Raw genomic sequence first — 57,671 nt, forward strand, 5'->3', positions numbered from 1 at the left:
CTTTTAATCTCAGCGTGTTGTGGTGATTGATTTTCGGAAGAACACCGTTGATCAGTTCACCGAACTTCGCTTTCGCTCTTGTAAGGTCAAGGTCAAAAATATAAACCTGATATCTCCATAATTGAGGTTGAAATTCCGCCAGTTCTGCAGTAAGCTTACGGAGAACTTTATCAATTTCTTTTTTCTCTTCCTCTTCATTTTCCCGAAGTTTGAAATAATGCTTTACAACACTATCCGGCTGGATATAAGTGATGGAACCCGTTTTGGAAATTCCTAATGTTCTTCCTGCAACTCTTTTCTTAAATCCTGATTTTACAGCCAAAACCCTTTGGTCATCAATAATCGTTTCCCGAATATCATCCAAAAAGTCACTTTGTCCGTAGGTGGTAAGTGCACGGTTGAAATTTTCCTGAATTGCCTTTTTAGCAAGCTGGATTTCAGTTCTTATTCCTTTCAAAGCTGGGGAAGCTTCATTTTTTACTTCACCAAAACGGTTAAAAACCTTATCTACTTTATCAATGATCTCCTTTCTGAATTCCAATACAGAAACCTCTTCTAATAGAGTTGGAAATGTTTCCGGCATGGTAGGGAAGAATTTCTGAAGTTTTCCGATCTGTTCAGTGATGGTTTTTATTTTGATGAAAGCAGTGTTTTCCAGACGGTAGTTCTCAATCAGCATCAATTTCAGCTCACTTTCAATATCTTCATATTTATCAAACGGAATCGCATTTGAACTTTCGAAACTCGAGAGATATTCTGAAGTTTTTTTTAATGAAAGTTCCGCCTCGTCAATTTCCATCGGACGAAGTTGAAGAATTTTTTCTCTTGTTTTTGGAGAATACGCAAATGGGGAGATTTCCGCGAGTAATTGCGGAAACTCTAATTCGTCTAAATCTTCTTTATCTATATACACAGTGCAAATTTAGTGAGAATTTTGATTATTACGTATATCTGAGAGATTTACAGAACAAATAAACTTTGAATAAGGTGATTATAGAGTTAGTCAAAATGAGTAATAGAATACAATAACCTTTGCATTGATATAAATTTATGATATTCTTTTTATTACATTTGAGTTATGAAACTGGAAACCGAAAGATTGATTTTAAAAGGAATCAATGAAAGCTATACAGAAGATATTTTAAAAATCCGAAGCAATCCGGAGGTTAATAAATTTGTGCAGAGAAATTCACCGAAAAATAATTACGATGCACTCCAATTTATTCTAACCATTAAAGAAAAAACCAAAAACAATCAAACAGTTTACCTGGGAATTTCTTTAAAAGATCAGCCCAATCTTATCGGAACCATTTGTCTTTGGAATTTTTCTGAAGACCGAAAAACAGCAGAAGTGGGTTATGAATTATTGCCGGAATATCACAGACAAGGAATCATGTCTGAAGCTTTGAAAGCGGTTTTAGATTTTGGTTTTAATGAACTGCATTTAGAGGAAATTGTAGCAATCACGAATAAACTTAATGAAAACTCAAAAGGACTTCTTGTAAAACATGACTTTATTTTGCTAGAAGGAAAAGAAGATGAGGGTTTTCCAGATAATATTATTTTTAGTTTGAAAAGATTGAGTGGTGGTGTTTAGTAAGAAATCTAGCCTGTTTTTTTCTATCTTTATCGCCGATTGAAATTATATATGAAAAATGAAATAAAATCTTTAACAGGACTTAGAGGTGTAGTGGCATTATGGGTAACTTTTTTTCATTTTTTTGATTTTAAAAACGAAATTCTTCGAAATATTATAGGTAAAGGATATCTTGCTGTAGATATCTTTTTTGTATTAAGCGCCTTTCTTCTCACTGTTTCATATTCTGATAAGTTTAAACATCTTGAGTTTAAAAAAATACAGACTTTTTATAAAAAAAGAATCAACAGGATTTATCCGATATATTTTATATCTATTATTTTTATTGTTCTGTTGATAAAGGATACTTCATGGCTTACATTTTTTATCAATGCCGGACTGATGCAATGCTTTTTTAATCCGGATCGCTTACTGAATATCGTTTACTGGTCATTGAGTACAGAATGGATGTGTTATCTGATATTTCCTTTCATGCTTTATCTGATCATCCGGTATAAGATCCGTGGTGAAATTTTAATTGTTGCAGGTCTTTTTTTGAGATTAATTCTTCCTCATTTTCCAGACTTGTACATTCATTCAGCAGATTCAGTAAACTCCTGGAGATCATCAAAATATTTGGATATTCCGTATGGTGTAAATTCTTTAATCAGAACAATAGCTTCTTATTTTTTAGGAATAGGAATTGCTGTTTTACCTGGAATCAAAATAAAAGGTAAATGGCCTGTTTATGCACTACTTGTCATCACTTTTGTACTGTTGTTTACAACAAGAGGACTAATCTTTATTCCGTTTTTATCAGCTTTGATCATCAGGCAATTGTATACAAGGGAAAAGAATTATCTTCAAATGTTTCTTGAAACCAAGCCTGTTTATTTGCTCGGAAACATCTCGTATTCATTGTATATCATACATCATATTGTGAAGGATCAGAACTTTATAATAGTAGATATTTCCCTTCTTAATAATCTGTTATTAGTAGCTTTCTCGTTATTACTATCCTATTTTTCATATATACTGATTGAAAAAAAAGTAAAGGTATTTAAAGTATAATTGAGGTTCTTATTTTATTTTAATATTATTATTTTTGCAGTATGACCTGGACAGAAATTTTAGCCCCGATAAAAAGTACGGAATACTTTACAACCCTTTGGGGAAAAGTGAAGAATGAATATGCAACGACAAAAGTTTTTCCACCAAAGAATCAGATTTTCAGAGCATTGGAACTTACAGCTTTTGATGATGTTGAAGTGGTGATTATTGGGCAGGATCCTTATCATAATGACTACCAGGCGAATGGTTTGTGCTTTTCTGTATCTGAGCAGGTTACTGCACCACCATCACTTAAGAATATTTTTATTGAGTTAAAAGATGATCTGGGAGTCGTAAGAACTTCCAAAGAGCTTGATGACTGGGGAAGACAAGGGGTTTTATTATTGAATGCAACGCTAACGGTTCGGGCTCATTCACCCAACTCTCATAAAGATCTTGGCTGGGAAAAATTTACCAATTTTATTATTAAAGAAATTTCAGACAAAAAAGAGAATGTGGTATTTGTATTATGGGGCGCTTTTGCACAAAAAAAAGCTGAACTCATAGATCCAGCTAAACATTTTATTCTGAAGTCGGCACACCCATCACCCTTTTCTGTTTACAGAGGTTTTTTTGGAAGCAAGCCTTTCTCAAAAATTAATGAATATCTTGTTTCCAAAGGAAAGAAGCCTATTTCGTGGTAGAATCTTTTGATTGATCTGCTTTTTTAATTGTAATTCCAATTTTATATTTTCCTGCTAGTGCTGTTGTTCCTTCCTGTTGTTTAGGATAGGGAGCAACATCTTGTAATGTAATGGTATATCCGTTAAATTCTGCTGACTGGTGATAATTCCTTCCTGGAAAATCCATACTGGCCAGGTTCAAAATAGTGGGTCGGGTAGAGGTTCCCATTACTTCAACCTGAGCAAGAGCAACTCCGGCCCATATGCAATTGACACCTTCAGGGCATCTGCTGTCTTCAGAAACCCCTTTGAATGTAACGTTCATCTGGTATTCTTTCAAAAATTTGTTCTCACCTTCACTAAGGTATACAATTCCGTCTTTCTGATCATTAGAGTTCATAGCTTTTGAATTGGTTTGTACTTGAGAAGCTTTTGTAGCAGTTTTAGATTTCTTTTGGGCATCACATCCTGTTAATGCAAATATTCCCAGACTGAGTATGATAGCTTTATGGAACATAGTTTCTAATATTTAATTAAATGACGTTAAACATATTAAGAAGTACTACCAAAAACATTGCCACTCCTACTACAAAACTGAATCCGGTTCCATAAATGAATCCAATCAGTGCTCCTTTGGTAGATTGTAAAGCTTTATTCATATCCTTGCTGTCGTGAAGTAGCTCACCAATAAATACACCTGCAAACATTCCCACAAGAAAACCTAAAGGAATTGGAATAAATATTCCCACAATAGTTCCCACTACAGAACCGATACTTCCCCAGCGGGTACCACCATATTTTTTGTTGGTTTTTGCAGGAATAACATAGCTTAAAACTACAGAAGCTGCTGTCAGAATTCCAAAAGCCCAGATGTAGATCATAGGAAGATCTGCATCCGTCCCGAATTTATAGATCAGGAGCCCGCAGATACTTAGCAAAAGCCCTGGCAAAACTGGAAGGAAAGTTCCCAGTATTCCTACAAATAAGAGAATAAGACAGAAAATATTAATAATTGTTGTATCCATTCTTTTTAAAAATATAGATGCAATATAAAAAAAGTGGCCTTATAAAAAGCTACTTTGAGAACTGAGTTATAAAATTTATTAGAAATTTATGATGACGTATTCAAGAATCAGTCCTGCCTTGCCGATGTTTCCGCTGGTACAGTTGTGGAATAACAGATAATTATCATTTGCAGTTAATTTTTTACCAATAATTGGGATTGTAGAAGATTTGACAATTTATAATTCAATTCTTGAAAAATTTTTATCAAATATCTTCCCATGAATCTCTTTTGGGATGAAAATTGATTGGGAATAGTAAAATGATGATTCTTAATTTCATAAATTTGCTGTAATGAATGACCAGTTACAAGAAACTAAAAACTTTATACAGGAGCTGAGCGAGCAGCTTTACATCTATATTACCCAGATATCACCATCCGGGATGGACTGGTTTTTTCATATTATTGTTAAACTGAGCTTACTTCTTGTCCTGTTTTTAATTACTGATTTTGCTTTTAAGTTTATCATTAATTCTGTTTTCAGGTTATTTCATAATGAACAGAAATTTCCCATTTTAAAATCTATTTATCAGGCCAAAATCACCAATTCTATAGCTCATTTTGCCGCTTTGATTGTTGTTGCCGGTATTCAGGGATCTATCTTTCCGGAAAATGCGCTGCCCAAAACAACCGTTTTTATTTTACGATGTATTAGTTTAGGATTAGTATTGATGCTGGCAGGGATGCTGTACAGATCACTGACTGCTTTCAGAAATTATTTCAGCATCAAACAGGATTTCTATAAGATTATGGCTCTGAATGCCATTTCAGAAACTGTAAAGATTTTAGGACTTTTCATATTTACAGTTGTAGGGCTTTGCGTTATTTTTGGAATCAAAGGAACTACTATTGTAGGAAGTCTGGGAGCTATTACAGCAGTTTTGGTACTTGTTTTCAGAGACACCATTTTAGGATTTGTAACGGGGCTTCATGTAGCTACTTCTAAAAATCTGAAAGTAGGAGACTGGGTAAGTATTCCCAAATACAGTATTGAAGGAAATATTACAGAAATCAACCTTTTGACCACCAAAATCACCAATTTTGATAAAACAGTTTCTACCATTCCAACGTATGATCTGATGACCACGGAGATCAAGAACATGCAGGTGATGTCGGAATCTAATACCAGAAGGATAAAAAAATCAATTTACTTTAATATCAATTCTTTTAAATTTCTGACGGATGAAGATGTGGAACGCTTGAAGGAAATCAATTTAATTTCTGATTACCTTGAAGAAAGAACTTCTGAGATCAAAAAAGAAAAAGAAAGCCTGGAACATAAGGATAAGGTCGTGAATGGCAGACAGCTTACCAATATCGGTGTTTTCAGATATTACGCACAGAAATATATTGAAAACGACCCGGATATAGATAAAACCGGAACGAGAATGGTTCGTCAGCTAGATATTACCCCACAAGGACTGCCTCTTGAAGTGTATTGCTTTGCCAATGATTCCAAATGGGAACGTTTTGAGCAGATACAAGCCGATATCTTTGACCATTTATTGGTGGCTTCAAAAGAATTTGAACTTCAGGTGATGCAGGTAAGCATTAAGGTGTAGAACAGCTGGAAGACAAAAGAGGGAGTCAGGAAGTTTAAGCTCCTTTTTATATAAATTTTAATTAAATTTTTAAATGATCATGAATGTGGAAGATCAATAGAAGTTCAAAGTCTGGATTTACTTCCAGCCCAAGCTTCCAACTTCTGACATCTCATATCTAACATCTAAAATAAAAAATGACAAAACTAAGCGTAAACATTAATAAAATTGCGACGTTAAGAAATGCAAGAGGAGGTGAAACACCAAGTGTTACAGAAGCTGCTGTAAAAATTCAGGAATTCGGAGGACAGGGGATTACCATCCATCCAAGACCTGATGAAAGACATATCACAAGAAAAGATGTCTATGATCTGAAGCCGTTGGTTACGACTGAGTTTAATATTGAAGGAAACCCTCATCAGAGCTTTATTGATATGGTTTTAGACGTGAAGCCGGAGCAGGTGACTCTGGTACCGGACGCTGATGATGCCATTACTTCCAATGCTGGTTGGGATACAAAAAAACATCTGGATTTCCTTACAGAGATCATTGCAGAATTCAAAAAAGCTGGCATCCGTAGTTCCATTTTTCTTGATCCTTTACCGGAACTGGTAGAATATGCTGCTAAAACAGGTGCTGACAGAATTGAATTGTATACCGAAGCTTACGCAAAAAATTATCTTACGAATAAAGAACAGGCTATAAAACCTTATTACGATACTGCCGTTGAAGCCACTAATTTCGGATTGGGAATCAATGCCGGTCACGATTTGAGTTTAGAAAACCTGAAATACTTTTCAGATACCATTCCAAATCTGTTGGAAGTATCTATCGGGCATGCTTTGGTTTCTGAAGCGCTTTACATGGGATTGGAAAACACTGTTCAGGCTTATTTGAAGAGACTGGCAAAATGGTAATAAATAAGAAACCAGAAGTTAGAGATTAGAAGTTAGTCAACTTCAATTGTATTAAAAATAGCATAAATAGATTATGCTTGATTTATCTAACTTCTAATTTCTCACCTCTAACTTCAAAAAAAATGGAAATTTTAAATTCAAAAATATTCGGCGAAAATCTTACAAATACGCCGCTTCTTGTATTTCATGGATTGTTTGGAATGCTTGACAACTGGGGAGGTTTCGGAAAGGATCTGGGAGAATATCTTCCTGTTCATCTGATTGACCTTAGAAACCACGGAAGAAGCTTTCATTCAGAAAGCATGTCTCACGATGATCTGGCAGACGATATCGCTCGCTATATGGATCATTACGGAATCCAGAAAGCTCATGTGCTGGGACATTCTTTAGGAGGAAAAGCTGTCATGCAGTTTGCCATAAAATATCCTGAACGTGTTGAAAAACTGATCGTTGTAGATATTTCACCTAAAGCCTATCCACCACATCACCAGGGAATTATCAAAGCGTTGGAAACGGTTGATTTCGATACAGTATCTTCAAGAAATGAAGTGGAAGCTGTTTTGAACCAATATATCCCTGAAAGATCTACTGTACAGTTTCTGACAAAGAATCTGTATTGGGACGATAATAAAAAACTGGGCTGGAGATTCAATCTTAAAACATTATCAGAAAAATATACTGAATTTGTTTCCAATGCTATTAAATTCGGCGTTTTTGATGGTGAAACTCTGTTTATAGCCGGAGATCGGTCTAATTATATTCTGCCACAGGACGAATTTGGTATTAAACAACAGTTCCCTAAAGCTAAAGTGGTAACGGTAAAAAATGCAGGACATTGGGTACAAGCCGAAAATCCAATTGATTTTGCAAATGTTGTTAAGGAGTTTCTTGGATTGAATTAATTTTATCCTTTGATTTTTTATATTATGTTAAATTTTTATTAAAAATCAATATTATTTCTCCATGAGTTGAAATTTTTGTACTTTGGAATTGTCAAAACAATAAAAATATTAACTTATGGAAAACAAAAATTCAAAAAAGAAACCATTTTTCGCGACATTCTTGGAAAAACAGGTTAAAGACCCTGAAACAGTAAAAGGAGGAGCTGCTACATCCAAACTTGCAGATCAGATTACGTCAATAATCAAGGATCAAATAACAACCGCTCTTCAAGACGGTGTTACAACACCTGATAATGACAATGTAACGATGAAATATCCTTCTGACGGAGATGAGGATGTTTTAGAAGTAGAATAAATATATAGCTTAAGCTAAATTATATATCAAACCAAAACTAAAACATTATGAAAAGCAACAACTCAAAAAAGAAGCCGTTTTTCGCGTCATTCTTGGAAAAACAGCTAAAGGATCCTGAAACAGTAAAAGGAGGAACAGGTATTATCTCAATTCCAGAAAGAGATGTGATCACAAAACCAGCCGTAGATACTGTAACTTCTCCAAAAGACGATATGATGCACACGCTGAAATATCCATCTGATGGTGATGATGATACAATCTTTATTCCACTATAAAAACAGTAGAATATTTTTAAAATAATAGGGGAAACTTAAAGTTTAAGTTTCCCTTTTTAATACAACCGGCAAATGATTCTCTGCATCACCCATTCACAGGATTTTTATAATATCGATCTTTTTTTCGACTACCTGACCTCTAAAAATATTCCGTATTTCAGATTGAATTCTGACCGTCTGAATCATCTTCAGAAAATCAGCATTCATGAAGACTCATTCGAATTAACGGACGAGTCCGGAAATACTATCCATTCCGATACCATCAAAGGAGTGTGGCACAGAAAAGCCTGGAGAATCAGTACTCCTGAAGAATTGGATCAGGACTATGAAAGAATCTTCCTGAAAGAATATGGAAGCCTTCGATACAATCTTCTGACAGCTTTAGAAGATATTCCCTGGATCAATCCTTATGAAAATGAAAAGAAGATTGACGGAAATAAGATATTTCAGCTAAAAGTAGCAGAGAGAAATAACTTAACTATTCCCAAAACTATCTTTTCCAATGATGAAGAAAAAATAAAAACATTTTTCTATCAATATTGCCAGGGAAAAGCCATTGCAAAACTTCATGGAGTAACAGCCAAAACAATGTCTGGTGAAAACATGATTTCCACTACGGTTATTGAAGAGGAATCCTTAGAACATCTTTCTGATATTGCGTATTGCCCGATGATTTTCCAGCCTTATATTGACAAAGAATATGAGCTGAGAATTGTCTATGTAGACGGTGAATTTTTCACAGGAAAGATCAATAACAGCGAAAATGCAGATTGGAGAGTAGCTCGTGAAGGCTATTTTTGGTCCGTTTATGAACTTCCGGATGCTGTCAAAACCAATCTCACTTCTATGATGAACGAAATGGGATTGTATATAGGAGCCATTGATATGATCAAAGGAAGAGACGGAGCCTATTATTTTCTGGAAGTGAATCCACAGGGAGAGTGGGGAATGTTACAGAAAGAACTGGGATTTCCCATTGCAGAAAGAATTGCCGATAATCTTATCAAAAGAATCAATTTCCATGAATAAAATTTTAATTATAACCCATACCGCAGATAACTTTTCTATTGAAAAAGTAACAGAATACATTGAAAAAAATAATTGTGAAGTCATTCGCTTTGATGTTGATGTTTATCCTTTACAAAACAAACTTTCCACTATTTTCCAGGATGGAGAATGGATAAGCTATCTTGAAACACCTGAAGCAAAACATCGTTTGGACGATATTTCAGCCATCTGGTACAGAAGAGCCTACAATATTGGAAAAGGATTAAGAGAAGAGATGGATACTAAATTTTACGGAGCAGCAATGGGCGAGATCCGAAATACGCTTTTCGGGTTTTTCGAATCAGTAGATGCTTATTCATTAGGAAAACCAAGTGTTTACAGAAGACTTGATAGCAAGGAAGAACAATTGAAAATCGCGGATAAATTAGGCTTGACCATTCCGGCAACCTGTCTTACGAATAATCCTGATGAAGCCAGAAAATTTATTCTGAAACACCAAAATGTAGTAGCCAAAATGCAAACAGGTTTTGCCATCTATGAAGATGGTGTGGAAAATGTTGTGTTTACCAATGTTGTTAACGAAGATAAACTGGAAGAGCTTGATTCACTTTTGTACTGCCCGATGCAGTTTCAGCAGATGATTCAAAAGAAAAAAGAACTTCGTATTACCATTGTGGGACGAGATGTCTATGCATTTGAAATAGATTCCCAACAGTCCGAAGATGCCAAAATAGACTGGAGAAAAGATGGAGTTAATCTTATTGATAAATGGAACAGAACAGAACTTCCTGGAGATGTGGAAGCAAAACTGCTTGAACTTCTGGATATTTACAATGTAGATTACGGAGCAATAGACATGATTGTTTCTCCTGAAGACGAATATTATTTCATAGAGATCAACGCCGCAGGAGAATTCTTCTGGCTGGATAATCTTACAGAAGGAAACCTTATTTCGAAAAGCATTGCAGACGTTCTTTGTGATAAAGCTCCAAGAAGAAATAATGAAGTAATGGCTTAAAAAATAGAACCTTTTTGAGCATAAAAGTCCTGAAAGTTGTCAATTCTTTCAGGACTTTTACATTTGATAATCTGCTGTGGCTAAAATTTTCCGGTTTATTGTTTATCAGAATGATAATATTGGTTAAATTAAGCTGAATTATGCTTTAAAAATCGCAAATTTGCAAAAGGAGTTTTTCAGGGAAATTTTTACAGGAACCTGAAAATTGCCGGATAGAAAATATTGTCATATTTTAGTCAGCAATCAAGAAAATAATTAATGATTTTTGTAACGGGTGCTACCGGAATTCTGGGAAGAATAATTGTACTGGAACTTCTTAAAAGAGGGAAAGATGTACGTGCTTCCAAAAGACCGGGCAGCAATATAAACGAAGTAAGGCATTCATACAGCTTTTATACGGAGAATCCTGACGAATTTTTCAATAAAATTGAATGGGTAAACGTAGATTTTGATGACCTCGATTCTTTGAAAACTGCACTGGAAGGTGTAGATGAGGTGTATCACTGTGCTGCAAAGGTGAGCTTTCATCCGAAAGATGAAAAAGAAATGTACCGTACTAATATCAAAGGTACAGAGAATCTTTTGTTTGCCTGTGAAGGATCAGACGTTAAAAAATTTCTCCATGTAAGCTCTGTTGCCGTTCTTGATAATTACAATGAAAAAGGAGAGTTGGATGAAGAATCTGACTTTAATCCAAAGCTGGAACACTCAGCGTATGCAATTTCCAAACATTTATCCGAAATGGAAGTATGGAGAGCCTCAGCAGAAGGTCTTAATACGATCATTATCAATCCTGGAATGATTATAGGAAGCGGAAACTGGACCCAAAGCAGCGGTGAACTTTTCTCTACCTTTGAAGACAATAGCTTTACCTTTTCGGGAGGTTCTGCTTACGTAGACGTGAGAGATGTTGCCAATACTGCTATAGGACTAATGGAAAATAACCTTTTCGGAGAACGTTTTATTATTGTTGCTGAAAATAACAGATATGCCGACCTTGCAAAACAGGTCAGAACCCGTCTGGGACTTAAAGATGCAAGAATTCTTTCACAATCTGTATTAAATATCGGAAGAATAACCAATACCCTTTTCGGGTGGCTGATCCCGAAACTGAAAATGGTTACCAAATCAAATATTGAGGCCATTTCATCATTCAACACCATTTCCAATCACAAAGTCAAAGAAAAGCTGAACTATCAGTTTATTCCCGTAAAAGAAAGTATAGACTTTCACCTGAATAATTATATTAACGACAAAAAGCTGAAGAAATGAACCTTGCAGAGGCAATTATCCTTAAAAATGTAGAAAAACATCCTATAAAAGGGGCAATCGGATTTAAAAAGAAAGATGCTGGTTGGAAAGAGCTGAGCTGGAAAAAATTCAGTGAAATTATTTTTAAAACAGCCAATGCCTTAAAAGAATCCGGAGTTCAGGAGAATGACAAAGTTGCTATTTATTCAGATAATTCGTCCGAATGGATAATCATGGATCTGGCTTCAATGGCTATCGGTGCTATTACGGTACCTATTTATTCAACCAATAATGCTGAGCAGGCAGAACATATTATCAACGATTCCGGAGCTAAAGTTGTTTTGGTAGGAAATCAGATGCAGTATGACGCCTGTCTTGAGTTTTTACATAAAGAAGAAAACAATTTAGAAACGATTATTGTTTCCAAAAAAGCAGTGTGGATCAAAAAAGAATTCAACAGTTTTTATCTTGAAGATTTTATCGCAAAAGCTTCACCGAAGCTGGAAATCTGTAAGAAAGAAAATGATGATACTGCAACATTGATCTATACCTCCGGAACTACCGGAGTTCCAAAAGGTGTAATGCTTACCCACGGAAATTTCATCAAAGCATTCGACTCACACTTTGAGTTTTTTAAATTTAAAAACTTTGAAGAAGAACTTTCACTGGCATTCTTACCTTTAAGCCATGTTTTTGAAAGAAGCTGGAGCTTATTGAGCCTTTATGGAGGTGCCCGCGTTTATTTCCTGGAAGACCCGAAAAACGTAGCCAAAGCACTGGAAGAAGTAAAACCTACAGCCATGTGTGCTGTACCAAGGTTCTTTCAGAAAGTATATGCAGGAGTTTTGGAGAAAGCGGAAGAAGGTTCATCATTAAAGAAAAAAATCTTTGACTGGGCGCTTAAAACCGGATGGGAAACTTCAGAATTAAGAAGAAATGAAAAACCGATTCCTTTTGGATTAAAATTCAAAGAAACTGTTGCAGATATGCTGGTTTTTAGTAAAATTAAAGATAAAATGGGCGGAAGGCTTTGGTTCTTACCTTGTGGTGGAGCTTCATTGTCACCGGAAGTTACCCGCTTCTTTGAGTCAGTAGGTATTCACGTAACCGTTGGATATGGATTGACGGAAACTACTGCTACATTGACACTTTTCCCTTTGACTCATTTTGAGCACGGAACGAGCGGAAAACCACTTCCGGGAGTAGAAATGCGTATCGGAGAAAATGATGAGATCCAGGCGAGAGGAAACGGAATCATGAAGGGATATTACAACAAACCGGAAGAAACCCAGAAAGTATTTACAGAAGACGGATGGTTCAAAACCGGTGATGCAGGAAAGTTTGACGATAAAGGAAACCTGATCATTACAGACAGAATCAAAGATTTGATGAAAACTTCCAATGGAAAATACATTGCTCCGCAACAAATCGAAAACCTTCTGACCAATAATAATTTTATTCAACAGATCATGCTGATTGCAGAAGGAAGACAGTTTGTTTCAGCGTTAATTGTTCCTAATTTCGAGTTTTTACAGGATTATATCAAGAAAAATAATATTCCTTTTACCAATTGGGAAGATGCTGTGAAAAATGAAAAGGTAATCAACCTTTATAAAGAAAAAATTAAAGAGTTACAGGATCATTTGGCAGACTATGAAAAAGTGAAGAAATTCACCTTAATGCCAGCAGAATTTGATATCAATACCGGAGAAATCACTCCTACATTGAAAGTCAAAAGAAATGTAGTGATCAAAAAATACGCAGATATTATTGAGAAGATGTATTAAAATTTTGACCTCCTTGTTTTCACGCATATCAGTAATGAAGACGTGAAAATTCAAAGAATTTTTGACGGGTTGGTTCAAAATAATGATTTAAATTTAGTTATGACAACACAAGATTTTATAGGAAAAGAAAATTTCACCATTCATACACAAACGGTTTCAGAAAGCTGTCCGTCTAATATTGCCCTGATTAAATATTGGGGGAAATATGCGGATCAGATTCCTGCCAATCCAAGCATTAGCTATACTTTAAACCATTGTAAAACCAATACTTCAATGGAATTTACAGCGGATGCTCCCTTTTCAGTACAGACTTTCCTGGCTGGAAATGAAGAACTGAAATTTGCCGAAAAAATTGAAAAATATTTCAGAAATATAGAGCAATACCTTCCATGGATTTTAAAAGGGAAATATGTGATCAGAACAGAGAATACATTTCCACACAGTTCCGGAATTGCAAGCTCTGCTTCAGGATTTGGAGCCATTGCAAAATGTCTGATGGCATTGGATACTTCATTTACAGAAACAACATCTGAAGAAGAGTCTTTGAAAAAAGCTTCATTTTTAGCAAGATTAGGAAGTGGAAGCGCATGCCGAAGCTTATATAACGGGCTTGTTGTATGGGGAGAAAGTGATGAGGTAGAAGGTAGTTCAGATCTATTCGGAGTACAGTATCCAGATAGTGAAATTCATGAGGTTTTTAAAAACTTTAATGATTGGGTGCTGCTAATTCATGAAGGACAAAAGAGTGTTTCTTCAACAGTAGGACATGGTTTGATGAATACCAATCCGTACGCTGAAAGAAGATTTCAGGAAGCAAGGGAAAACTTTGTTCCGATGAAAGAAATCCTGAAAAACGGAGATATGGAACATTTTATCAAGCTTGTAGAGCATGAAGCCCTTACATTACATGCAATGATGATGATGAGTGATCCTGCTTTTATCCTGATGAAAACAGGAACATTGGAAGTCATCAATAAGATCTGGGATTTTAGAAAAGAAACCGGATCGCCTTTATTCTTTACTCTGGATGCAGGTGCCAATGTTCACCTTCTGTTCCCAAGCAACGATTCTGAAGAGCAGATTAAAACCTTTATTGAAGCTGAATTACTACAGCACACCCAGAAAAATGGAGTAGTGAAGGATGTGATGAAATTTTAAAATAATAATATTCAATAGGAGTGGGCTTTAGCCCACTTTTTTAATCCTCTGTAACAACAGCTTCCCGTTCACCATCTTCTTTCTTTCCTTCTTCTATCATGATTTCGGCTTCAGCTTTTTCTTCAGAAGTAGCCGTTTCTATAAGCTCTTCCTGTTCATCATTATGATGATCTATAAAAAACTCACAATATACAGGGAGGTGGTCTGAGCCAAAATTTTCCAATGTCTTCAGCTGTTTAATAAAAATATCTTCACTGTGAAACATCAGATCGATAGGAAACCTTAAAAGACGATATTTCGCATGAAAGGTGGAAACAAAAGAATGTCCTATTCTCGGATCTATCAGATGACTTGTTTTTCTGAAAAGTACAGATGATCTTGACCATGCAACATTATTGAAATCTCCCACTACAATAACAGGTTTTTTAATGTCTTTCACAGATTTGGCAGTACTTAGAAGATCGCCATCTCTTTCCTTTGATGTTTCTTCTTCCGTAGGACTTGGCGGTGGTGGATGCACCCCGAAGAAAACAAAAGAAAAACCATCAGCTGTTTTCATATGTACCTCAATACTCGGAATATCATCAGCAACGAAATAGTGAGTCTTTGCTTCTTTGATTTTAATTCTGGAATAGAAATGCATACCGTAGGTATTTTCAAGAGTCACTTTATGCTGGTAACTATATTCTTTTTCTAAAGGTCTCATAGCTTTTTCCCAGTCACCATTACTTTCCATAGTCATAAAAAAATCAGGATTGTACTTTTTAACAAGCCCAATGAATTTCTCATAATCTTTATTGAACTGATAGACATTAGCTGAAATAAAATGTAGTTTATCAGAAGATTTGTGACGCTGTTTGTGCTTCTTTACCGGATAGAAACGGGTGTACTTGATAAGAGTATGGCTATGATGAACAAACAAGACCAGCAAAACGCCCTGGTAATACCATAAGTATTCTTTAGAAGCGGTAAAAAAACCTAATAGAAAAGTGAAAAAGATGAGATAAGTAACCTGTATTTTAGCAAATTCCGGAACTCTGAATATCCAGTGAGAATGCTGTATTTTTGGTAGTATTGTCATGACCAGAAGAAGTATGGCCAAAGTCATATAAATAATCCACATATAAAAGCTCTGAAATAATTTTGATTACAATTTAAGAAAAATGATTTTTAAAATTTGTTAATCAATTTGAATTTTATTTTATCTATTTTTATTTATCTAAATCTATTTTATGAATAAAATTACGACACTATTTCTGCTGATCAGTATTTCGGCTTTCGGTCAGCAAAATAATGATATCGAAAAACCTATCAGGAGCTTATTCCTTGGCATGAAAAATTCAGATCCGGAACTGGTAAAATCAGTTTTTGCAGAAAATGCTGTTCTTCAGACCATCACTAAAGACGGTACTGTAAAAAGCGACAGCATACAGGAATTCATAGCTTCGGTTTCAAAATTTCCAAAAGGGGATTTGGATGAAAGGATTATAGTAGAAGCCGTTCATACAGATGGAAATCTTGCAAGCGTGTTCACGCCTTATTCTTTTTATTTAAAAGGGAAACTGTCCCATTGTGGGGCGAATAGTTTTCAACTGGTAAAGCAGAATAATGAATGGAAAATCCAGTATATTATTGATACGAGAAGAAAGGATAACTGTAAAGAAATACAATAATAAAATTAAGAAGTAGTTTAAAATTAAAAAAAATGAAGATCCATCATATTGCCATTATCTGTTCAGATTATGCCGTTTCAAAGAAGTTTTATACGGAAATTTTAGATCTCAATATCATCCGTGAAGTATACCGTGAAGAAAGACAATCCTATAAACTCGATCTGGCTATCGGGGATCATTACGTAATAGAATTATTCTCTTTCCCAGATCCTCCACAACGTCCGTCACGCCCTGAAGCATGTGGTTTAAGACATCTTGCTTTCTCAGTGGAAAATGTTACGGAAAAAAGAAATGAACTAATAGCAAAAGAATTAAGCTGTGAAGAAATCCGCATAGATGAGTTCACAGGAAAAGAATTTTTCTTTACCCAGGATCCTGACAAGCTGCCGTTAGAGTTTTATGAAATGTAAAAATTAGTGGGCGTAGCCTGCAAAGAAACTTACTGCCATAATCGCTAGAACAATAGAAGAAATGACTACATACACGTAGTCTTTTTCTTTTAAATAGCCTATTAAAGCAAAAACAATCCTCATCAGAGGCGTGAAAATCAACAAAAGAATACCCAGCTGAATAATGGCTGTACCTTCTCCTTTACACAGAGAATCCCAGAAATGTCCCCATACCTTTTCAGAAGAAGTGCCTACCACAAGGCTGGTATATTTTTCAGGCATTTTAAAACCCTCAAAAAATAACTTGACAAAACCAATCAGAGAGGTTGCTACAGACAAAATAACACCCAGTCTCAGAAGATTTCCTACGGAACGGTTCAGATCTACATCTGTAAAATTCTTTTTCATTATCTGAAGCTTTTGTTGATACCGTTATACATCATATATACCGAAAGAATGGTAATCACAATGGCAAAAAAGACTTTTAATTTTTTAGTTTTTGATACCATCAGCGTTTTTGAACCGATAAAACTTCCGATGACAACTCCTATCAATACCGGAGCTACAATTACCGGAATAATTTCTCCTCTCTGGAAATAGATCAGTGCACTGGCTACTGCCGTTACTCCAATCATGAAATTACTCGTAGTTGTAGATACTTTGAAAGGCAGTTTCATCATATTGTCCATTGCCAATACCTTCAATGCTCCAGAACCAATCCCTAGAAGACCAGACATGGCGCCGGCAAACATCATCATCAAGAATCCGGGAACTGTATTTCTTGCAGAATAGCTTTTCAAAATCCCTTTGTCCGGGAATGTTCCGTATAATTTAAGCTTCGCTTCCAGACTTCCTTTTATCAAAGGTTCCTGGTGATCCGGTTTACCCTTAAGATTTAAAATAACCGTTAAAAGAAGGATACTTGCGAAAATAATTCCGATCGTATTCGGGTTAAGCATCCCTGAAACCAGAGCGCCCACAATAGCTCCTGCTGTGGTGGCTATTTCGAGAAACATCCCGATTCTCATATTCGTAAAGCCTTCTTTTACGAAAGCTACGGCTGCACCGGATGAGGTTCCGATCACAGAAATGAGTGAAGCACCGATTGCATAATGCATTGGAACGCCAAAACCTAGCGTTAATAAAGGAATGATGATAACTCCTCCTCCTAAACCCGTCAATGAACCTAAAAGACCAGCGGAAATTGCGCCAAGGAAGAGTATGATGATTTCTGACATACTACAAATAATGATACAAATATAAAATAATTACTATTTTTTAACAAGTATTACGAAAATAATTTTTTATTCGCTTTTTATTTGTGTTTTTTATATTATTTATATGATTTTTACATAATATTATTAATTATTAAATAATATTATTGAATAATGTATATATAAGTTGATTTTTTTTATCATTAATTTTTGTAATTTATTAGGTTCTGAATAAAAAAATATTATTTTTATTTTTTTTGTAGTATTTTATAATTATTAGTAATTGTAAAAATAAACAAACAGGAAATCTGTTTTCCACATATTGAAAATCAAATTGTATGAATTCTTGCATCCCAGAGTTTTTGGGTATCTTTGCTGTGATCATTTTGTAGAAAAAAATACTAGTATGAAATTATTTTATGTCATCCTGGGTGCAACTCCCAAAGGAAGAAATATTGAACAGCACGACGTTTTCTTCGGAATTGCGGAGAATCTGAAAGATCTGATTCCGGATATGAAAGAGTTTTGGAAAGAAGCAGAAGGGAAAATTCACTTAGATTGTCATCAGGAAGTGAGATTTGCAGACGGATATAAGGTGGAGATTGTAGAAAAAGGAGAAAAATCTTCAGAAAACCAATTGTTTTTCCTCAATTTAGGAGGTTACAAGCCTGGTTTCTTCGAAGAATTTCATGAGCAGCACCTGATGGTAGGGCAGACAATGGGAGAAATTGTAAAAAGAGCAAGAGCTACAGAATTTTATCAGACAATGGGATTTGAAGGCGCTGTAAGCCATATTGATGATAAGCATGGAGTGGATATTGATGATATTTTCAATGTAAGTGATATTCTTCCTGCTTACATGAAAGAAAAATATTCTATCATTCTTCACAAATCGGAGGAAGAAAATCAGGAGAACCCGATGGGGCTTGGCTATTTAAAAATTGATAAAATTCAATAAGAAATAAATCTAATAAAAATAAAAAATGAAAATAGGAATTCTGGGAGGCGGACAGCTGGGAAGAATGCTGATACAAAGTGCACTGAAGTATGACGATGAGTTTTATACTCTGGATCCGGCTTCTGATGCACCGTGTCATAATATCTCGTATTTTACACAGGGAAATTTTAATGACTATGAAACAGTTTTGAACTTCGGAAAAGATAAAGATGTAGTAACCATTGAAATTGAACATGTAAATGCTGATGCATTGGCCGAACTTGAAAAACAGGGAATAAAAGTAGTTCCCAATGCCAATATCATCAAAACAATCCAGCAAAAAATCCTTCAGAAAGAATTTTATAAAGCTCATGATATTCCAAGCCCGGAATTTCAGGTAGTATGGAACAGTGAAGATAAAATCATCATGCCTTTGCCATTTGTTCAGAAAATGAATACAGGAGGCTATGACGGGAAAGGAGTACAGGTGATTAAAACGGAAGAAGACTATCAACACTTATGGACAGAAGCGTCTGTTATTGAAAGTATGGTAGATATTGAGAAAGAACTTTCTGTCATTGTAGCAAGAAATGAAAAAGGAGAAACCAATATTTTCCCGGTAACAGAAATGGTGGCCGATCCAAAGTTGAATCTTTTAGACTTCAATGTATGTCCGGTTCTTTTGACAGAAGATGTTCAGAACCAGATTGATTCTATTACAGAGAAATTCTTAGCTGTGGTGAATTCTCCGGGATTATTTGCTATCGAATTGTTCCTTGATAAAGAAGGAAAAATATGGGTGAATGAAACGGCTCCAAGGCTTCATAATTCAGGACACCAGAGTCAGGAAGGAAATACCAACTCACAATTTGAACAGATGTACCGTGTGGTTAAAAACTTACCTTTAGCAGATACTGATGCCATCACTTACAGCGGAATGCTGAATCTGGTAGGTGCAGAAGGATATGAAGGAAAAGTTGTATATGAAGGAATGGAAGATGTTCTTCAGCTTCCTGAAACCTATATTCATTTATACGGAAAAACAGAAACCAAGCCGGGAAGAAAAATGGGACACATCAATGTTCTTGCAGATTCCAGAGAAGAGCTTATGGAAAAGCTTGTCATGGTAAAAGGAATGGTAAGAGTGATTGCTGAGTAATATCAGTTTAAAATAAATAAAGAGAGCTGTTTTAATTTTAAAACAGCTCTCTTTTTACATTGTCCTAAGCAATTCAATAGGAACGGGCTGAAGCCCGACGCTAGTGATGATTTAACAAAAAATGATTATTTATACATCGGCAACCTTCAGCATCCCTCTTCCAGCTCCCTACCTTTTACTTAAAAATCTTCTGAATCACATTTCCAATTTCCACAAAATCCCCATGATTTCCTACAGAACGTATTTCCGGACTGTTTTTATCGTATTCTGAGAAAGGGAAGATGAGAAGATAGTTGTTATCATTCAGGTTCCTGTTCAGAAGCTCAGGAATCAGCCTCATTCTTGGAATATAAGATTTCATACCGCGTTTAGCCATCAGAATAATCAGGGCTTCATCATCTTTCAGCTGGGCAGCGGTTCTTTCGCCATCCTGCCAGGTATTCATGATAATAAATTCGGCTTCTATATTGGCTTTTTTAATGATTTTTTGTAAAATATCAAGAATATTTTCCGGGGCATAAAAAACAACAGTCGCACCGGAATTTCTGGCAATATTCCAGACTCTCAGCAATGCATGGAAGAATCCGGCTTCCTGATGAGCGTTTTCAGGAATCATCACCGCATATTTTTTTATGGTGGAAAGCGGTTGAGCCGCGTGATAAACCAGTACATTCACATCATCATTCTGCAGATAACCGTTATAAAGATTATACACAAAAGAAGGAGAGAATCCTTTTTCATCTTCCAGTCCTATGATGAGGTCTGTGATTTTCTGTTCTTTAATTACATTATTTACTCCATTGATGACATCATTGTCGTATCTTTTTAAGGCTTGTAGTTTAACATCTGCCGCTGCTGCTGCATCTGCTGCCTGATGGAGAAGTTTCTCTGCATTCTTTACTGAAGATTCATTTTTATCTTCATTGATCACATTTAGGGCGAAAAGATCCTCTGTGTTGGAGTGGGCTTTTATCAGAATTCCCAGATTCACCATTCTCTCCACAGTAGCCTCATGATTAATTGCCAATAGAATGTTTTCTTCTTCATGGGTATTTCCGGAAACGGTATCTTCATTGTCACTTTCAGCAATTTTCTGAGCACTTGCCATAGAAATGAAAGAGGAGATGGTACACGAAATCAGGATCAGTAAAATACTTCCGTTAAGAACATGTTCATTCAATAATCTTACTGGTTCTCCGGTTTCAGTTTCAGAAAGAATGATATTATATCCTACCATTACTGAAGCCAGTGTTGCTGCTGCCGAAGCAGAACTCAGCCCGAAAATCAGTTTTCCTTCCTCTTTGGTCAGCCTGAATGTTTTTTGAGTTGCCACAGCAGAAAGATACTTCCCTCCAATAGACGCCACGAGCATAATTCCGGCCACTTCCAGGGTTTCCCAGCTTTTGAAAAATACTTTAAAATCAATCAGCATTCCTACACTGATCAGGAAAAAGGGAATAAATATGGCATTTCCCACAAATTCTACTCTGTTCATCAAAGAAGACGTGTGAGGGATAAGTCTGTTTAAAGCTAATCCTGCAAAGAACGCCCCGATAATTGCTTCTACACCTGCCAGTTCAGCCAGCATAGCTGCCAGATAAATCATTACTAATACAAAAATATACTGTGAGATTTTATCATCTACTCTTTTGAAAAACCAACGTCCTATAATAGGGAAGACAATAAGTACAATCAAGGCAAAAACGACAAAAGAAACCGATAATTTAACCCAAAATTCAGTTCCTACATCACCTTGAGACATCCCCACAATCACAGCAAGTACCAATAAAGCAAGGATATCTGTGATCATGGTACCTCCAACAGTGATATTAACGGCTTTGTTTTTGGCGATTCCCAACTTGCTTACTAGTGGGTAAGCAATAAGTGTATGGGATGAAAAAAGACTAGCGAACAGTATAGATGTCAGCGTGGAGAAATGCAAAAGGTAGTAACCTCCCAAATAGCCTAAGACAAAAGGGACAATAAAGGTATAGAGCCCAAAGGTGAGACTTTTCCATTTGTTCTTTTTAAAATCTCCCATATCGATCTCAAGACCTGCCAGAAACATAATGTAAAGTAGTCCGGTAGTTCCCGTTACCACAATACTGCTGTCTCTGGATAGTACATTGAATCCGTTCGGGCCAATAATGGCACCAGCAATGATAAGTCCCAAAAGGTGCGGAACTTTAATTTTATTAAGCAGCAGTGGTGCTGCAAGGATGATAACCAGTACCAACAGGAACTTTAGTACCGGATCTTCTATAGGAAGACTCAGGTTGTGTATACTCAGTAAAATCATAAGTGTTTATTTTGTGGAACGTACTAATTCAACAGAGAACTTAGCGGTACAGCCATCCGAGGTGATGGTTCGTGTTCCTTTGATCTTGTTGTCCGAAATATCATTAAGAAGAACGCTCATTTCTACATTCTTTTTAGCTGTAGAATCGGTTTTGAAAGAAAGTCTGATCTCATTATTTTCAAACTTGCCTGTATACAACCTTACCAGATTATTGTTGTTGATGATTTTGGTAATAGGCTGGGTAGAATCATTGTCGAATTCCCAGAGGTCGGTACGTTGGTCACCTACTGCATATTCACTGCAGTTGGATTCTGTACAGATAACTTTTCCGTTCCAGGGGCCGGAAATCTCCGTTGGCCATGTTGCAATCACTACAGAATCTTTTTTGGCAAAAATACTGTCCCTCATTTTCAGAAGCGACTGATATTCGGATTCTTTCTTCGCGAATACTTTCTCTTTCTCCAGTAATTGTTTCTCTCTGTCTGTCAGGTTCTTTTCTTTCTCTTTGTAATCACAGCTTATAAGCAGGAGAGAAGCGGTCAGAAATAAAAAAAATGTGTTTTTCAGCATATTGTATCGGTTGGAGTATACAATATAAGGAAAATGAAGGAAATACAAAACCCTACAGAAGCGTATCTGATTTTAATTATATTTAATAAGTTAAAAAACAGCCGGATAGATTAGGTAAGATTATTGATATTATTTTTATAGTAAAATTGAATATAATGAAAACTATTTTTTTCTCTTTTTTATTTTTCGGAAGCCTGCTTTATGCTCAAAAAGGACTTTCCAACCAAGATCAATTACCTTCCATTGATCTTTGGATGAAAATTCCGGATGGTCCCGGACCTGGAGGTGAAAACATGGTTTCTCCAAAAGGTTCTCTTACGAATATCGGTAGACCGAAGCTTATCATTCATCAACCCCAAAACCCTAACGGAATAGCTATTCTTGTTATCAGTGGCGGTGGGTATGCCCACATTGAATCCGGGTCGGAAGGATATCCTGCCAGTGAATGGCTGAAGTCTTTGGGGATTACAGCATTTGAGCTTCAATACAGACTGCCGGAAGAAGGCTGGGCAACAAGATCAGTTCCTTTTCAGGATGCTCAACGCGCTTTACGGATTATTAGAAAGGATGCCGGAAAATACAAAATAGATCCTGATAAAATAGGAGTACTCGGATTTTCTGCTGGCGGACATCTTGCAGGATATATTTCATCTACATTCAATACGATCTATTATCCTCCTCAAGATGATATTGATTTGATTTCTGCCCAACCTAACTTTATGGCAATGATCTACCCTGTAGTATCTATGCTGCCTCCTAACAATAAGACTCATTCATTTAAATCCTTATTAGGAAAGAATTCTGATACTAAGGATCAGATCAGGCTTTCTGTTGAAAAACAGGTGAATGCCCAAACTCCCATTACTTTTCTGGCTCAGTCTGAAGACGATCCTATTTCTCCTGTCGAAAATAGTATTCTGATGTATCAGGCGTTGAAAGACCATAAAATTCCTGCCGAACTGCATTTACTTCAATCAGGAGGGCACGGCTGGGGGCTCGGCAAAAAAGGAACTAATACTGGAGAATGGACGGATCTGTTTTTAAAATGGTTAAAAGTGAATGGGATTTATAATAGCGATCAGTGATTTTATTGAAAGTCTTAATGCGTTTTTTTGCCCACGGATGACACAGATTAGCACAGATTTTTTTTTAATCTTAAATAATTTTGTGAGCTTTTCAAAAATTCATATAATACCTTTAAAAGCACAAGGATTTACAAACTTTTGTGTCTTTTGTGGTTAAAAAATGTCTATTATTCAACCCTTTGTCTTTTAAACATCTCCGGTTTGTAATTGATAATAAAAACTCCACAAATGATCATTACAGCAGCAAGAATGAATTTAGATGTCACTTTCTCATCCATAATCAGCCAGCCCAGAAATATGGCAATAATGGTATTGATGTACGCAAGGATAGAAACCTGAACCGGGGAAATTTTTGTCAGTGCATAATGGAAAGCAAAAAAAGCTGCTACAGATCCGAAAACAGCGAGATAAATCATTGCAGAAATACTTTTAAGAGTCCAGTTTCCAAAGTTGTAATTTTCGGAAAACAGAAAAGCAAAAATAACCTGAACTACTCCTGCAAACAAGAACTGATAGAACAGGTTCAATGTTATATTTCCGCTCTGGATATTTAATTTTTTAGTGAAAATAGTTCCGGAAGCCCAGCCTGCGATAGCACAGAAAAGGAAGATCATTCCCATTCTGTAATCTGGGTTGGCAAGATCTTTAAGTCCATCCCAAAAAATAAAAAGAATCCCGCCGAAGCAGAGCAGAACACCACTAAGTGCCCGCAAACTAAATTTTTGCAGTCCTACAGCCACACTTCCCAAAAAAACGAGAATAGGAGAGCAGGCACTGATGAGTGAAGCTAAGCTGCTCGAAACGGTTTCTTCAGCCACAGTCGTCATACCATTAGCAACTACCAGCATCAGGGAAGCAAAAATAACCTGGTAACCTAAGCTTTTCCAGCCAATCCACTTGAATTCTTTTCTGGAAAGAAGAACAACAAGCATAATCATAGAAGCCAGAAATTGTCGGATTCCGGCTACAAACCATGCAGGAATGGTTTCCACAGCAACACGAATTGCTAAAAAAGTCGTTCCCCAAACAATGGCAACGGTAAAAACAGCAAAAATAAGTTTATAATCTTTCAACGTCAATAAATAGTGTAACAAACAAATGTAGAGGTTTTAAAATAATTCTGATGGGTACAGTTGTTCCAATTTTTGATGATACAGATTGGGGGATGGGTTGCTAGCTGTTTATTGAATGGTTGCTGTTTAGTATATTTGATAGTATTTAAAAGAACTTCCAGCTTACTTCCTCCAACTTCCAGCTTTGCATTTTATTTTTTATCTTTGAACATCTAATAAAAATTGAAGATGGTAGGAATTATTATGGGCAGTCAGAGTGATCTGCCGATCATGGAACAGGCTGCAAATTTTCTTAAAAGCCTTGATATCCCTTACGAATTAACTGTAGTTTCAGCGCACAGAACACCGGAAAGAATGTTCGATTATGCAAAGACTGCTCAGGAAAGAGGTTTGAAGGTAATTGTAGCAGGCGCAGGTGGAGCAGCCCATCTTCCGGGAATGGTGGCAAGCTGTACGACACTTCCGGTAATTGGAGTTCCTATTTTGTCCAGTAATTCTATAGACGGATGGGATTCTGTTTTATCTATTCTTCAGATGCCTGGAGGAATTCCTGTTGCTACCGTAGCTTTGAACGGAGCTTTGAATGCTGGGATCTTAGCCGCAAAAATTTTAGGAAGTGGTAATGAAGAAGTAGCTGCAAAACTTCAGAAATACCAGGATTCTTTAAAAGATAAGGTGTTGGGAACTGTAGATGAAATCAAAGCGCAGCACCCTAATCATTTTGACAAATAGTTTATTTTTACACTCAAAATAAAAGCCTCACTTTTCAGCGAGGCTTCTTTGTTTTATTTTTTAATGAATTTTGAAGAGATAATATTTTCTTTCATCATAAGTTGTAAAGTGTAATTGCCTTTTGGTAAATAGCTTACATTGATCATATCTTTATTTGGATTTCCTTCTTTTACAAGCCTTCCGCTGGCATCATAAATTTTATAACTTTTAATATCAGTTAATCCTTCAATGTGAATATCATCCACAGCAGGGTTAGGATAAAGTGAGATCTTTTTAGTCAATTTTAAATCTGATAAAGACAACAAGCAGTTTCCTACTGTATCCCCATTGATGAACCAGCCTTTATTGATCAGAATATCTCTTTTGTCTGACACGTTTGAAGCATATTTTAATCCTGTTACAGAACCTAATGAAATGTTGTTGGCTGTATTGGGGTTGTCTGCCCACCCCTGAAGTGTTTTGCTGTAATTTTCACAATTAAGACCTGATAAAGTTATTGCTCCATTTCCATCAATAACAGAAGCTAAGTTCCAATTTCCCAGGGGTTGATTAAAGCTTGAAGCACTATTAAGGATTTGATCTATTTTCTCTGCTTTAGTCATATCCCAATTTAAAGGTTGGTTAAAGGCTGTACAGCCATGAAAAATATGAGCCATATTTGTAACCTTGGACGTATTCCAGTTGAGCTGTTGATTGAAAACAGGGATCATATGAAACATAAAGTGCATGTCTTCAAGATTCGAAGTATCCCAGTTGTCCAGACGCTGATTGAAGCTTGCGCACTGGCCAAACATCCAGCTCATATCTGCTACTTTTGAAACATCCCAGCTATTAAGGGTTTGGTTAAAAACAATTCTGTTTCCAAACATATAGCTGAGGTTTGTAGCTGATGACATATTCCAGGTATCGAAATAAGGCGGATTAAACTGATCTGTCAGTGTAGATGGTGTAACATCAAATAAAAGTGAAAACATAAAACTAAAATCCTTGATTTTCGAAGTATCCCAATTTTGCATGGAGCTGGCCCCTTTAAAGCTGGTTGTTCCATAAAACATAAAAGAAGCATCTTCAACATTATTAAGTTTTGGGCTGTCTGTTGCGGTAAGAAGCATGAGTTTGCAAAGGCTAAATGCACTATTCATTGTTGCCCATGAAATATTTCCCCATTGCTCTATTTCTACTATTTTATCTGCACTTCCATTGAGCTGCCAGATAGGAAAGAGTTGCTCAGGAAGCGTAAGAATCTGTGGTGTTGCGAATTTTATCTGTTTGAAAATGCCATTTCCATTACTTACTTTTACTCTGTATTTAGCATTATTCCCATCTGCCAGTGATGTACCAAAATCAATAAAGACTTGTTTTGTGGAAGTGACATCGGTAAGCGAACCATTGTGCTGGGGATAGCCTACTTCCTCCCAATAAATGTCATAATTGTCACCAATTCCGGGAAACCATATTTGCTGAGGTGTAGCCTGATACGGAGCATCTACGGTTAATGTCGGTATTATCGTAGATGAAGGTTTCCAAATCGTAATAAACTCATCCTGAGCGTTTACAATGATAACCAACAGAAGAAAGATAAGAGATTGGATTTTTTTTAAAATCATGATTATAGTTTATGGTGTTAGTTTTTAATGTAAAAATAGAAAAATGTTTATATTTTTAATTATATTTCTATTTTATTGCATAAATATAATGAAATTTTAAAATATTGATAATGTTATTCGTTGTTATTTTGAATATTCTTATTTTGATAAAAAAAACTCTCCAAAATGGAGAGTTTAATTTATTCCTGAAGCATATTGTCACGTGTATTTTTTTGGACTGCGATAGCTCCGAATAGAGCGAGCAAAAATGCAAAAGCATAAAACCCCTTTTCGCTTGGAAGGATAGTGGCATTCCAAAGTCCGATAGCTAGTAATACAATAGATGATAATGTTGCAAACCAGCAGATCCCATAATAAATATCTGTTACCTGAATATTTTCTAACCTGTCTCGTACTGCTTTCTGTAGAGAGACAACGGCAAATAAGCCATAAAGAAGAATAGTGAAATAATATCCCTTTTCATTCAGCAGCATTTCAGCTCTTGCAAGACCCACAATGAAACCAATCATTCCTGCGCCCAATGCTACCCATGATGCAGCGACGAATGCATTCGATACTCTTTGTTTTTTCATAGATTAATGTTTTATTTTAAGAGAGCTAAGATATTCATTTTTTATAAACAGAGCTCTAAAAGAGGGGAAATATGGGCAAAATACGGAATGTGTCATACCTCTGCATAAAAAAATCCCACTATCTTAGAAATAATGGGATTTTATCATATTTTATTTAAATCTTAGTATCTGTAGTATTCAGGCTTGAATGGCCCTTTTACATCTACTCCGATATATTCAGCCTGCTCAGGAGAAAGAGTTTCAAGCTCAACGCTTAATTTCTTAAGGTGTAAAGCCGCTACTTTTTCGTCCAAGTGCTTAGGAAGCATATATACTTCATTTCCATAAGCAGCAGAGTTGTTCCATAATTCGATCTGAGCCAAAGTCTGGTTAGAGAAAGAGTTAGACATTACGAAACTTGGATGACCTGTAGCACATCCTAAGTTTACTAATCTTCCTTCTGCAAGGATGATCACTTCTTTTCCTTCAATAGTGTAGATGTCAACCTGAGGCTTCACTTCAGATTTAGTCTGACCATAGTTCTTATTTAACCAAGCCATATCGATTTCATTATCGAAGTGACCAATGTTACAAACGATCGCTTTATCTTTCATCTTAAGGAAGTGTTCTCCTCTTACGATGTTGAAGTTACCTGTTGTAGTGATGATGATATCAGCATTATCTACCACAGTATCTAATCTTTTTACTTCGTAACCGTCCATTGCAGCCTGAAGTGCACAGATTGGGTCAATTTCCGTAACAGTAACGATAGATCCAGCTCCTCTGAATGAAGCAGCAGTCCCTTTTCCTACGTCTCCGTATCCGCAAACTACCACTCTTTTTCCTGCCAACATTACGTCTGTAGCTCTTCTTACTGCATCTACAGCAGATTCTTTACATCCATATTTGTTGTCGAATTTAGATTTAGTAACTGAATCGTTTACATTGATTGCAGGCATCACTAAAGTTCCGTTCTTCATTCTTTCGTATAATCTGTGTACTCCTGTAGTAGTTTCTTCAGAAAGTCCTTTGATATCTTTTGTGAATTCAGGGTATTTGTCAAAAACCATATTTGTCAAATCCCCACCATCATCCAAAATCATGTTTAACGGCTTTCTGTCTTCACCAAAGAATAAAGTCTGCTCAATACACCAGTCAAATTCCTCTTCATTTAAACCTTTCCAAGCATAAACCGGAATTCCCGCAGCAGCAATAGCAGCAGCAGCGTGGTCTTGTGTAGAGAAAATATTACAAGATGACCAGGTAACTTCAGCTCCTAAAGCTACCAAAGTCTCGATAAGCACAGCCGTTTGGATCGTCATGTGAAGACATCCGGCGATTCTTGCTCCTTTCAGTGGCTGAGATGGTCCGTACTCTTCACGGATAGACATCAAACCTGGCATTTCTGCCTCTGCAAGAGTAATTTCTTTTCTACCCCATTCTGCAAGGGAGATATCCTTAACTTTATAAGGAACGTATTGTGTTGTAGTACTCATATGTAATGAATAGTTTTTAAATTCAATTGATAACGAAAGGCAAAATTACGATTAATAATTAAGATATAAAAACGGCACATCAAGTTCAGTTTTATGAGATTAAACATGAATTAATATTATTTAGTCTTAATATAAATAATTAATTTTAGCAGATAAAAAAATATATTATGAACCATACTCATACAGAAAAGAAAATCAAACCTGTTGCTCCAAAAGTACAGGAGCTAATCAATGCATCCAAAAGTATTATTTTAGCTACAGTAGATGCTGAAGGTAACCCAAATTCCAGTTATGCTCCTTTTGTACAGGTAGATCAGACTTTTTATATTCTGGTGTCTTTCATGGCAAAGCATACTAAAAATCTTGCTGACGGAAGAAAAACATCCATTATGTTTATTGAAGATGAATCAGCTACCAAACAAATCTATGCCCGCGAACGTCTTACTATTGAAGCAGCAGCTTCACAGATTGAAAGAGATTCTGAAGTATGGAATACTGTAGTGGCTCAACTTAAAGAAACTTATGGTAAAGTAGTAGATGTGATTTCTGAAATGGGAGATTTTATTTTAATTGCATTGCAGCCTGTAAAAGGATCCTATGTGAACGGATTTGGAAGCGCTTATTTTGTAGATGCTAATCTTGAAATTGTAGAGCATAGAAATGATGTGAACCATCAGTCTAAATAGATAGGCTGGGAGCTGGAAGAAGGATGCTGGAAGTTTGTAAAGATTAATTTATTCTTATAACGAATCGTAACTTCCATCCTCCAGCTCCCATCTTCCTGCTTTTTGGAAATGGTTTCTTTTTAGTACTTTTGTCCAATAAAAAAAGAATGCCCCTTTACAGAGATTTTTCAGATGATAATGCCACAATTTTGGTTTGGAAGTACGATGAAAGTGAAGAACTTGACATCAACCAACTTCTGGAGCCAGAAAATGCTGAAAAGGTGAAAGATTATCATCCTAAAAAATTGCTGGAAGTCCTGATGGTTCGTAAGCTCCTGAAAGGATTAAAGCCTAATTCTAAAATTTTATATAAAGAAAGAGAACCTTTTCTTTCACCCAATGATGCGGAAATTTCTATTACGCATTCTTTTCCCTTTGCTGCCATTGCTATTTCTAAAAATAAAATAGGCATTGATGTCGAAAAATTCAATCCTAAGATTTTAAGGGTCATTGATAAGTTCACTTATGAAAATGAGCGTGGATTCATTCCTGAAGACAAAGCGGATACTTTTTATACTATTATATGGAGTGTAAAAGAAAGTATGTACAAAATCCATCATTCTAAATACTGGTCTTTAAAGAAAAATTATGAAGTAAAGCCTTTTGAACTGAAGCATCTTCATAAAATAAGCTGCCGAGTATATGATGATGAGTTCTCTGATGAATTCAAAGCCAGAGTAGAATTTTTCGATTATTACTGCTTTACGATTGTGGAGGAGTAGGATCTGTTTCGTTTCTGTACTTTTCGATCACTTTTCTCTGTTCTTTAGCTACGTCATAGATCAGCTCCAGAATATCGTGGATGTTTTTAAGTTCCGTTAAGTGGGATACTTTATCAGGGTCTCTTCTGTCAACAATGTCGTTTTCCTCAATTTCGGTTTTTCTTTTCATAAGCAAATCTTCAATGGAGGAATCTTCCGGCTCAAGACGGCTTTCCATTTTCAAGGTTTCGTTGATGTCATTCCCATTGAGAAGGGTAGAGGTTTGCTGCATTTCTGCTTCAATCTTTCTGCTCCAGCTTTCAGCATCTATCTCAGGATACTGCTCATTACTTTTTGAATATTGAGATAAAGAAGCGGTATATGCCGTAATCAGATGTGATGTTGCCACAAATTGATGTACAACTTCCAGTTTTTTCTGCTGATTTTTAGGATCCGAAATCATTCTCTGAAAATTATCGGAAAGGTTGGCTAAAGAAATGATCGCATTTTTTCGCTTTACTTTATAATCTTCAAGGTCAAAATTTCCCTGCAGGAATTTGGAAATTACACTCTGAAAGTAGATGAGGTTGTCTGCTGCAGACTTTTTCATCAGATCCAGATTTTGGGTGTGCTCCCAAACGGGCAATACAATATAAGATACTGCAAAAGCAATAATTCCGGCAATGGCGGTATCAAAGATTCTGTCTTTAAAAATGATATTGACTTTCCCAGGATTTAAAAAATTAAAACTCAGGAAAACATAGATCGTCATAAATAGTACGGCCCAGAAATATCGTCCCTTCAGAAAACTAAAGCACATAATCATACTGATCAGCAAAATAGCAAATAAAACCCCGTTGATATGTACAAAATGCAGAATGGCATAAGCAATACTTGCCCCTGCAATGGTTCCATAGAGACGGAGAAGGTTTCTCTGTTTTGTAATGGAATAAGCCGGTTTTAAAATGGCTGTGATGGTAATTAATATCCAATAGGTGTGCCCCAGTCCCAGAAAATCGAACATAGAGAAAACATATCCCAAAAGCAATGCTGTTGTAATTCTTATAGCATGACGGAAATGGGAAGAGGATAATGAGATGTTATTCCTTAAAACCTTAGCATTAAGTTTAGGTTCATTAGGCATGAATTTTTTAAGGTCTAATCCTGTGGATAAACTTTTTGCCAGTTTGATATTTTGTGAAAATACTTTATAAATCTCGTTGATTTCTTTGGTGATTTCATAGATGCGCATCAGGATCTGGCGGAGGATCATGAAATTTTCCAGATTATCAGAAGAGAGCTGCTTGTTTCTGAGTTCGAAATAATTGTAATTAAGATTCTTTAATTCCACTTCCAGATTAGCCATAGGCTTTGCCCGGGTACCGCTTTGGAGTGCAATCCCGATATTGGTGATCTCTTCTGCCAAAAGATTGAGATAATCATGAATATTCACAAGGATCATACTGTCCTCAAAGCTCTGTTGTAACTTTTGATAGTCACTTTCAGAAGTCATCAGCTTTTCATGAAGGTCCATAGAATTAAGGAACATCAGCATCAACAAACGACTGGTTGTCGTAGATTCATTGACAATGGTTCTTGTTTTAAAAACGGTTTCTCTGGTGTCTTCCTGAAGATTTTTTATTTCAATCTGCTTCGCAATAACCTGAGTGGTCAGCTTATTAAAATCCGGATTTTTCTGATAATAACTGGCTTTAATCTTTAAAAACTCAGCCAGCTGAAGGTAATTTTCTCCAATCATCTGGCTTGCCAGTTTATATGGACGAATGGTTGTTACAATAAGAAATATGAGCAAAAACCATATACAGCCACAAGCAAAGATCAACAGACTTTTAAAGATATTACTTCCCGTAAGATGCCCGTCAATAAAGATGGCCAGTACAACAAGCGATAGCGAACCTACAGCTGCCAATCTTTGACCGTAAACGCCAATCAGAGAGAAAAACATCCCAAAGACAATGATTTCAGCAAGAACCAATACTTTGAAATTCATGACAAGGCTTGCAATGAGGGCTACAAATACAAAACAGCAGATGGCAAAAGTAAGGGCATTTCTTCTTCTGATGAAAGGACCAGGCTGATCTGTAAGTGCTACGAAGCTGGTTCCCAGCGGGAAAAGGAAATATTCCTTCAAAATCCCAAAGTGGGCGAGGACTAAACAAGGCAGAACAGTAGCTAATGTAATTCTGATGGCAGAATATACATACTGACTGGTTACAAATTTTTTTAATTCCGCCGAATAGTTCATATTACAAAAATAGCTATTGAATTTAAGAAAATCGCCATAAAAAAGAGACTTTTGTAAACTTAATATTATATTTCTTTTAAAGCGTATAAAAAGAAATTGATGATGACTATTGACCATTCACAAAAAAAGCCTCATTACAATTGTATGAGGCTTTTTTTATATAGCTGTTGCTTTTATTAACGATCGTTGTTGGATGTTTCTTCTCCAATGTTCCAGGTAAGACCGAAACGAAGAGTGTTATCCAATGCACTGTTGATTTTAGACATATTGATCAGGTAAGAAAGATCCAGTCCGAAAGAACGGTATTTTAAGCCAATACCGGCTGTTGCAAACTGTCTTGCTCCCTGCTCTTCACTTTCATGGAAGTAACCTCCTCTTACAGAAAAAGCATTGTCATATGAATATTCCAGAGCACCACTATACATGATACTGTTTTTATTTTTGAAAGATTTTCCGATACCAGCCATTGGCCCTACGTTCGGAATCTGATAAATAGGCTGTCTTGTATTAGGGTCTATTCCTGCATACTCAGATCCAGGCACCAAAAGTTTTGAACCTTCTACAGAAATTCCTACTCTGTTCATATCATCCAGGTACATATCATATCCAACCCCTAATCTTGCCATAGTAGGAAGATAAGATCTTGATTCTTCATTTCCTGTATAATCCAGTTTCGGACCTAAGTTCTGAATAGCTAAACCAGCATTTACTTTACCATCATATCCACCAATACTGGAGAATCTTGGAGAGGTATAGTATCCTGAAACGTCTACTGCGAAACTGTTTGCCGCTTTAAGTGTAGTATCTGTGTTGAATCCTCCGGCTAAGTCTGAACGGATAAATCTACCGGTAACAGCACCAGAGAATGAATCAGAAAGCTTCAAGGCGTAAGCAACGTCAATGGAGAATTCGTTTGGTTTGGATGTACCCATTGATGCAATTTCTGTACCTACCAGCTGAGTCAGGTCTACCTGTCCCATGTTGAAATAATAGATACTTGCAGAGATTGTAGATCTTTCTTCCTGCCCTAAAAACTTATGGAACGAAGCATATAATAAGAATACATCATTGGTAAGTTTTCCCATGTAAGGCGTATAGTTAAGACCTACGGAAGAACTTGTCCTGCTGAAAGGATATTTAGCCGCATTCCAGAATTGTGAAAATGCATCCGGAGAGGTTACCACCCCTTGGTCTCCCATACCTCCCGATCTCGCGTCAGGTGCAATTCTTAGGAAAGGAGCTCCGGTAAGAACTGGGTTTACTTTACCTAAATCTTGCGAATAGCCTAAAAAACCAGCACTCAAACCAAATCCTAAAAGCAGTTTAGTAGTTAAATTCATATGTTGTCTTTTATATATTATCAGTTTTTTGTTAATATTATTGTCTATGTATTATTTAATTATTTCAAAAGTACCATTTTTTCTACAGCTGTAGCACTTCCTTTGCATTTTTCTTGATTTTGACTTTTTGCAAATATCTTAAAAATATATGTACCTTTTGCTACTGTAGCACCAAAATCATCTCTTCCGTCCCATTCTATTGCCTGACGAGGCGTTCTAAAGCCCTGTAGGAACGGTTCTGCTACCACCGGCTGTGATAAAGTTCTTACCAATCTTCCAGTTATTGTATAAATTTGTACGTTCACATCCAGAATATCATCACAATTGTGTTCAAACTGAATATAAGTTTTATTTGTAAATGGATTTGGCCAGTTCAACGGACGGTTAATCGTCAGGTGTTGGTCAGACTCATCCTTAACTTCAAAGTTTAACGTAGCAGATGTAGAATTATTGTTTATGTCCCAAACTTTAAATGATAATTGGTGTTGACCCACCGCCAAATTTCTGAATGGATAGGCTACATTTCCTTTCTGGAAGTCAGCAAGGCTAGGGCTTAAACATCCGTTTCCTTCACCTGGTGCATAATAGTCATTCAGTACAACAGTATTGATAATCTGCCCGTCCAGATATACTGTAATATCGTGACCTACCCCGGATCCTGTAGAGTTGATTCCTGTGTCATCTGTAAGACAGGCAAGAAGCATAGGATTCTGGTTCGTAATTCCACCATCCGCAAAGTTGGTGTTATTCATATACAGTTTTACTTTTGGAGGCTGATTGTCATTAATTCCGTTAGGGTTGATATCACCTACCTGTACAGCCTGATTATTGAAAACGTCTGTTGCCTTGTTATCTGCGTAAGCTAAAATTCTTCCCTGACCTACAGCATAATTGATATCTTTAGGAACATAGAATTCAGCTGTAAATACTCCATTTACAGCAGTTCCGGCAGCTTTCACAATAGCACTTCCTTCTTCGGTATAATCTAACACAGGAGATAATGCACCACTATTATTTAATGTTTTCTTATTTAATCTCTTATCAAAAATATTGATACTTACTCTTCCATTGAAGGTGTTGTTCAGCGTTCCGTTCGGATTATTGATGTGTCCTTTTATCTTTACGAAATCCAAACCTCTTATCAGTCCCGGAACCGGAGTTTCAATTAGATCAATGGTAAGAAGCCTTTGTGGTCTGCTTAGTTTCATGGCAGGATCACCCAGAAAGTTTACCTTTAAATGGTTGTTATTCGGGCCTTTTTGTTTTTTTGCAATTAAATGAGCGTTTCCTAACGTGTTAAAGTCGTCGCTGGTTAGCTTAAATATATTTTGAGTAAGTGTATTGGTGAAATCACGTCCATAATCTACACCAATTGCACGGCTGGAAGTAATCATTGTAGATGCACCTCCCTGTTTCATTTTGATAAACTGTTCCCCCACAGAGTTGGTTGAAGGTTCGTCCCATAATGTGAATTCACACGTAATGGTAGAAACGAATGGGAATCTGCTGTATACATTGGAGAAGTTATTAGCATTCTGAACCTCAGAGCTTGTTAATACTCTTTCCTGCGCCCAGCCGTTGATTCCACCATGTCCGAAATAGAATAAATATAAACTGTTCCCGATTGCATTGGAAATAGCCTGATTTACCTGTGGATATCTTCGCCCTCCGGATGTACTCTGAGCGGTAAAAGCATCCATATATAGTTTTTTAACATTGTATTCTTTCAGCTCAGTCTGGCCAGGTTGTTCAAATATATTAGCCAGAGAAGTGTTCATTACATTGTGAAAAGGGCTTCCTCCTTCATTATTATCATCCACTACGAAGTCTAGTCTCATACGCCAGTCTCCAAACGGGCTCGATTGTCCCTGAAGAGAGTTATAATAAGCCAATGTCTTATTGATCATATCTCCGGCTTCACTTACATTGGCAGCAGGGATTCTTCCCACCGGCAGATCCGGTAAATTGTTTTCAATTAATAATGTTGTTTGTGGCTTTGTCATTACAATATAATCATCCGTTACAAATGATGATACATAATCTGAAGACTGCTCACTCTGGTAGCTGGAAACAACGTTGGAATTATTCGGAACTCTGTTCTTATAATCAAATGATGCATCTCCCAGAATAAATACATACTGAAGTCTCCCCATAGGAGTATTCAGTTTGCTGACAAAATCTCTTATCGCTGTAAGGTCTTTACTTCCACTGCCGTATTCTTCATAGATCTTATTAATGTCTACAATCTCTACCTTATAATTATGATTGGTTTGATGGTAGCTGGCAATTCTCTGTGCCTGACCCATCATTTCAGGGACGGTAAGGATCAGATAATCTATATTTTGTATAGCAGAAAGATTCTGATTGGAAATTCTACTTACAAACTGTGGTGAGTAAGCTGCATCCGCACGGAAAGCTACAAATTCGTTATTGAAATTCTGATCAGCAGCTGTATAAGCAAAGTTGAATGAGCCTGCTCCGGCTTTATTCACTCTTCTGTTTGCATTGGTAATATCTGTTACATCCCATACTTGCTCTACATTAGTTGCGTTGGTAATGCTGAAACCATAGTCTGTATTGCTTCCACTAACAATAGAATAATCTCTGAAGTTCATTTGAGAACCATTGAAAGCAAGATTTTCTTTGTACTGAACTTCTACATAATCAAAATAGAAAGTTCCGTTAGGGTTTTTGGAAATATCCGGGTTCAGAACCATTGTAAACTGATTCCCGGTAAGGTTGGTAAGAGTACCATTAAAGATTACAGGGTAGAAGTTGTACTGGTAGGTTGAAGTATCAGTAGGAATAATTTGCAGAGGATTCGGAGTTAAATTATTGATCTTAAAACCAATAGAATTTTGTTGTGCTTTATAAGCTACTACTTTTGTTCTGTATCGTACAACATCATTGGCCTGAATAGGTGAATTGGTAGTAAGCGTTATTGTTTTTTCATTGGTGAAAGGTGCGTCTTCTACCCATGTTCTACCTACTTTTAGCAGGTTTTTCTGATCCTTGTTGATCACCTGATAGTTGTCATATCTTGTAATCAGCTGGGCAGGAAGATTTCCGTCAACTGTTGGAATTCTTTTTCCGGCACCCTTGTCAAAATTGATATAGTAATAAGAGAAATCCTCATATATATTTTTGACGTTATTGCTTCTTTCTTCATTGAATCGCGTGTCATTTCTTTTAAAACCGTTTCCGTTGGAGCTGTCATAAAGGTTGTATCCATCCGGGCCCTGAGCATAGAACAGAGCATAATCATTGTCATTCCATACACCATCATCTTCACCTACTACCTGAATAGCATTTTCCTGTAAAGCCCCATATCTCGCATCCTGGTTGAACTCAGGAAGCATTATTCCTCCGTTTCCATAAATCCTGAAATTCTTAGGGTTTACAGATCCAGGATTGATTCCGTTATCTTTTAAAAACTGTGATGTAATTTTGAATACCCCGGATTTATCTACTTTTATTTTGTAGAAGTTTCCGCTTGATAAAGGATTGGCGGTAGTTCCTATCTTATTAACAGTTCCTGTCGTATTTACAAATGAAGCTGCTTCTGTAACATTAAATGAAGATAACCTCTGAACACGGCCTTTTACATTTTTAAATAAAGCAATACTAATGCTGGCATAGGTATCACCATCTAAATTATAATAGGAAACATCTGCCACATCATAATCCGGAAGTCTGCCTTTGTCCAGTTCAAATAAATCCTGATTGGAAACGCTTTCCCAGACAAGATCTGAAATTTTCAGTTGCTTTTCTCCGATTTTTTGCTTGGTTACTATAAAAACATTATTTTGGCTGAAAGAAAAACCTTCATTTTTAAAATTGGGAAGATTTAATTTTGTGTCACCAAAATCCTGAATTTTGGAACCATTCCATTCAATGGTGTTTCTTTGGGCGTAAAGTGTTGATGCAAAAGCGATTAAAGATAAAAGCGTAATTTTTCGTCTCATGTTTACTATTGAAATTGCTAAATTACAAAATAAATGAAAATTTTAGAATTAAATTGTGATACAATAAAATTAATTTGTTAACGTTTTTCAAAAAAATCAAATGTTTACTTGATTTATTGAATAATTTATTTTTTCTTTGTACTTTGAAAATATTTATATCGACTATGAAAAAACTAAAGTTGTTTTCATTAATAGCATTAAGTTCTACACTTGCATTAACCAGCTGTGGCGGATCAGGAACCAGCAAAGGTGGCGGTACCAAAAAATTTGTCAGTAAAACGGGTTGGAAACCAAACGAAAAACAAGGTTGGTTTTTTGCAGGAAAGCAACAAAAGCAGAAGGGGTGGCCTGGAATGGTATATGTAGAAGGTGGAACTTTTACAATGGGATTAGTGAAAGATGATGTTATGCACGATTGGAATAACACACCGCGCAGAATGCAGGTAAGTTCATTCTTTATCGGAGAAACAGAAATTACTAACTACGAATACCGTGAATACCTTACATGGTTGAAGTATGTATTTCCACCAAGTGATCCTAGTTTTAAGGAAATCTATAACGGTGCTTTACCGGATACCTTATTATGGGACAACAAATTAGCAAGAAACGATTATAACGAAACGTATTTGCGTTCTCCGGAATTCGATTACTATCCTGTTGTAGGGGTTTCCTGGACTCAGGCAAACAGATACTGTGAATGGCTGTCAGACAGAGCGAATGAAAAAGCTTTGATGCAGGCTGGTATTATTGCTAAAGATTTGTATATCAATGAATCCAACAACCAAGGAGGTACTGCATTCAACATGGATAAATTCAAATCGAATGATCCTGAAATGCAAGGATATATTAATGAGAAAAGAATGCAGCAAAAAACTGGTATGAAAACTACAAACCAGAGATTGCTTGCAGCTAACAGAGCTCCAAATTCTGCAATGGTACAGAAGTTCAGACTTCCTACTGAAGTAGAATGGGAATATGCAGCTCTTGGAATGGCTAAAACCAGAGAATACAACCAATACTTAGGTAAAAAACCTGAAATCGAAAGATTAAGAGGTACTAAAGGAAGAGACAGAGGAATGTTCCTTGAAAACTTCAAAATGGGTAAAGGTGACTATTCTGGTATCGCTGGATGGAAAAATGACGGATCAGCTCAAACGTCTGACGTAAGACAATATCCATCTAATGATCTTGGTGTTTATGGTATGTATGGTAACGTTGCAGAATGGACTGCTGATGTTTACAGACCCATCATTGATGAAGATTACAACGATTTCAACTACTATAGAGGAAATATGCCTCAGGCGATCGTAAGAAACGGAGACGGTACTTACAAAATGATCGACGAAGGAACTATCAAGTATGATACTTTGGCTGATGGAAGATTAGTTTACAAAGGACTTCCTGGACAATTCGAAAGACAGACTATCGCTGACTACAGAAACTACAGAGACGGTGACAAACAATCTTCTTTAGAATATTACAGAGCTTCTGATTCTGCTTCCGGATTTGATATGTATAACGGTCCTAAGACAAGCTTTGTTGTAGATGGAGCAGGTAGAGTAAAGTTACAGAAAGATACTAAAGATAGAACTTCAGGAATCTCTAACGAGGTGAGAGTAGTAAAAGGTGGTTCTTGGCAGGATACAGCTTATTGGCTGGATCCGGGACAAAGAAGATATAAAAATCAAAACAGAGCTTATGGTTGGGTAGGATTCCGTGTTGCACAGGATGCTAGAACTAACGATAAGAGTAGAACTAGAAGATAATATTTATCAAAAAATACTTATAAAAAACCTTCCGAACTTTCGGAAGGTTTTTTTATTTTTGACTTATGAAATCGCTTTGGCTAAAAAGTCTAAAATACCCGTATGGATTTGGTGATTGCATGTAACTTCTAAAAAATATATATATATATAATTTCCAAATGAATATAGAACAGTTTTATCCCTTATTTCTGCAGGCCGCAAAAGTGACCATTGATAGCAGAAAAATAGCAGAAAATGATATTTTCTTCGCCTTTTCCGGTGAAAATTTCAATGCAGCTACTTTAGCGGAAAAAGCCATTGATGATGGCGCTTTGGCAGTGATTGTTGAACTCCAGGAATTTGAAAACAGAGATAAAAATATTTTCTATGTTCCGTCCACCCTTGAGTTTTTGCAACAGCTGTCTCTTTATCACAGGAGTAAACTTACCATTCCTTTTATAGGACTTACAGGAAGTAATGGAAAAACTACTACAAAAGAACTGATTCATGCTGTTCTCTCAGAAAAATTTAATGTTCAATATACATTTGGGAATCTGAATAATCATATCGGAGTTCCTTTGACGATCCTTTCCATTAAGCCGGAACACGAAATAGCTGTGATTGAGATGGGAGCCAATCATCAGAAAGAAATAGAATTTTTGTGTACCATCTGTCAGCCCGATTTCGGCTATATTACTAATTTTGGAAAAGCTCATTTAGAAGGATTCGGTGGTTTTGAAGGAGTGATTAAAGGAAAGTCTGAACTTTATGCTTATCTTAAAAATAATCATAGAACTATTGTTGTTAATGAAAATGATCCTATTCAGATAGAGAAAACTGAAAACTATTCACCTAAAATTACTTTTGGAAAAGCTACCTCAGATTACAATTTTGAATCTTTTTCAGAAGAACATTTTGTAGGATTGACGTATCAGGGAGAGAAAGCTGTTTCAAAACTAACAGGAGAATATAACTTTACAAATCTTTGTGCAGCTACAAGCTTTGGACTTCACTTCGGAATCAGTTTTGACAAAATAAAACATGCTCTGGAACTGTATACACCCACCAATATGAGATCTCAGGTGGTGAAAAAAAAGGGGAGAACTTTGGTTCTTGATACGTACAATGCCAACCCAAGCTCGATGAACGCTTCATTGAATAACTTTATCAGTTTTGAAGGCAGTAAAACCATTATTATCGGAGATATGCTGGAATTGGGTGATGAAAGTGAGAAAGAGCATCAAAACATCCTGAAACAGGCTCAGAATCTTCATTTCAATGAGATTATTACAGTTGGAAAACATTTCAAAGCAGTTAATCCTTCAGAACTTGCTTTTGAAAATACAGCAGAGCTGATAGAATATTTAAAACAAAATAAAATTCAGTCCGAAAACATCTTGTTGAAAGGATCCAGAGGAATTGCTCTGGAGAAGTTGATCGACTTCTTGTAATAAAAAAAGGAGGCTAAAAGTTATACAATAATAACTTCCAGCCTCCTTCTTCCAGCTTCTGACCTTTACAATTATAAGCTCTTTAATTCCCAGAATTCTTTTACGATCAGTTTAATATTTTTGAAAGTACTCGGAAAAACTTCATTCTCAATTTCAGATGTCGTTTTCCAGGCAACTTCAGTAATGCCTTCTTCTATTTGAGGTTTGGAAGTATCTTCACCATCGAAGTTCATTTCAAACCAATGGGTACATTTTAAAATTTTCTCACCATTTCTTTCAACGTAAATATGGTAAGTGGTGTTAATGAATGTTACGAGCTCTACATCGCTTAGACCAGTTTCTTCTTCTATTTCCCTTACAGCAGACTCTTCTCTGGATTCTCCTTTCTCCATTTTGCCTTTGGGAAGATCCCATTTGCCTAGTCTTTTGATAAAAAGAATTTTGCCATCAGGTTTATTCACAAGTCCTCCTGCCGCTTCTATAATTCTGAAAAGTTTTTGGAATTCCTGCCAGATCTCATCCAGATTCTCTCCATATACATTAAGTTCCTGCACAGAAGTATTCTCCAGAAGATCTAATGCTATTTCTAAAGTTGTGAAGCTTTCATACCTAAGTTCTTTTTCAAGATTTTCAGGATGTTTAGACACTAATAATTTTTTTTCGTTCACAAAAACTTTATACATCTTATATAGTAGATTTTAGAATTGATTATCAGTGATTTGTTGCTTTTCGAAACAATGAAAAATGTTTTTTTTACTGTTTTTTACTACAATCACTCACAAATATATAAAATTGTCATAAAAACTAAACATTAAATGCAGGCTTATTTTATCTATTCACTCCTGAGTCAGAAGGAAAAATCTTCTCTTTATTTATTTTAAATATGAATCTAAGAAGATCTTTTTATAAAAGAATTTCCAGCTTTGAGGTTATATTTCAAAAGTATTTTTTAGTGGGTGTCTTTGTAGATTTTTTTTATAATTTTGCTAGGGTCATAAACGTATGCGTGCCGTTTTTCATCAGATTTCCGAATGGAAATTTACTTCAGCGTTTTTTAGATTGGATATTTTATGATCAGAAAATTATGTAATAAATAAAATATTGAGTATCAGTTTGAAGTATTTATGCACAAAAACTTTATACATTTGTAAGAGTTAAGAATTTAATTATAAAAAATAAGAAATGAATTTAGAAGGACGAAAGATTATTGTTAATAAATCATCTAAAGAACTTAGTGAGCTGTTGAAATCCCCTGAAAACTATAAGGATTTTATGCCGGATGGTCTTCAGAAGTTTGAAACCAGAGATAACGGATTTAAATTCGGATTACAGGGAATGCCGGAAATTGCTTTAAAAATAGACGAAGTGGATGATCACAAAGCTATTTTAAAATCTGCAAGCTCTAGCTTGGATTTCTCATTGACGGCAACTTTAAACCCAATCAATGATAACCAGACTGAAGTTCAGATGTTATTCGAAGGGAAATTCAACCCGTTCATCAAAATGATGGTTGAAAAACCACTACAGAATTTTATCAATACGCTTACCGATAAAATCGAAGCTTACAAATAATAAAAAAACCTTCAATTTGAAGGTTTTTTTGTGACAAAATCTTACTGGTATTAATCTTATTCTCTATGAAAAATGTAATCAGGAATAACTCCATAAATTGCATGATTTTTAGTAGTAAGCTCACGTACAATTTCTGGAATTGACTGGATTTCTACCTTATAAACTAAGCCATATTCTTTTTCTACAATAAAACGATCTTCTCCAATATAATTGTCAATGATTTTTTTTACATCCTCTTTAACAGTAGGAAATATTTCAAAATAAACAGAGTATGTTTCTTCTGAATAATCTAATGGTGTCATAACTTATCTTTCTATTATTTAATTAAAATATTATAGATATTGTTATGTGTTTAAAACACATAATTGTAACCTTCAGTATGTTTTATTAAGTAGTCTTAATAATTTGATTAAAATTAGCGTTTATTTTTAGCAAATGAATTGTTCAGAACTCGCTAAAAATTGTTTATATTGAACTTTCTGAATATGTATTTCTATATTCTAGAGGAGTTAATCCGGTTTGTTTTTTAAAAAACTTACAAAAAGATGGAGAATCACTGAAACTAAGTTCTTCTGATATTTTGGAAACACTTGCATCTGTATTTTTCAGTTTATATCCGGAAATTAATATCAATGTATCATTAATGATTTTTTTTGCACTTTGTCCCGTAATACTTTTTATCAGTTTTGTTAAGTGTTTAGGTGTAACCGAAAGCCGGTCGGCATAGAACTTTATATCTTTTTCATGTGAAGCTTGTTCGGATACCATTTTTTTAAATCTCATATAAACATCCATTTGCTTAACAGATACTTTTAAGGGGTTCGTACTAACCTCTATGTCATTTTCTTTATAGATAATTAAAGTTTCATAAAGGTAGGAGAAAAAAAGAGCTCTTATAAGATCTAAATGAGTATATGAACCCATATGGTATCTCTTCACTTTCATCATATCATACAATTGAGCAATATTCTTCTGTTGACTTTTTTTAAGTTTTATAAGAGGATTCATGCCATAAGAGAAAAAGCTAAATGTATCCAGGGTGTAGATGCTGGCAATATTATTTAACAGAAAATCTTTGGTGAAACATATGGCATGGGCAATATAGGATTCACTACATGCAATATCCTGATAAATCATCTCCGGAGAAATGGCCAGAATCATATCAGGCATAACCCGTATAGTATATTCGTCATTAATATTTACATCCATCCACCCTTGTACGATATGAAACAGCAAATAAAAATTGGTGCGTACTTTATCTGGATATATTTCAGAACTGGGCTCACCATTGGAAATAAAATACTCATTGGAGTTCCAAGTAGGATCAACAACAGATGTAATATCCTTTATAGTAACATGATGAACCATATTTTAATGCAACGTTAAACTTTAAAGTTAGCTATTAAAGACAAATCTAAGTTACCAAAGTATCATTAAAATTCCTCCATACTTTTTGTATTTTTTATTTGAGGATTCAATGAATAACCAAATTGACAATTAGTAGCGAATTTTTGACAACGTCCGTATTGTTGTTAGCTGTTAATTTTGGCATGTTATAAAGATTTAATTATAACATGCCAAAAAACATGAATCAACTATATTCAATGACATAATGAAAAAAGCATTACTACTTCTTACAAATTTGTTTTTCAGTTTAGTGTATTCTCAAGTAGGAATAAATACTTCTAAACCCGATCCTAGTTCGGCACTGGATATCTTTTCTGCGAATAAAGGAGCTTTGATTCCCCGTATCGGCAATGTCTCAGGAATCTCTCAGCCGGCAACAGGATTATTGATATATGATGTGAATAAAAAATGTTTGAGCCAAAATACAGGAACACCAACTTCTCCTAATTGGATTTGTATCAGTGGAAATATTGTAAAATTTTTTTACATGCCCTCCATTAATATTAATACATCAGTAACAGGGCCAGGAACACTTGATTTGTACAATCTATATAAAAATCAGTTTTCTACTCCAAAAGTGGCAAGTAGTGGAGCTCCTGTTCAAATTCCTTTCTTCACATCTTCAACAGATTTATATTATTATGTAACAGATTATGATCCTTCGGTTTTTTCAAATGTATCTATTAATACCAATGGGATCATGTCATACCAAGTTACTGCTGCTGCAAGGGCCTGCTCTTATATAAATATTGTTTTTGTGATTAAATAAGTTAAATAAATGATGAAAAAAAAGATATTGATCCTATACTTAATCCTAGTCTTATCCTTATTGTTGGAAAGGCTAAAAGCCCAGGCTATCCTTGAACTTCCTTCGATAGGTTGTGGCAGACTTTTGAATGTTAACCAGTTTGGAGCAGACAAGGGAGCTGACGGGACAATTCTAAATCCTGGAATATGTTTTGGAAGAATCGGTAGAGTAGCTGAAAATCCATCTCGTATGGTTGATACTAATATCAACTCCTATGGAAGGTTATATATAGGGGTAGGCGCGGCTATAAATTGTCGTATGTTTTTGGCTGCATACCGAAATGATGGGATCAAATTTTCAGCAAATAAACCCATTTATATTGATATTGAAGCTCAGGGGTTTAATTTTAATTCTACTATTGATAATGTCAATGTGTTATTTTATAATGGGAGTAATTTTGTTAGCCGACAAAGTCTTGGAGGAAAATTTTTCATTGATTTTGGAGGAAATGCAGCCCGAAAATTGGTGAAATTTATACCTCCGGCACAATGGGACAGAATTGAGATAGAAACAAAGGAGCTGGCAGGAATTGGTTTTACTTTTTCAGAAATCAAAGTTTATAATATTTTTTCAGAATTTTACAGATTACAAAATTTGAATTTTAATCTTCAGCCTTCTGATAAGACAATTTTAGAAGGAGCAAGCACAAACATGCAGGCTAGCATTGTTTCAGGTAATGAGATTCCTTCCGGTATTACTTATCAGTGGCAGGTTAATATAGGAAATGGATGGATTAATTTATCGAATAATTCTGTTTACACTGGAGTAAATACTGAGAATCTCCAAATTAATAATGCTCCTGGGAGTATTGACTTAAATAAATATAGACTTACAGCACAGTCCCAATTTGGAACTTGTCGGTTTAGTGGTATTTCAGATGAAGCAATATTAAGGGTAAATTATGTCTTAGGTGGACAAATTGGTTCAGATCAAAGTTTTTGTATAGGGGATATAAATAATCCTGCAGCTTTTGTAGAGATATCCTCAGCGATGGGATCCGGGAATTTATCTTACCAATGGGAATCTTCCTTTGACAATATCAATTTTGCCAATATATCTGGTGCTGATGCAGCAACTTATGATGTACCGTCAGGAATTAGCCAGACTACTTATTATCGTAGGAAAGTAACTTCAACATTGAATGCAGCAACTACTTCAGCTTATAGTAATATAATAACAGTTTCGGTACTAAAATGTTATTTGGAATGCATTATTTCTAACCAAATGAATACAATGTTTTTAAAATAAAGAAATGAGATTATAGAATAGTCACCCCAAAATTTCTTAATGAGTACTTGAGGTTCCAAATGATCATGAGCTTCTCACTATCAATACAGCCAATTGTAAATATTTCCCCGACAAAATGATTCCTTATTTTTATAGCAGGATGGAAGAAGATCATTTATACCAAAATTCCTGAACTGTGATCATGGGTACTTCCAGTTGCAGATGCAAGCACATTGATCTCATTATTCATTCTCAGAACACCCATAAAAGCAAAGATGAGAGCTTCTTTATAATTGATTATTTCCTTTTCAGGAATAATGACTTCAGATGTTGTTTTTGCTCTTATTTTTTTAATTAAAAAAGAGTTGTAAGCACCTCCTCCGGTAATAAGGATGTCTTTTATATTATACTCATTGATGATATTGGCGATCTGCTGAGCTGTATGCTCTGTAAAAGTAGCAAGAGCATCCAGGGTTTCTATATTTTCAAGAGCGGGAAAAATATGTTCATTACACCATTCTATTCCCAAAGATTTGGGGTGGGGCTGCTGATAGAAGTCCAATGCATTAAGTTGATCCAGTAAAGTTTCATTTATATTTCCCTTTTCAGCTAGTTCTCCGTTTTCATCAAAGTTTTTTTGGAATTTTTTGGCTAAGTAATTCAAAACAATATTAACCGGAGCGATATCAAAAGCAATTCTTTTTTCATCTGACTTCATGGAAATATTGGAAAAACCGCCAAGGTTTAAACAAGCATCGTATTGGGGGAAAAGCAATTCATCACCTATTGGAACCAGTGGGGCTCCGTTTCCTTTCATCAGGACATCCTGACTTCTGAAATCATAGATGACAGGTAATCCGGTTTCCAGTTTGATAGCTCTGCCATCGCCGATTTGAAGGGTGAATTTTTTCTTTGGCTGATGAAAAACGGTGTGGCCATGGGAGGCAATAAGGCTAATATTTTCAAGCTTATTCTTATCAATGAATTCTCTAACCTGCTGACCCAGGTAAAAGCCATACTCAGAATGCAGTTCCAGTAAATCTTCAGCAGAAAGATGAATGGAGTTTCTAAGCTTATTTTCCCAATCTTCAGAGTAGGGAAGGGTCTCGGCTTTCAGGATTTGAAAGGTCCATTTGTCCTGTTTTTCAAATTCAGCAAGACAGATATCCAAACCGTCCAGACTTGTCCCGGACATGAGTCCAATAGCCAGCGCTTTCATTATATTGGAATTATTTTTTATTCTCAGAAATTCTTTTTGAACTAAAATCTCCTGAGTTGTTATAGAACGTATATTCTGAGAAATCATCTTTTGCAGTCATTCCATTGGCTCCTACCAGAGTAGAGCCGTCTTCCATGGTGACATATACGGTATCTTTAGTATAGATTCTGTTCTTTTTCTGATCCCAATAAATACTCTGCATAGCAAATCTCTGCCCCTCATTGGTTTTAATTCTTACATCGCCTTTAGCTTCATAGAATTTTTTATATTCAAAAATACGGGCATACTTAGCAGTAATTCTTCCAGGAACTTTAGGTTTCTTTTTATCAAAAAACTCAATGTCAATTCCTTTTCTGGCCACTACATAAGGGCTGTCGATCAGTTCGTACTTTTCAATGATGGGTGCTTTTGCTTTTAAAGTGACAAAGCCGGAGTCGCGCTGTATAATATTAGCATTGTTGATGATCTGTGAAGGGAAGTTTTTACTTTGGCTGCCATTTCTTTTGGTAAGATCCTCTTCACAAGATGTCAATATAAAAAATATAGCACAACTAAAAAGGCATGCTATATTTTTATATGATATTTTTTCTGAAAAATTCATTCTAGTTATAAAGAGCCTTTCTGAACCACTTATCAGCAAAGTTAAAGCCGATTTTCAGATTAACAAAATTCTGGTTGATCAGGTTGTTTTGAAGAGTTCCTCTTTTCCCAACTTCAAGTCCTATTTCAAGACCACTCATTCTGGTGATACTACTGTTTTTGAATGGAAGCATTACTCCGGCAGAAATACCGAACTTATTGATGCTTGTTCCTTCCAGCTTAAGGTTTCCTCTTTCATAGAAGGCTCCATATCTATAGATTACCCTTGAGAAGTAGCTTCTGAAGTTGTTATAGTTAGGAAGGTACCATCCACCGGCAGAAATCCTGTATGTATCCTGAAAGTCAAAAGTTTTACCAAAATAAGAGATGTCTTCTCCTTTTTTATAATCTACCTGTCCTGAGAAGAACCAGTGGTTTTCGCTTCCATATCCAACACCTACGGATGCCTGGAATGGAAGAAGGTTCTTAGACTTCGTATTCTGTTGATCTATGATGGTTTCTGATCCGTCCACCTTAGTGGTTTCCTGAGCGTCAGCATATCTGTATGTACTGTTGATGTACTCAGTAGTCATATTACTGGTGTTACCAAAAGTAGCAGTAGCCCCTACTGTAAATTTCTTGTCAGTACGTGTATTTAAAGTCTGGTAGCTTGTACCAAGCGTAAAATTAAAGTTTCTGATTCTGTTCTTAGTCTGATAACCGTTCACGTATTCACCAGCATAACTGCCAGTGGCAGCATTATAAGCACGGAATTCGTTAAGGTCACTAAGATCACCAAAATAAAGGTTAGCTCTTGCCCCCACAGAAAGTTCCTGGTTGATTTTATAGGAAACTGCTACCTGTGCAGTGTTCAAAGTTCCACTTCCTTTAAAGTTATTTCTATAAAGAGGAGTGTTATCTGCATTAAGTTGTTCAGTTACGATATCGTAGCTTTTAGAACTGTATGGCTGATAAGAGATTCCCATTTTTACTTTAGGAGATAATGGAAAAGCCAATGAAATACTTGAAAGATACGTAGAATGCTTTGTAGATTTCATATCGTTATAATTCGATTTGAAATAATTGTTTTCATTGGTAGCTTCCAGCCTGATACTCGTAAGTTCAAAATTGGCGTTGTTTGCCGGGTTGGCAAAATTGAAACTACTGGTAAAATCACTTATAAAAGCAGTTGATATACCTCCCATAGAAGTAGTCTCGATCGTATTATCATATTTCACATCCCCAATTCCATAAGTTGCATACGGAGAGTTGCTTAGACTCTGTGCATTAAGAAAATATCCAACTGATATGAATGATACTACAAAGATTTTTTTCATTCTTTATTTTTAAAACAATGCGCAAATATCTTAAATATTAATGAATTGTAAAAATTATATGTGGTTAAAGTTTGTTAAGGGCTTTTCTTTACAAGAAAAATGCAAATATTCACCCATAAAAATATCAATTCTGTTTTAAAAAAAAGACTGTTCTATGATGAACAGTCTTAAGTTTATACGGGTATAGTTTCTGTAATTATTTTACCTGAAGAACAGAGCGACTGTGGCTAAAGCATTCAAAACTAAATTTGCCATGGTATTTCCCCATTCCCGATGTTCCTACTCCTCCAAAAGGTAAATAATGAGAACCAACATGAATAATAGCACTGTTGATCTCAGCATCTCCGCTTGTAGTGTGGTCTAAAACATAATCTGCAAGCTTCTGATCTTCCGTGAAAACATATAATGCCAAAGGTTTAGGACGATTGTTGATTTCTTCCAAAGCCTCTTCAATATCGTTATAGGTCATAATGGGAAGAATAGGACCAAATATCTCCTGCTGCATTACCTGATCATCCCAGGTAATATGATCCATTAATGTAGCTTCAAAATGACGGGTTTCAAGGTCATATTTTCCTCCGTAAATTACCTTTTCCGGCGCTGCTTCCAGATAACCTGCAAGATGTTTGATCTGATTCTTGCTTACAATTTTCCCGATTTTCCCCAAAGAATTTCCTTCATAAGTGGTATTCAGATTCGCCTTAAATTTTTCAATAAAAGCATCTTTTATTGATTCATGAATATAAATATAATCAGGAGCCACGCAGGTTTGTCCACAGTTGATCCATTTTCCATAAGAGATTCTTGCTACTGCTTTATCGAGATCAGCATCTTTATGAACAATCGTAGGAGATTTTCCTCCAAGTTCAAGAGTCACAGGAATTAGCTGTTCTGCGGCTGCTTTCATTACAATTTTCCCAACATTTGGGCTTCCTGTAAAGAATATATAATCAAAAGGCAGGCTTAATAATAAGGTGTTTTCTTCAATTGCACCCTGAATAACAGATACATAAGATTCATCAAAAGATTCTTTTACAATATTTTCAAGAACCTGAGCAACATGTGGTGTATTTTCAGAAGGTTTTATGATGGCTGTATTTCCGGAAATTAAAGCTCCGATAAGCGGACTGAATGTCAATTGAACAGGGTAGTTGAAAGGCCCTATAATATAAGTAACTCCATAAGGCTGATACGTTATTTTGCTTTCAACTTCAGCTCCTGATGGATGAGGTTTTGAAGGGACAGAAGTTAGTTTTGCCCATTCATCGATATTTTCAAGCATATCATCAAGTTCGCTGATCACAATTTGAATTTCCACATATTCCGCTTCTTTTCTGCTTTTCCCCAAATCGGTAGCCAAAGCTTCACAAAGTGCATCCGTATGTTGTAAAAAAACGTCCCGGAATTTCCTTAGCTGTGCTTTTCTGAATTCAATATCTTTAGTCTGATTGGTTTTGAAAAAGGCTTTCTGCTGTTGAAATATGCCTTTGATTTTTTGTTCCAGGTCTTTATCCATTGGTTTACAATTTTAATATTTGAAATTGGTGTGAAATGCTAATCAATTTACAAATAATTTCACGGTGTAAATTTATTGTATAAAATTAAATTGCGCAAAATTTAATTTTATATTTTATTCTAATCCTATTATTGATATTTCCTATAATATATAGATATGCATTTACTTTTAAACTTTTATTTTGAACCATTAAGATTGTTGAGGGTGTTAAGAATAAGAAGATAAGCTTCGCTTTAAGCTTAAAATAAGAATGATTTATCTTAGTTATTCTTTATTTCTTCAATCCTTATTAATGGTTTTAATTACATCCGATATTTTATAAATATAAACAACTTCAAAATACATGACCTATATTTTATCCATTTTAAGCCGACTTAATTTTATGAAATGAAATAAGATTTTTTATCTTTGAAACATGAATTGGGAGAACATCGCCGGACAGACAAATCTGAAAAAACTTCTTAGAGAAAGCATTGCCGAAAACAGAGTGAGCCATGCCCAGCTTTTTGTAGGAAAAGAGGGATATGGAACACTGCCTATGGTTTTAGCATATGCCAGAGAAATCCTAAGTCGGGAAAACGAACACGCTGCGGCGAAAGTAGAACATCTCAATCACCTGGATCTGCATTTCAGTTTCCCTGTTTTTACAGATAACAGAAACTCTTTAAGCAAAAATAAGTTTGACGAGTTCAGAGAAATGATCCTGGCTTCACCCTATGCAAGTTATGATGATTGGACGGCTTTTTTAGAATCAGAAAATAAACAGCTATTTATTTCTGCAGACGAAATTGACGACCAGAATCAGAAATTTTCTTTGAAAAGTTACGAAGGTGGAACCAAAATTTTGATTGTCTGGAGAGCAGACAAAATGAATATTGCGGCATCTAATAAATTTTTAAAATTTTTAGAAGAACCACCGGCCAAAACCATTATACTTCTTACGGCAGAAAGCACCAATGATATTCTTCCTACCATCCTTTCCAGAGCGCAGATTGTAGAGATCCCAAGAATAGAGGATGAAGATATTGAAAATCATCTCAAGAAGAACTTTTCTGTTTCAGAAGAAAAGGTGAGGGAGATTATTCATGAAGCGCAGGGAGACCTTAATGAGGCTGTAAAACTGTTGAATTCCGGTGACAAAAGCAATGAATTTGAAAAGCTTTTTGTACAGTGGGTGAGAGATGCTTTTATGGTGAAAAAGAAACCGGAATATCTCAGAAGCATTATTGTTTGGGCAAGAGAAATCGCAGGCTGGAACAGAGAAAAACAGAAAAACTTCCTGAACTACTGCTCTGAAATTTTCAGGCTGGCGCTCCTTCAGAACTATCAGTCCGAAAATCTTGTGTATAAAAAAATAGATGCTAACGGTTTCAATTGGGCCGGATTTTCCAAATTTATCAGCGGAGCCAATATTGAAAGTATTTTAGAAGAAATCAACGCCGCAGATCTGCATCTGACCAGAAACGGAAATCCTAAAATTGTCTGGACTGATCTGGGAATAAAATTATCAAGATATATTCACAAAAGCACATAAAATAAAACTCCGGTTACAGCCGGAGTTTTTGTTTTTTTATCATCAGCAGGTTATCATATTGTGTTTACTTTTGCTCTTTTTTTATGTATGCTTTAATCTTAAGCCGATCTAAAACTAAAATTTCGTTGTAGAAGTTTTTCCCAAATATTAAATGAATATGAACTTTTATTAAGGTTTATTTTATTAAAAATTGCCTTTCCTGCGGTTTCAGCATCCATTATAGAAAACGTCTTTTCTTTACGATAAATTAAATCTATATTAAAAAATCAATCAATCGTTTGATTTGAATTAAAACTTGTGTACATTTGCGCCCTGAAAAATGAACACTAACATGATTTCAAAAGAAGAAAATATAATATTCGCTGCCGAGAAGCTTTTTGCCGAAAAGGGATTCGAAGGAACTTCCACCCGGGAAATTGCAAAGGAGGCTAATGTAAATATCTCTATGATCTCATATTATTTTGGCTCTAAGGAAAAACTTTATGAGAAATTAGTGGAATACAGAATGAATGAAGGTCAGTTTTTTTCAAAAGATCTTTTGGGAAGAACAGATATCAATGAATGGCAGAAGATTGAAAAAGTAATTGATCAGTTTTCTAATAAGATCAGGACTCAAAAATGCTTTTACAGGATTATGCAGAGAGAGCAGCTGCATACTCAGAATCCTCAGATTGTAGAATTTTTGAAGCAAATTAAAATGGGGTTCCTTTCTATGTATTCACAAATATTGGAAAGCGGTCTTAAAAATGGAATTTTCACCAAAAACCCACCTATTTATCTGCTTCATTCCACGGTAAGCGGAACTTTATTTTATGCATTCAATGCGAAAGAAATGTATAAAGAGTTCCTGAAGGAAACAGAAGATGAGGAAGCTTTTGATGAAAGATACTATACAGAACTTAATAAACACATTAAATATTTACTAAAAGACCTTTTAGGTTATGAAGAGAATAAATAACTCAGTGATTGCATTATCACTATTCGTAGGAATAGCAAATGCAAATGCTCAGGAGAAAAAAACACTTTCTCTTGACGAAGCTGTGCAGCTGGGAATCCAGAACAGCAAGAATCTCAAGATCGATGCAGCCAAGATCGAAGAGGCTACAGCTGATCTTTTGGAAGCTAAAAACAGACAGTTACCGGAACTGAAAATATCAGGTAGCTATATGTATCTTCCTATAAAACCAAATGTTGATATCAAACTTCCGGGTCTTTCGGGTGGGGCAGGAGGTCCAGAAGTACATCAGGTACTTTATGGTTCTGCTAATCTTAGTGTTCCGATTTACAGCGGAGGAAAAATCAAATATGGTATTCAATCAGCGAAATATCTGGTAGAAGCTTCTAAGTTAAGCACTGAGAATGATAAAATTGCTATTGCTTATAATGTTGCTCAGGCTTATAATAACTTATTCAAAGCCAACCAGTCTATCAAAGTTTTTGAAGAGAATCTTACTGCTTCTCAAAAAAGAGATGAAACTTTCCTTAAAATGGAAAATAATGGTTTGATTGCAAGAAATGACAGATTAAAGGCCAATCTTCAGACTTCAAATATTGAACTTCAACTATTGGAAGCTAAGAACAATTACAATATTGCCAATATCAATATGGATTTATTGCTTGGACTTCCAGAAACTACAGAGCTTTCAGTAGATGAAAATTACATTGAAGAAGGAACAGATGTAAAACTTGTTGATTTTTATGTTACTGAGGCTAGAGAAAACCGTAAAGATTTACAGGCTTTGGCTCAACAGAGAAAAGCCGCAGAACTGGGATCAAAATCGGCAAAAGCTGATAATCTTCCTTCCATTGCATTTACCGGAGGATATGTAGCGGCAGATATTCCTAAGTTTCTTACCGTATACAATGCTGTCAATGTAGGGATTGGAGTTTCTTATAACTTATCCAACCTGTGGAAAGAAAATTCTTCACTGAGACAATCTCAGGCAAGAGAAAAACAGCTTGCTGCTACGGATGAATTATTGAATGATAACATTAAGCTTGACGTAAACAGAGAATACCAGAACACAGATTACTCAAAAAAGAGAATCGCTGTTTTCGAAAAATCTGCAGAGCAGGCGAATGAAAATTACAGAATTACAAAAAATAAATACGACAACGGGCTTGCAACCATGACAGAATTACTGGATGCAGATGCAGCCCAGATCGCAGCAAACGTAGGTGTGATCAATGCTAAGGCAGATGCTGCACTGGCATACAGAAAACTATTACAGACAACAGGAACTTTAACAATTAAATAATCAGATCGAAACCAAAATGGAAAATAATAATACACAGGCAGCTGAACCTAAAAAGAAAAAAAGTTTAGTTTTTCCTATCATTTTAGCGGCAGTAGTAATCGGAGGAGGTATCTATGGTTACAGAGCCTTTACTTACGGACAGTATCATGAAGAGACTGACGATGCTCAGATTGCTTCCAATATGGCACCGGTAATTTCTAAAATCTCAGGATACGTAGCTCAGGTAAAAGTAAAAGACAACCAGTTTGTAAAGAAAGGAGACACTTTGGTGATTTTGGATAACAGAGATCAGAAAATGGCTCTTGAACAAGCTCAGGCTGCATTATCTACCGCTAGAAGTAATATCTCCAATGCAGAAGCTACTACAACGGCTACTTCAAAAAATATAGGTTCTTCAGAAGCAGCAGTAGTTACGGCTAATGCTCAGATAGAAGCAGCAAAAGTAAATGTTTGGAAAACTTCTCAGGATTTAAAGAGATATGCTAATCTTGTAAAAGATCACTCTATTACAGAACAGCAGTACGAGCAGGCTTTAGCAGCAAAACAATCTGCAGACAGACAGTTACAGGTTTTAGTGGATCAGAGAAATCAAATTGCTCAGCAAACACACATTGCTTCTTCTCAGACAGCTGCAAGTTCACAACAAATCAGTGTTGCAGGATCTGTTGCTAAACAAAGAGAAGTAGATGTAGAAAACGCAAAATTAAACTTATCATATACCGTAATCCTTGCCCCTGAAGACGGACATGTAGGGAAAGTGTCTACACAGGCAGGTCAGTATCTGCAGGCAGGATCGCAGTTGTTTGCTTTGGTTAAAAACGATCAGAAATGGGTTGTGGCCAACTTTAAGGAAACGCAGGTAGATAAAATGGTAGAAGGACAAAAAGTGAAAATTGAGATTGATGCTTTTCCTGATCAGGAATTTGAAGGAGTGGTAAGCTCATTCTCTCCGGCTACAGGAGCTACTTTCTCTATTCTTCCTCCGGATAATGCGAGTGGTAACTTCGTAAAAGTAGTTCAGAGACTTCCTATAAAAATCGATTTTGTAAATCTTGACAAAAATATTTCAAAAAGATTGAGAACAGGAATGAACGTGAAGGCTGAGGTTGCTTTGAAATAACATTTAAAACTGTTAAAAGTCAATGAACTTCGTTATCAATAGTGAATCAGCTTTGCTGACAATTAAAACGAAAGCTTTAAAATTCACTATTCACTTGCGAAGCAAAATTCACTGTTGACTTTTTACATCGAAAAAAACTTATGCAAGATTCATTAGTAGAATATGGAGCGCGTAGAGTGATCATTACGATTACTGCTATCCTTTGTGCCCTTCTTGAAATTGTAGACTCCACGATTGTCAATGTTGCCTTGAATGAAATGAAGGGGAATCTTGGATCTACACTTTCAGAAGTGGGATGGGTAATTACAGCTTATGCCATTGGTAACGTAATTATAGTACCAATGACGAGCTGGCTTTCCCAGCAGTTTGGGCGTAGAAATTACTTTGCAGCATCCATCATTATATTTACCATATTTTCATTTTTATGTGGAAATGCGACCAATATCTGGGAACTCGTGTTCTTCAGATTGATGCAGGGAATCGGTGGGGGAGCCTTATTGGTAACTTCACAAACGATCATTACGGAATCTTATCCGATTGAAAAAAGAAGTATGGCGCAGGCTATTTATGGTCTGGGAGTAATTATCGGTCCTACCTTAGGTCCGCCTCTTGGAGGGTATATCGTTGATAATTTCAGCTGGCCCTATATTTTCTATATTAATATTCCGATTGGGATTGCAGCAACCTTGATGACGCTGCAGTTTGTAAGAAGTCCGAAATATGCAGAGAAACGTAAAGTTTCCGATGTCGACTGGATTGGAATTGGATTACTGGCAGTAACAGTAGGTTCATTACAATTCATTTTGGAGAGAGGTCATGAAGAAGACTGGTTTGCCAGCGGAATGATTGTAGCGTTTACAGTAGCTGCTATTTTAGGATTTATATTATTCCTTTGGAGGGAACTTACTTTTAAATATCCGATCGTTGAGCTCAGGGTACTTAAAAATAGTAATCTAAGAATCGGAACCATGATGTCATTTGTCCTTGGATTTGGATTGTATGGTTCCACGTTCATTGTTCCTTTGTATACCCAGAGTATTTTGGGCTGGACGGCACTTCAGTCAGGAGCATTGATGATTCCGGCTGCATTGACAACGGCCTTTATGATGCCTATTATTGGTAGACTGCTGGCAAAAGGAGCAAAACAACAGATTCTGGTTTCATTAGGACTATTCATCTTCTTTGTTTATAGTTTCTGGGGATATAAAATTCTGACCCCGGATACCAGCAAAGATGCCTTTTTCTGGATGCTGATTGTAAGAGGAGCAGGTTTAGGACTATTGTTTATTCCAATCACCTCTTTGTCATTAAGTACTTTGAAAGGGCAGGAGATTGGTCAGGGAGCAGCCTTTACAGGGATGATGAGACAGTTGGGAGGATCTTTCGGGATTGCAGCCATTACAACCTTTATTGCTAATGCAGGCCAGAAATACAGGAATAATCTGATTTCCCACCTGGACGAAAACAGTTTTGAAGTTCAGCAAAGGCTCGCAGCTCTTAAAGCAAGTTTTGTAGCAAAAGGAATGACACCT

At 35.9% G+C, this 57,671-nt stretch carries 53 protein-coding genes (2 of these 53 only partly in view); 31 read left to right on the forward strand and 22 right to left on the reverse strand.

The window, feature by feature from the left end; all coding sequences use genetic code 11:
* A protein-coding gene (locus ACM6F9_RS05495; protein ID WP_414844761.1) for an endonuclease MutS2 crosses the window boundary here: on the reverse strand, positions 1 to 913 show its 5' end (the start). Its footprint begins 1,235 nt before the window's first position; the window shows 913 of its 2,148 coding nt (coding positions 1–913); the start codon lies at positions 911 to 913; its stop codon lies beyond the left edge, outside the window.
* A 165-nt stretch (positions 914 to 1,078) separates the two neighbouring features.
* Between ACM6F9_RS05495 and ACM6F9_RS05500 the strand changes: the two genes are divergently transcribed.
* Genes ACM6F9_RS05500 through ACM6F9_RS05510 form a run of 3 tightly spaced genes read left to right on the forward strand, consistent with a single transcriptional unit; the run spans position 1,079 to position 3,330 of the window.
* Positions 1,079 to 1,597, forward strand: coding sequence for a GNAT family N-acetyltransferase (locus ACM6F9_RS05500; RefSeq protein WP_414844762.1), 519 nt, complete (start codon positions 1,079 to 1,081; stop codon positions 1,595 to 1,597).
* A gap of 51 nt (positions 1,598 to 1,648) precedes the next feature.
* The gene (locus ACM6F9_RS05505) at positions 1,649 to 2,647 is read left to right on the forward strand and encodes an acyltransferase family protein (protein ID WP_414844763.1); all 999 of its coding nucleotides are present in this window, start codon (positions 1,649 to 1,651) and stop codon (positions 2,645 to 2,647) included.
* A 41-nt stretch (positions 2,648 to 2,688) separates the two neighbouring features.
* Positions 2,689 to 3,330, forward strand: a complete 642-nt coding sequence (locus ACM6F9_RS05510; protein WP_414844764.1) for a uracil-DNA glycosylase — start codon at positions 2,689 to 2,691, stop codon at positions 3,328 to 3,330.
* Here the strand turns inward: ACM6F9_RS05510 and ACM6F9_RS05515 are convergent.
* Positions 3,317 to 3,826 carry a hypothetical protein gene (locus ACM6F9_RS05515; protein WP_414844765.1) on the reverse strand — a complete coding sequence of 170 codons (510 nt, stop codon included), beginning with the start codon at positions 3,824 to 3,826 and terminating at the stop codon, positions 3,317 to 3,319. The genes ACM6F9_RS05510 and ACM6F9_RS05515 overlap by 14 nt on opposite strands.
* A gap of 16 nt (positions 3,827 to 3,842) precedes the next feature.
* A complete protein-coding gene (locus ACM6F9_RS05520; RefSeq protein ID WP_414844766.1) occupies positions 3,843 to 4,334 on the reverse strand; it encodes a DUF456 domain-containing protein in 492 nt (163 codons plus the stop codon).
* A gap of 331 nt (positions 4,335 to 4,665) precedes the next feature.
* Here ACM6F9_RS05520 and ACM6F9_RS05525 point away from each other — a divergent pair, with 331 nt between their 5' ends.
* From ACM6F9_RS05525 to ACM6F9_RS05570, 10 genes are all read left to right on the forward strand, one after another.
* A complete protein-coding gene (locus ACM6F9_RS05525; protein ID WP_414844767.1) occupies positions 4,666 to 5,934 on the forward strand; it encodes a mechanosensitive ion channel family protein in 1,269 nt (422 codons plus the stop codon).
* Positions 5,935 to 6,110: 176 nt separating this feature from the next.
* Entirely contained in the window at positions 6,111 to 6,830 is a 720-nt protein-coding gene (locus tag ACM6F9_RS05530; protein ID WP_414844768.1) for a pyridoxine 5'-phosphate synthase, read from the forward strand.
* 122 nt (positions 6,831 to 6,952) lie between these two features.
* On the forward strand, positions 6,953 to 7,732 hold the full coding sequence (locus ACM6F9_RS05535) for an alpha/beta fold hydrolase (protein WP_414844769.1): 780 nt from the start codon (positions 6,953 to 6,955) through the stop codon (positions 7,730 to 7,732).
* A gap of 115 nt (positions 7,733 to 7,847) precedes the next feature.
* On the forward strand, positions 7,848 to 8,087 hold the full coding sequence (locus ACM6F9_RS05540; protein WP_105703281.1) for a microviridin/marinostatin family tricyclic proteinase inhibitor: 240 nt from the start codon (positions 7,848 to 7,850) through the stop codon (positions 8,085 to 8,087).
* Positions 8,088 to 8,134: 47 nt separating this feature from the next.
* Positions 8,135 to 8,362, forward strand: coding sequence for a microviridin/marinostatin family tricyclic proteinase inhibitor (locus ACM6F9_RS05545; protein ID WP_414844770.1), 228 nt, complete (start codon positions 8,135 to 8,137; stop codon positions 8,360 to 8,362).
* A gap of 72 nt (positions 8,363 to 8,434) precedes the next feature.
* Positions 8,435 to 9,391: an MvdC family ATP-grasp ribosomal peptide maturase gene (locus ACM6F9_RS05550; RefSeq protein WP_414844771.1), complete on the forward strand. Its 957-nt coding sequence runs from the start codon at positions 8,435 to 8,437 to the stop codon at positions 9,389 to 9,391.
* Positions 9,384 to 10,388, forward strand: a complete 1,005-nt coding sequence (locus tag ACM6F9_RS05555; RefSeq protein ID WP_414844772.1) for an MvdD family ATP-grasp ribosomal peptide maturase — start codon at positions 9,384 to 9,386, stop codon at positions 10,386 to 10,388. The genes ACM6F9_RS05550 and ACM6F9_RS05555 overlap by 8 nt, the downstream gene beginning before the upstream one ends.
* 258 nt (positions 10,389 to 10,646) lie before the next feature.
* Positions 10,647 to 11,660, forward strand: coding sequence for an NAD-dependent epimerase/dehydratase family protein (locus tag ACM6F9_RS05560; protein ID WP_414844773.1), 1,014 nt, complete (start codon positions 10,647 to 10,649; stop codon positions 11,658 to 11,660).
* Positions 11,657 to 13,426 (forward strand): AMP-dependent synthetase/ligase, encoded by a 1,770-nt coding sequence (locus tag ACM6F9_RS05565; RefSeq protein ID WP_414844774.1) that lies wholly within the window; start codon positions 11,657 to 11,659, stop codon positions 13,424 to 13,426. Before ACM6F9_RS05560 ends, ACM6F9_RS05565 begins: the two co-directional genes overlap by 4 nt.
* A 99-nt stretch (positions 13,427 to 13,525) precedes the next feature.
* Positions 13,526 to 14,584, forward strand: a complete 1,059-nt coding sequence (locus tag ACM6F9_RS05570) for a diphosphomevalonate/mevalonate 3,5-bisphosphate decarboxylase family protein (RefSeq protein WP_414844775.1) — start codon at positions 13,526 to 13,528, stop codon at positions 14,582 to 14,584.
* A gap of 40 nt (positions 14,585 to 14,624) precedes the next feature.
* On the opposite strand, the gene ACM6F9_RS05575 is transcribed toward ACM6F9_RS05570, so the two are convergent.
* Positions 14,625 to 15,665: an endonuclease/exonuclease/phosphatase family protein gene (locus ACM6F9_RS05575; protein WP_414844776.1), complete on the reverse strand. Its 1,041-nt coding sequence runs from the start codon at positions 15,663 to 15,665 to the stop codon at positions 14,625 to 14,627.
* Positions 15,666 to 15,816: 151 nt separating this feature from the next.
* Between ACM6F9_RS05575 and ACM6F9_RS05580 the strand changes: the two genes are divergently transcribed.
* Together ACM6F9_RS05580 and ACM6F9_RS05585 are read left to right on the forward strand one after the other, a co-directional pair.
* Positions 15,817 to 16,257 (forward strand): nuclear transport factor 2 family protein, encoded by a 441-nt coding sequence (locus tag ACM6F9_RS05580; protein ID WP_414844777.1) that lies wholly within the window; start codon positions 15,817 to 15,819, stop codon positions 16,255 to 16,257.
* A gap of 32 nt (positions 16,258 to 16,289) precedes the next feature.
* Positions 16,290 to 16,667 (forward strand): VOC family protein, encoded by a 378-nt coding sequence (locus ACM6F9_RS05585; RefSeq protein ID WP_414844778.1) that lies wholly within the window; start codon positions 16,290 to 16,292, stop codon positions 16,665 to 16,667.
* A gap of 3 nt (positions 16,668 to 16,670) precedes the next feature.
* Here ACM6F9_RS05585 and ACM6F9_RS05590 read toward each other — a convergent pair whose 3' ends face one another.
* Both ACM6F9_RS05590 and ACM6F9_RS05595 read right to left on the reverse strand, forming a co-directional pair.
* The gene (locus ACM6F9_RS05590; protein WP_076597405.1) at positions 16,671 to 17,054 is read right to left on the reverse strand and encodes a DUF1634 domain-containing protein; all 384 of its coding nucleotides are present in this window, start codon (positions 17,052 to 17,054) and stop codon (positions 16,671 to 16,673) included.
* A complete protein-coding gene (locus ACM6F9_RS05595) occupies positions 17,054 to 17,884 on the reverse strand; it encodes a sulfite exporter TauE/SafE family protein (RefSeq protein ID WP_414844779.1) in 831 nt (276 codons plus the stop codon). The genes ACM6F9_RS05590 and ACM6F9_RS05595 overlap by 1 nt, the downstream gene beginning before the upstream one ends.
* Positions 17,885 to 18,266: 382 nt before the next feature.
* On the opposite strand from ACM6F9_RS05595, the gene ACM6F9_RS05600 reads away from it, so the two are divergent.
* A complete protein-coding gene (locus ACM6F9_RS05600) occupies positions 18,267 to 18,818 on the forward strand; it encodes a DUF1543 domain-containing protein (protein WP_414844780.1) in 552 nt (183 codons plus the stop codon).
* Between the two features lie 25 nt (positions 18,819 to 18,843).
* Positions 18,844 to 19,956, forward strand: a complete 1,113-nt coding sequence (locus tag ACM6F9_RS05605) for a 5-(carboxyamino)imidazole ribonucleotide synthase (protein ID WP_414844781.1) — start codon at positions 18,844 to 18,846, stop codon at positions 19,954 to 19,956.
* A gap of 175 nt (positions 19,957 to 20,131) precedes the next feature.
* Here ACM6F9_RS05605 and ACM6F9_RS05610 read toward each other — a convergent pair whose 3' ends face one another.
* Together ACM6F9_RS05610 and ACM6F9_RS05615 are read right to left on the reverse strand one after the other, a co-directional pair.
* Complete coding sequence (locus tag ACM6F9_RS05610; protein ID WP_414844782.1) at positions 20,132 to 22,255, reverse strand: cation:proton antiporter; 2,124 nt, start codon at positions 22,253 to 22,255, stop codon at positions 20,132 to 20,134.
* Positions 22,256 to 22,261: 6 nt separating this feature from the next.
* A complete protein-coding gene (locus ACM6F9_RS05615; protein WP_414844783.1) occupies positions 22,262 to 22,825 on the reverse strand; it encodes a hypothetical protein in 564 nt (187 codons plus the stop codon).
* Between the two features lie 155 nt (positions 22,826 to 22,980).
* Here ACM6F9_RS05615 and ACM6F9_RS05620 point away from each other — a divergent pair, with 155 nt between their 5' ends.
* A complete protein-coding gene (locus ACM6F9_RS05620; protein ID WP_414844784.1) occupies positions 22,981 to 23,910 on the forward strand; it encodes an alpha/beta hydrolase in 930 nt (309 codons plus the stop codon).
* A gap of 167 nt (positions 23,911 to 24,077) precedes the next feature.
* Here the strand turns inward: ACM6F9_RS05620 and ACM6F9_RS05625 are convergent, their stop codons facing one another.
* Positions 24,078 to 24,983 carry a DMT family transporter gene (locus ACM6F9_RS05625; RefSeq protein WP_414845104.1) on the reverse strand — a complete coding sequence of 302 codons (906 nt, stop codon included), beginning with the start codon at positions 24,981 to 24,983 and terminating at the stop codon, positions 24,078 to 24,080.
* Positions 24,984 to 25,211: 228 nt separating this feature from the next.
* On the opposite strand from ACM6F9_RS05625, the gene purE reads away from it, so the two are divergent.
* On the forward strand, positions 25,212 to 25,715 hold the full coding sequence (gene purE / locus ACM6F9_RS05630; protein WP_414844785.1) for a 5-(carboxyamino)imidazole ribonucleotide mutase: 504 nt from the start codon (positions 25,212 to 25,214) through the stop codon (positions 25,713 to 25,715).
* A gap of 53 nt (positions 25,716 to 25,768) precedes the next feature.
* On the opposite strand, the gene ACM6F9_RS05635 is transcribed toward purE, so the two are convergent.
* From ACM6F9_RS05635 to ahcY, 3 genes are all read right to left on the reverse strand, one after another.
* Positions 25,769 to 27,322, reverse strand: coding sequence for a BspA family leucine-rich repeat surface protein (locus ACM6F9_RS05635; RefSeq protein WP_414844786.1), 1,554 nt, complete (start codon positions 27,320 to 27,322; stop codon positions 25,769 to 25,771).
* Positions 27,323 to 27,501: 179 nt separating this feature from the next.
* Complete coding sequence (gene yiaA / locus ACM6F9_RS05640) at positions 27,502 to 27,894, reverse strand: inner membrane protein YiaA (protein WP_034699887.1); 393 nt, start codon at positions 27,892 to 27,894, stop codon at positions 27,502 to 27,504.
* A 161-nt stretch (positions 27,895 to 28,055) separates the two neighbouring features.
* A complete protein-coding gene (gene ahcY / locus ACM6F9_RS05645; protein WP_047378461.1) occupies positions 28,056 to 29,369 on the reverse strand; it encodes an adenosylhomocysteinase in 1,314 nt (437 codons plus the stop codon).
* A gap of 167 nt (positions 29,370 to 29,536) precedes the next feature.
* Between ahcY and ACM6F9_RS05650 the strand changes: the two genes are divergently transcribed.
* Positions 29,537 to 30,055 (forward strand): pyridoxamine 5'-phosphate oxidase family protein, encoded by a 519-nt coding sequence (locus ACM6F9_RS05650; protein WP_414844787.1) that lies wholly within the window; start codon positions 29,537 to 29,539, stop codon positions 30,053 to 30,055.
* 146 nt (positions 30,056 to 30,201) lie between these two features.
* Complete coding sequence (locus ACM6F9_RS05655) at positions 30,202 to 30,816, forward strand: 4'-phosphopantetheinyl transferase family protein (protein ID WP_414844788.1); 615 nt, start codon at positions 30,202 to 30,204, stop codon at positions 30,814 to 30,816.
* On the opposite strand, the gene ACM6F9_RS05660 is transcribed toward ACM6F9_RS05655, so the two are convergent.
* The 3 genes from ACM6F9_RS05660 to porU form a co-directional block, all read right to left on the reverse strand.
* Complete coding sequence (locus ACM6F9_RS05660) at positions 30,797 to 33,061, reverse strand: FUSC family membrane protein (RefSeq protein WP_414844789.1); 2,265 nt, start codon at positions 33,059 to 33,061, stop codon at positions 30,797 to 30,799. The genes ACM6F9_RS05655 and ACM6F9_RS05660 overlap by 20 nt on opposite strands.
* A 176-nt stretch (positions 33,062 to 33,237) precedes the next feature.
* A complete protein-coding gene (porV, locus tag ACM6F9_RS05665) occupies positions 33,238 to 34,401 on the reverse strand; it encodes a type IX secretion system outer membrane channel protein PorV (RefSeq protein ID WP_105703306.1) in 1,164 nt (387 codons plus the stop codon).
* 59 nt (positions 34,402 to 34,460) lie between these two features.
* A complete protein-coding gene (gene porU, locus ACM6F9_RS05670) occupies positions 34,461 to 38,366 on the reverse strand; it encodes a type IX secretion system sortase PorU (RefSeq protein WP_414844790.1) in 3,906 nt (1,301 codons plus the stop codon).
* A 164-nt stretch (positions 38,367 to 38,530) separates the two neighbouring features.
* On the opposite strand from porU, the gene gldJ reads away from it, so the two are divergent.
* Both gldJ and ACM6F9_RS05680 read left to right on the forward strand, forming a co-directional pair.
* Positions 38,531 to 40,132, forward strand: a complete 1,602-nt coding sequence (gene gldJ, locus ACM6F9_RS05675; RefSeq protein ID WP_414844791.1) for a gliding motility lipoprotein GldJ — start codon at positions 38,531 to 38,533, stop codon at positions 40,130 to 40,132.
* 158 nt (positions 40,133 to 40,290) lie between these two features.
* Positions 40,291 to 41,562 (forward strand): UDP-N-acetylmuramoyl-tripeptide--D-alanyl-D-alanine ligase, encoded by a 1,272-nt coding sequence (locus ACM6F9_RS05680; RefSeq protein ID WP_414844792.1) that lies wholly within the window; start codon positions 40,291 to 40,293, stop codon positions 41,560 to 41,562.
* 71 nt (positions 41,563 to 41,633) lie between these two features.
* Here the strand turns inward: ACM6F9_RS05680 and ACM6F9_RS05685 are convergent, their stop codons facing one another.
* Positions 41,634 to 42,245 carry an NUDIX hydrolase gene (locus ACM6F9_RS05685; protein WP_414844793.1) on the reverse strand — a complete coding sequence of 204 codons (612 nt, stop codon included), beginning with the start codon at positions 42,243 to 42,245 and terminating at the stop codon, positions 41,634 to 41,636.
* Positions 42,246 to 42,744: 499 nt separating this feature from the next.
* On the opposite strand from ACM6F9_RS05685, the gene ACM6F9_RS05690 reads away from it, so the two are divergent.
* The gene (locus ACM6F9_RS05690; RefSeq protein WP_105703311.1) at positions 42,745 to 43,134 is read left to right on the forward strand and encodes an orotate phosphoribosyltransferase; all 390 of its coding nucleotides are present in this window, start codon (positions 42,745 to 42,747) and stop codon (positions 43,132 to 43,134) included.
* Between the two features lie 56 nt (positions 43,135 to 43,190).
* Here the strand turns inward: ACM6F9_RS05690 and ACM6F9_RS05695 are convergent, their stop codons facing one another.
* Both ACM6F9_RS05695 and ACM6F9_RS05700 read right to left on the reverse strand, forming a co-directional pair.
* Positions 43,191 to 43,436 carry a hypothetical protein gene (locus ACM6F9_RS05695; RefSeq protein WP_414844794.1) on the reverse strand — a complete coding sequence of 82 codons (246 nt, stop codon included), beginning with the start codon at positions 43,434 to 43,436 and terminating at the stop codon, positions 43,191 to 43,193.
* A gap of 163 nt (positions 43,437 to 43,599) precedes the next feature.
* Positions 43,600 to 44,502 carry a helix-turn-helix domain-containing protein gene (locus tag ACM6F9_RS05700; RefSeq protein WP_414844795.1) on the reverse strand — a complete coding sequence of 301 codons (903 nt, stop codon included), beginning with the start codon at positions 44,500 to 44,502 and terminating at the stop codon, positions 43,600 to 43,602.
* Between the two features lie 244 nt (positions 44,503 to 44,746).
* Here ACM6F9_RS05700 and ACM6F9_RS05705 point away from each other — a divergent pair, with 244 nt between their 5' ends.
* Together ACM6F9_RS05705 and ACM6F9_RS05710 are read left to right on the forward strand one after the other, a co-directional pair.
* Positions 44,747 to 45,310, forward strand: coding sequence for a hypothetical protein (locus ACM6F9_RS05705; RefSeq protein WP_414844796.1), 564 nt, complete (start codon positions 44,747 to 44,749; stop codon positions 45,308 to 45,310).
* 9 nt (positions 45,311 to 45,319) lie between these two features.
* Positions 45,320 to 46,597 carry a hypothetical protein gene (locus tag ACM6F9_RS05710; RefSeq protein ID WP_414844797.1) on the forward strand — a complete coding sequence of 426 codons (1,278 nt, stop codon included), beginning with the start codon at positions 45,320 to 45,322 and terminating at the stop codon, positions 46,595 to 46,597.
* Between the two features lie 154 nt (positions 46,598 to 46,751).
* Here ACM6F9_RS05710 and ACM6F9_RS05715 read toward each other — a convergent pair whose 3' ends face one another.
* The 4 genes from ACM6F9_RS05715 to mdlD all read right to left on the reverse strand — a co-directional run bounded on the left by ACM6F9_RS05715 (position 46,752) and on the right by mdlD (position 51,227).
* Complete coding sequence (locus ACM6F9_RS05715) at positions 46,752 to 47,795, reverse strand: anhydro-N-acetylmuramic acid kinase (RefSeq protein ID WP_414844798.1); 1,044 nt, start codon at positions 47,793 to 47,795, stop codon at positions 46,752 to 46,754.
* Positions 47,796 to 47,805: 10 nt separating this feature from the next.
* The gene (gene lptC, locus ACM6F9_RS05720) at positions 47,806 to 48,396 is read right to left on the reverse strand and encodes an LPS export ABC transporter periplasmic protein LptC (RefSeq protein WP_089690214.1); all 591 of its coding nucleotides are present in this window, start codon (positions 48,394 to 48,396) and stop codon (positions 47,806 to 47,808) included.
* Between the two features lies 1 nt (position 48,397).
* The gene (locus ACM6F9_RS05725; RefSeq protein WP_414844799.1) at positions 48,398 to 49,711 is read right to left on the reverse strand and encodes a hypothetical protein; all 1,314 of its coding nucleotides are present in this window, start codon (positions 49,709 to 49,711) and stop codon (positions 48,398 to 48,400) included.
* Between the two features lie 196 nt (positions 49,712 to 49,907).
* Complete coding sequence (gene mdlD, locus ACM6F9_RS05730; protein WP_414844800.1) at positions 49,908 to 51,227, reverse strand: NAD(P)-dependent benzaldehyde dehydrogenase MdlD; 1,320 nt, start codon at positions 51,225 to 51,227, stop codon at positions 49,908 to 49,910.
* Positions 51,228 to 51,642: 415 nt separating this feature from the next.
* Between mdlD and ACM6F9_RS05735 the strand changes: the two genes are divergently transcribed.
* The 5 genes from ACM6F9_RS05735 to ACM6F9_RS05755 all read left to right on the forward strand — a co-directional run.
* Positions 51,643 to 52,761, forward strand: a complete 1,119-nt coding sequence (locus tag ACM6F9_RS05735; RefSeq protein WP_414844801.1) for an ATP-binding protein — start codon at positions 51,643 to 51,645, stop codon at positions 52,759 to 52,761.
* 331 nt (positions 52,762 to 53,092) lie between these two features.
* A complete protein-coding gene (locus ACM6F9_RS05740; RefSeq protein WP_228458619.1) occupies positions 53,093 to 53,719 on the forward strand; it encodes a TetR/AcrR family transcriptional regulator in 627 nt (208 codons plus the stop codon).
* The gene (locus tag ACM6F9_RS05745) at positions 53,703 to 55,019 is read left to right on the forward strand and encodes a TolC family protein (RefSeq protein WP_414844802.1); all 1,317 of its coding nucleotides are present in this window, start codon (positions 53,703 to 53,705) and stop codon (positions 55,017 to 55,019) included. The genes ACM6F9_RS05740 and ACM6F9_RS05745 overlap by 17 nt, the downstream gene beginning before the upstream one ends.
* Before the next feature lie 16 nt (positions 55,020 to 55,035).
* Positions 55,036 to 56,139 carry an HlyD family secretion protein gene (locus ACM6F9_RS05750; protein WP_105703321.1) on the forward strand — a complete coding sequence of 368 codons (1,104 nt, stop codon included), beginning with the start codon at positions 55,036 to 55,038 and terminating at the stop codon, positions 56,137 to 56,139.
* Between the two features lie 140 nt (positions 56,140 to 56,279).
* Positions 56,280 to 57,671, forward strand: the 5' portion of a protein-coding gene (locus ACM6F9_RS05755) for a DHA2 family efflux MFS transporter permease subunit (protein ID WP_414844803.1). 186 nt of this gene lie beyond the right edge of the window; the window shows 1,392 of its 1,578 coding nt (coding positions 1–1,392); it begins with the start codon at positions 56,280 to 56,282; its stop codon lies off the right edge, out of view.

It is taken from the genome of Chryseobacterium sp. IT-36CA2, assembly GCF_949767875.1.
Lineage (GTDB): Bacteria > Bacteroidota > Bacteroidia > Flavobacteriales > Weeksellaceae > Chryseobacterium.

Bases quoted from the DNA above. Each gene is read 5' to 3' on its own strand.
- ACM6F9_RS05500 (WP_414844762.1), top strand. From the start codon at position 1,079: ATGAAACTGGAAACCGAAAGATTGATTTTAAAAGGAATCAATGAAAGC.
- ACM6F9_RS05505 (WP_414844763.1), top strand. From the start codon at position 1,649: ATGAAAAATGAAATAAAATCTTTAACAGGACTTAGAGGTGTAGTGGCA.
- ACM6F9_RS05510 (WP_414844764.1), top strand. From the start codon at position 2,689: ATGACCTGGACAGAAATTTTAGCCCCGATAAAAAGTACGGAATACTTT.
- ACM6F9_RS05515 (WP_414844765.1), bottom strand. From the start codon at position 3,826: ATGTTCCATAAAGCTATCATACTCAGTCTGGGAATATTTGCATTAACA.
- ACM6F9_RS05520 (WP_414844766.1), bottom strand. From the start codon at position 4,334: ATGGATACAACAATTATTAATATTTTCTGTCTTATTCTCTTATTTGTA.
- ACM6F9_RS05525 (WP_414844767.1), top strand. From the start codon at position 4,666: ATGAATGACCAGTTACAAGAAACTAAAAACTTTATACAGGAGCTGAGC.
- ACM6F9_RS05530 (WP_414844768.1), top strand. From the start codon at position 6,111: ATGACAAAACTAAGCGTAAACATTAATAAAATTGCGACGTTAAGAAAT.
- ACM6F9_RS05535 (WP_414844769.1), top strand. From the start codon at position 6,953: ATGGAAATTTTAAATTCAAAAATATTCGGCGAAAATCTTACAAATACG.
- ACM6F9_RS05540 (WP_105703281.1), top strand. From the start codon at position 7,848: ATGGAAAACAAAAATTCAAAAAAGAAACCATTTTTCGCGACATTCTTG.
- ACM6F9_RS05545 (WP_414844770.1), top strand. From the start codon at position 8,135: ATGAAAAGCAACAACTCAAAAAAGAAGCCGTTTTTCGCGTCATTCTTG.
- ACM6F9_RS05550 (WP_414844771.1), top strand. From the start codon at position 8,435: ATGATTCTCTGCATCACCCATTCACAGGATTTTTATAATATCGATCTT.
- ACM6F9_RS05555 (WP_414844772.1), top strand. From the start codon at position 9,384: ATGAATAAAATTTTAATTATAACCCATACCGCAGATAACTTTTCTATT.
- ACM6F9_RS05560 (WP_414844773.1), top strand. From the start codon at position 10,647: ATGATTTTTGTAACGGGTGCTACCGGAATTCTGGGAAGAATAATTGTA.
- ACM6F9_RS05565 (WP_414844774.1), top strand. From the start codon at position 11,657: ATGAACCTTGCAGAGGCAATTATCCTTAAAAATGTAGAAAAACATCCT.
- ACM6F9_RS05570 (WP_414844775.1), top strand. From the start codon at position 13,526: ATGACAACACAAGATTTTATAGGAAAAGAAAATTTCACCATTCATACA.
- ACM6F9_RS05575 (WP_414844776.1), bottom strand. From the start codon at position 15,665: ATGACAATACTACCAAAAATACAGCATTCTCACTGGATATTCAGAGTT.
- ACM6F9_RS05580 (WP_414844777.1), top strand. From the start codon at position 15,817: ATGAATAAAATTACGACACTATTTCTGCTGATCAGTATTTCGGCTTTC.
- ACM6F9_RS05585 (WP_414844778.1), top strand. From the start codon at position 16,290: ATGAAGATCCATCATATTGCCATTATCTGTTCAGATTATGCCGTTTCA.
- ACM6F9_RS05590 (WP_076597405.1), bottom strand. From the start codon at position 17,054: ATGAAAAAGAATTTTACAGATGTAGATCTGAACCGTTCCGTAGGAAAT.
- ACM6F9_RS05595 (WP_414844779.1), bottom strand. From the start codon at position 17,884: ATGTCAGAAATCATCATACTCTTCCTTGGCGCAATTTCCGCTGGTCTT.
- ACM6F9_RS05600 (WP_414844780.1), top strand. From the start codon at position 18,267: ATGAAATTATTTTATGTCATCCTGGGTGCAACTCCCAAAGGAAGAAAT.
- ACM6F9_RS05605 (WP_414844781.1), top strand. From the start codon at position 18,844: ATGAAAATAGGAATTCTGGGAGGCGGACAGCTGGGAAGAATGCTGATA.
- ACM6F9_RS05610 (WP_414844782.1), bottom strand. From the start codon at position 22,255: ATGATTTTACTGAGTATACACAACCTGAGTCTTCCTATAGAAGATCCG.
- ACM6F9_RS05615 (WP_414844783.1), bottom strand. From the start codon at position 22,825: ATGCTGAAAAACACATTTTTTTTATTTCTGACCGCTTCTCTCCTGCTT.
- ACM6F9_RS05620 (WP_414844784.1), top strand. From the start codon at position 22,981: ATGAAAACTATTTTTTTCTCTTTTTTATTTTTCGGAAGCCTGCTTTAT.
- purE (WP_414844785.1), top strand. From the start codon at position 25,212: ATGGTAGGAATTATTATGGGCAGTCAGAGTGATCTGCCGATCATGGAA.
- ACM6F9_RS05635 (WP_414844786.1), bottom strand. From the start codon at position 27,322: ATGATTTTAAAAAAAATCCAATCTCTTATCTTTCTTCTGTTGGTTATC.
- yiaA (WP_034699887.1), bottom strand. From the start codon at position 27,894: ATGAAAAAACAAAGAGTATCGAATGCATTCGTCGCTGCATCATGGGTA.
- ahcY (WP_047378461.1), bottom strand. From the start codon at position 29,369: ATGAGTACTACAACACAATACGTTCCTTATAAAGTTAAGGATATCTCC.
- ACM6F9_RS05650 (WP_414844787.1), top strand. From the start codon at position 29,537: ATGAACCATACTCATACAGAAAAGAAAATCAAACCTGTTGCTCCAAAA.
- ACM6F9_RS05655 (WP_414844788.1), top strand. From the start codon at position 30,202: ATGCCCCTTTACAGAGATTTTTCAGATGATAATGCCACAATTTTGGTT.
- ACM6F9_RS05660 (WP_414844789.1), bottom strand. From the start codon at position 33,061: ATGAACTATTCGGCGGAATTAAAAAAATTTGTAACCAGTCAGTATGTA.
- porV (WP_105703306.1), bottom strand. From the start codon at position 34,401: ATGAATTTAACTACTAAACTGCTTTTAGGATTTGGTTTGAGTGCTGGT.
- porU (WP_414844790.1), bottom strand. From the start codon at position 38,366: ATGAGACGAAAAATTACGCTTTTATCTTTAATCGCTTTTGCATCAACA.
- gldJ (WP_414844791.1), top strand. From the start codon at position 38,531: ATGAAAAAACTAAAGTTGTTTTCATTAATAGCATTAAGTTCTACACTT.
- ACM6F9_RS05680 (WP_414844792.1), top strand. From the start codon at position 40,291: ATGAATATAGAACAGTTTTATCCCTTATTTCTGCAGGCCGCAAAAGTG.
- ACM6F9_RS05685 (WP_414844793.1), bottom strand. From the start codon at position 42,245: ATGTATAAAGTTTTTGTGAACGAAAAAAAATTATTAGTGTCTAAACAT.
- ACM6F9_RS05690 (WP_105703311.1), top strand. From the start codon at position 42,745: ATGAATTTAGAAGGACGAAAGATTATTGTTAATAAATCATCTAAAGAA.
- ACM6F9_RS05695 (WP_414844794.1), bottom strand. From the start codon at position 43,436: ATGACACCATTAGATTATTCAGAAGAAACATACTCTGTTTATTTTGAA.
- ACM6F9_RS05700 (WP_414844795.1), bottom strand. From the start codon at position 44,502: ATGGTTCATCATGTTACTATAAAGGATATTACATCTGTTGTTGATCCT.
- ACM6F9_RS05705 (WP_414844796.1), top strand. From the start codon at position 44,747: ATGAAAAAAGCATTACTACTTCTTACAAATTTGTTTTTCAGTTTAGTG.
- ACM6F9_RS05710 (WP_414844797.1), top strand. From the start codon at position 45,320: ATGATGAAAAAAAAGATATTGATCCTATACTTAATCCTAGTCTTATCC.
- ACM6F9_RS05715 (WP_414844798.1), bottom strand. From the start codon at position 47,795: ATGAAAGCGCTGGCTATTGGACTCATGTCCGGGACAAGTCTGGACGGT.
- lptC (WP_089690214.1), bottom strand. From the start codon at position 48,396: ATGAATTTTTCAGAAAAAATATCATATAAAAATATAGCATGCCTTTTT.
- ACM6F9_RS05725 (WP_414844799.1), bottom strand. From the start codon at position 49,711: ATGAAAAAAATCTTTGTAGTATCATTCATATCAGTTGGATATTTTCTT.
- mdlD (WP_414844800.1), bottom strand. From the start codon at position 51,227: ATGGATAAAGACCTGGAACAAAAAATCAAAGGCATATTTCAACAGCAG.
- ACM6F9_RS05735 (WP_414844801.1), top strand. From the start codon at position 51,643: ATGAATTGGGAGAACATCGCCGGACAGACAAATCTGAAAAAACTTCTT.
- ACM6F9_RS05740 (WP_228458619.1), top strand. From the start codon at position 53,093: ATGATTTCAAAAGAAGAAAATATAATATTCGCTGCCGAGAAGCTTTTT.
- ACM6F9_RS05745 (WP_414844802.1), top strand. From the start codon at position 53,703: ATGAAGAGAATAAATAACTCAGTGATTGCATTATCACTATTCGTAGGA.
- ACM6F9_RS05750 (WP_105703321.1), top strand. From the start codon at position 55,036: ATGGAAAATAATAATACACAGGCAGCTGAACCTAAAAAGAAAAAAAGT.